The following is a 55,811-nucleotide window of genomic DNA, read 5'->3' on the forward strand; positions in this document are numbered from 1 at the left end:
CACCGGGCCTGACCCTGCGGGATGTCACCCTAGAGCAGCCCGATGAGCAGGGGCAACTGCTCTGGCGGGTTAAGGGTAAGGAGGTCACCTACAGCCCTGACCAGCAGGTAGCGTTTATTACGCGTCCAGATGGCGACCTGTTTCAGGACGGCGAAGTTATCTATCAAGTGGTGGCCGACACCGGCGAGGTGCGCGAAAACGGCAGCGTAATTTTGCTGCGCGGCAATATTGTGGCCACCGGCGTTAAGAATGGCTCCGTGCTGCGGGGCAACGAAATGGAGTGGCGTCCCCAGAACGATGTGCTGATCATGCGCGACCAAATTACCGGTACCCACCCGCAGCTCAGGGCTGTGGCCGACGAGGCACGGGTGTTTAACCGCGAAAATCGCATGGAGCTAGCCGGTAACGTGGTGGCCAGTACGGTGGCTGATTCTAAAACTGAGCCCTGGCTGAAGCTGCAGGCCCAGGAACTCGCTTGGTTTTGGGAGGAAGAACGCATCGACAGTGCTCAACCTCTGCGGGTAGAGCAGTTTAAGCAAAACGCGATTACCGATGTGGTAGTTGGCCAGCGCGGCACGGTAAACCTGGCTACGCAGCTGGTAAACCTGCGTGGGCAGGTGGCCATGCAGATGCTGGATATTCCGCTCAATATGGCCAGCGAAGCTCTAGATTGGCAGGTGGCCGAAGAGCAGGTGACCGTCAACCAGCCCCTCACCCTGATCCATCCCGAAAATAAAATCAGGGTTACCGCCCGCCAGGGCCGCATGGATTTGGCAGCGCAGCAAATTTTTCTCTCCCAGGACGTAGTGGCCGTGGGCGAAGCTAATCAAGCCCGCATGACCAGCGATCGCCTCAACTGGAACGTAGACACCCAAACCCTGGTTGCTGAGGGTGGCGTTAACTATCGCCAGGTCAACCCCAACGTCAATCTCAACGGTGCGCGTGCCGTGGGGCGCATTGATGATCAGACCATAGTGGTTGACGGGGGTCGCGTTGTAACCGAGATCGTGCCGAATTAGGAGATGGGATGTGGAGTGTCAGGGGGCAGGTGTAGGGTGTAGGGTGTGCGGTACAAGGTGTCAGGCGGAGTTGAAACCCGCAACCCTATACCTAATCCCCAATACCCCTCATCCCTAAGAAAATTTCCATGGCTCTGACCTGTCAATCTCTCCTGCAAGCTCACCCGACCGCCTGGCACAGCGCCACCACCCACCCGTTTTTAACCGGCTGTCAGAGCGGCACTCTGCACCCCGCTCAGTTCAACACCTGGCTGGTGCAGGATTTTTTGTTTGTCAAAGACTTTACCCGCATGGTGGGGCGGGTGCTGGGGGCGGCCCCCGATGACCACATTGATGGGCTGCTGGCAGGGCTGGGTGCTCTGAAAGACGAGCTGCTGTGGTTTGAGGCTAAGGCCGCCGAGCGATCGCTCGACCTATCTACCTCGCCCCAGCCCACCTGCCAACGCTACTGTGAGTTCATGACCGGTCTTGCCCAGCAGCCCTACGCGGTGCAGGCTACTGCTCTATGGGCCATTGAGTATGCCTACAATCAAGGCTGGCAGCTGCCCGGCCCCATGCCCGAGCCCTACACCGAGTTCGCAGATCGCTGGGGTAACCCCGGCTTTACCGACTACGTGCACCTGTTGGCCGCCCAGGCCGATGCTGCCCTGGCTACAGCTAGCTCAGAGGTTCAGGCCCAGGCCGAAGCCGCCTTTTTGCAGGTTGCTGATCTCGAAGCGGCCTTCTGGCAAATGGCATTTACCGCTGCTGAGGCTGTTCAATAAGGCGTTTGGTCTCATGGCCCATAGCTCAGGGTGAGCGGTTTACCTGGCGATCGCCTTCAGGAGCGTGATCGCCCTAAACTGTGCCTAACTGAGGATGTTTTTAAGATAGATTGCGGTCAATCCTAGAGAGCGATACTACCCTAGGAAATGCTGTGACCTACGACTTTGATTTACTGGTAATTGGTGGAGGCTCTGGCGGTATAGCGGCGGCGCGGCGGGCTGCCAGCCATGGTGCCCATGTGGGTCTAGCGGAGGCAAGGCAGCTGGGCGGCACCTGCGTCAATCGTGGTTGCTTACCCAAAAAGCTGATGGTGTATGCGGCTCAGTTTGCAGAACAGGCTGAAGTGGCCACCAGCTACGGCTGGACTGTCGGCGAGCGACAGTTTGACTGGCCCACCCTAATTGCCGCCGTCGACCAGGAAGTGCAGCGCCTCAGGGGTGTCTATCAAGACCTGCTCGACAAATCAGGTGTAGAAATTTTTCGCCACCAGGCGCAGTTCGTCGATGAGCACACCCTAGCTATGGGTGAAACCACCGTCACCGCCGCCAGAATTTTGATTGCTGCCGGCGGTCAACCTACCCGGCCCGACAATATTTCTGGTATTGAGCACGCTATCACCTCCGACGATATCTTTCATCTGCCCCAGCAGCCAAAGCGCATGGTCATTATTGGCGGTGGATATATCGGTTGCGAATTTGCCAGCATTCTCACTGGGCTGGGCACCGAAGTTACCCAGATCATTCAGGGTGACAGAGTCCTGAGCGGCTTTGATGACGACCTACGCAACGAAATTCACGGGGCGATGCAGCGACAGGGCATCACGATGGTGACCAACAGCGAGCAGATTGCGATCGCCCCCGGCAAGTCAGGCTTAACCCTGACCGTAACTACCGAGCAGGAGCAAAAGACCGTGCTCAGCGACGCGGTGAGTTTGGCGGCCACCGGGCGCAACCCCAACGTGAAGGGCCTAGGGCTAGAGAATACCGGTGTTACCCTCAACCACGGGGCGATCGCCGTCGACGCTCACTATCGCACCTCCGTCCCCCACATCTTCGCGATCGGAGACATCATCGATCGCGTTAGCCTCACCCCTGTAGCGATCCGGGAGGGCCGCCTATTCGCTGACGCCGAATTTGGTCACCAAGCCGTCACCCTCGACTACGACACCATTCCTACCGCTGTGTTTACCACGCCTGAGATGGGCACCGTTGGCTTCACCGAAGTAGAAGCTGCCAAAAAGTTTGGCAAAGACGACATTCAAACCTACTGCTCCCGCTTTCAGCCTCTGTACTACCGGCCCTCTGACCGAGAGACCCAAGGCTTGATTAAGCTAGTGGTGCAAAAATCTACTGACCGAGTGCTAGGGGCGCATATGGTGTGCAACCACGCCGCAGAGCTCATGCAGGGGGTTGCGATCGCCGTGACCATGGGTGCCACCAAAGCCGATTTTGATACCACCCTGCCAATTCACCCCAGCACCGCCGAGGAACTGATCGGCTTGGGATAAGGCACATAAGGGGGTGAGGAAGGAGGAGAAGTGAGGAAGGTGAGGCGATAGGAGAATGAAGCCTACCCTCATCCCTCATCTAATCGCCCTCCGCCTGCGTCCCCACCCGATGCTGCACAACCGCTTGGCGAAACCCCAGCACCACAAGAATGTTTGACAGTGTTAAAAACGCCTCTGCGCTGCCGTGGAGCCAGTCCACGTTGGCCAGTTCTTCCCCAAGTCCCACCTTGGCATAGATACCTGCCGGAATAGTTACCGCCACAAACACCAGCAGCGCGTAGAAGCCAGTCAGCGCCAACCGCGGTGTCTCCTGGGTACGGCTCATAAACCAGAGAAACCCTAGGTAGGGGAAGAGGGACATGGCGAAGAGAGTGTTTTTGTCGAGCATGAGGGGAGTGGGGAGTAGATAGGTAGGAGAGTTTAGGTAGACAATCTTTTATTCGAAATTCGTAATCCCAAAGTTCATTAGTAGTCTGCCAAGCCGATGGTGATGGGTTGGCGAGGGTCTAAAGTTCACAGCAGTCCTTGAACCGTATACCTTAAACCCTGAACCCTAGACCGCTGAAGCCTGCCACATTTAGCGTTCTCAAGTATTAATTTTGGGCTCACTTTGGGCTGGCGGCTGAAATGCTGCTCTGTCGCCAGATCCACCAGGCGGCGAGACATAGGGTGCAGTTGCCGATCACGGTCATCGCGGCCTGTAGGGTGACTAGCCAGGCCAGACCAGAGGCATTGTCGAACAGGTGCCAGGTGCAGGCGGCCATGGCGCTTACCAGGGCGGGAAACATGCCGATCGCCAGCCAGCGCCATACGGGCCGCTGGGTCACGGTGGCAAATTGCCAAATAAACCACATCGCCGCCATCCACTCCAGCACACTTGAAATATGGATCATCCAGGTGGGCAGCGAGAGAGCGTGCATGGAGTTCAGGGCGTAACAACAGCCTCTATTGTAGAGAGGTCAGTGTAAGGCGTATAGCGTTTAACCCACGGGTTAGCCAGGGGCAGGTGAGCATGCGAGCGGTTTTGTGTGGCTACTATGGCATGGGCAACGGCGGCGATGAAGCTCTACTCGCTACCCTGCTGCAAATGCTGCCTGCGGGAGTAACGCCCGTGGTGCTGTCGGGCAACCCCGTTGAAACCGCCCAGCGCTACGGCGTAGAAACTGTGCCCCGCAAGGCCCTGGGGCCAGTCATTCGCGCTCTGCGGGGGGCCGAGGTGCTGATTTGGGGCGGCGGCAGTCTGCTACAAGACGCCACCAGTCTGCAAAACCCCATTTACTATGGCGGGCTGATGGTGCTAGCCCAGTGGTTGGGGCTGAAAACTATTGCTTGGGGGCAGGGCATTGGCCCCCTCAGCCACCCTCTCAGTCAGGGGCTGGGCCGCTACGCCCTGGGCCACTGCAACGCCGTTAGCGTGAGAGACAACGGCTCGGCGGCTTGGTTGGCTCGCTGGCATGTGCCGGGCATGCAGGCCCCAGACCCGGTGTGGGCCTTGGACGCCGCGCCAGTAGACGGACTATGGGATTTGCCTGCCCCTCGGGTAGCTGTTGCTCTGCGCCCTCACCCCTGGCTGACCGAAAGTCGCCTAGACCAGTTCACCCAAGCTCTGGCCTCGTTTCAGAAGGCGACCCAAACCTGCCTGCTGCTGGTGCCCTTTCAGCCGATCAAAGACCTGCCCATTGCCGAATATATTCAGCCACGGCTGCCTGGCCCTAGCCGCATCTATGCTTTAGATAACCCACACCAGCTCAAAGGGCTGTTTCGCGGCGTTGAGATGACGCTAGGCATGCGACTGCACGCCCTGATTATGGCGGCGGCTGAGGGCTGTCGCTGCTTTGGGCTCAGCTACGACCCCAAGGTCAGCCACCTGATGACCGACCTCGATCTGCCAGGGTTTGACCTCAACCCCCAAGCGGTGAGCCACCGCTGGCCAGACACCCCTGAGCAGATGACCCAAGCCTGGCTGGAGGTCTACGCCAACGGCGACCCACTGTCGCCCGAACAAATCAGTTCACGAGTGGATCGCGCCCTGATGCACCAAGACCTGCTAAGGGACGTGCTGTTGCCCTGATCTTTGCCTCGAGGGAGGTTTGGGCCGATCACAAAGCTCTAACTTTGCTGTTTGGGTTTACAGGTTAGACCGTTCAAACGGTCTAACCTGTAAACCTGCTCTAAGTTGCCTCGGCCCAGGAGTGCTCGTTTGAGTGCGATCGCACCTTAGCCCAAAGCCTGCTCGATCGCAGCTTTGAGTTCGGGGTCGTTAGGAGGGGTTTGAGGCTCAAAGCGCCCGATCACCTGGCCATCGCGACCGACCAAAAACTTGCCAAAGTTCCAGCCGATGTCGGGGCCTTCGCCGACGAGAAACTGATAGAGGGGGCTGCGATCGGGGCCGTTGACATCCTGCTTTTCGAGCAGGGTAAAATCGACGTCGTATTTGGTCTTGGTGAAGTCTTTGATTTCCTCAGGGCTGCCGGGCTCTTGCTTGCCAAACTGGTTGCAGGGCACGCCTACAATCACAAGGCCGCGATCGCCGTAGGCCTTATCCAGCTCTACCAGGCCGCTGTACTGGGGTGTCAGGCCGCACTTGCTGGCCACGTTTACAAAGAGAATTACCTTGTCAGCTAGCACCTCGGGAGCCAAAGGGGCACCGTCTAGGGTGGCGAGGTTAGAAGGAAGAGACATAGGGGGTAATGGTCTGCACAACGTTGTTATTATCGGTCATCCCTGCCGGTTGTTGGGCCAATTCCCTCCAACCCAAGCCGACGTTGCTCTATCCCTACTGTTCTCTCAGAAACCTACACCAGCGGCTTCGCAAGAACCCTCCCTCACCCCCCCACTCCCTCACTCCCCCCACCATTCTCCGCCTGCCAAATTGCCTCCAGCGTAAACGGTAGAGCCGCCGCTTCTACCGAGATAGAGTTAATTCCCCAGCCGACTAAATCAGCGATCAGTTCGGGGTGGCGTACCGGAGCCTGGCCGCAGATGGAGCAGAGCAGGCCGTTGCGGCGGGCCTCCTGTACCAAGTGGGCCATGGCTAGGCGCACCACCGGGTGGCGCTCGTCATAGGCGGAGGCTATGGTGGGCTGGTCACGATCGATGGCCAGCAGTAGCTGGGTGAGGTCGTTGGACCCGATGGCAATGCCCTGGATGCCAGCTTGGGCGTAGGCGGGCAGCAAAAACAGCACCGAGGGCACCTCGGCCATAATCCACAGCGCAAAGCCGGTAGTGTCAATGAGGCCAGCGCGCTCAACTCGTTGGCGGCAGGCAATGGCTTCTTCAACGCTGCGGACAAAGGGCAAAATCAGCTGTAGGTTGCTATAGCCAGCCTGTTGCAGAGTGGCTAATGCCCCCAGCTCAACCTGAAATAGGCGATCGTCAATCTCGTAGCTCAGGGTGCCGCGTAACCCCAACATCGGATTGGGTTCTACTGGAGGGCTGCCCCGCAGGGCCTGCCATTCGTGCGATCGCAGATCGAGGCTGCGGTAGCGCAGCGGTCTGGGGCCTAGGGTCTGCAAAATCGGCTCTAACTGCTGCACCAAGCGACTTTGCAGCTCTGCTTCCTGGCCTCGGTTAACCCAGTCCCACGGGTGGCGGCCCTCTAGCACCTCCAGCAGTAGCCATTCCGATCGCAGTAGGCCAATGCCCGCGACATGGTTGAGAGAAAGGTTGGCCAAGCCCTGGCGCTGGCTGAGGTTGACCATGACCTGGGTGCGCAGCCGGTGATAGCGGCCCGGTTGATCGGTGGGTAGCGGTTCGGGGGCTGGGGCCAGCGGAGGACGAAACGAGGCGGCAGCCTCGTCAGTGAGGCCATAGACCACACCGCGATCGCCGTCTAGCCAGAGCACCATGCCGCTCTCTAGTAGCTGGGTGGCATGGGGGGCGCCCACCACCGCCGGAATGCCTACCTCTCTCGCCAAAATAGCCGCATGGCAGGTGGCGCCGCCGCGCTCGGTGACAATGCCCGCTACCGAGGGCAGCTGAAAAAAGACATCGGGTTGCAGGTCAGGCAGCACCACAATGCAGCCCGCAGGGAGAGGTCTCGGCAAGTCTTGAGGCCGTTGGGCAACTACGGCGACCCCTTGAATGCATCCTGCTGCAGCCCCGATACCGCGTACAACCGTGCTAGCTGAGGGCAGTAGGGGAGGCTGAGCCCTCGCCTTGGTTGGGGGTGGTCGCACCGGGTCCGCAGCCGTTATTGCTGGGTGGGGCCAGGGGCCGGCTTCGGTAATGATCAGAGTTGGCTGGTCGGGATTAGCGCTGGGATGCAGCAGCCATTCTAGGCGTACCCCTGCTTCACCCATGGCCGTTTGAGCCCGTTCTGCAACCTGCACTAGCCGGGCGAGCTGATCGTGGCTGAGGGGGGCGCTCAGCTTGGGGCGATCGCGCTCGATCACCTGAATGGGTTGGGCACTGGCCAAGGGGCGGGGGCGATACTTAGAGGCGGGCCTGAGCTGGTAAACTCGCTCCTGAAACCCCGGCAGCCAGGTGGCCTCAGCGACTTTACCAGAGCTGGTCCAGCAGGAGGCTGGAATAGCTTCTCCCTGGGTGAGGGCCATCCCTAGCCCCGCTACCGCAGTCACGGTAATTTGCTCCTGGCTCAGAATGAGCGTGCCGGACACCAGGGCTGGATACACCGGCATAACCAGTGTGGCCAGGCTCAGATCGCGCAGTCGCTGGCAGTGAAGATCCCAGACCGGTAGACAGCGAGCCGTTAACGCTTGGCTCCAAAACTGTGGTAGCACCCCGGCCAAATCTGCCTGGTCGGCTTCGATCTGGGCCGACAATAGGCCTGGGCTGATCAATCTAGACGCTGCCTGCTCTAAGCCTAAACCATCTACCCAGAGCGATGCGCGCAGCATCCAGGCGGCGGGGATAAAGCCATCAGGCTCTGGACAAGTTAACCCCTCAGCTGCGATCGCCTCGATTGCAGGAATGTCTCGCAGGGCCTTTTGCCATTGCTGGCTGCTCTGCTGTAGAGTCTTAAACCCGTTTTGGCACACTGGAGCCAGCCGATCGCCGTCGCCATCGGGCCAGGCCATCTGCTCCAAACCGTGGTGCCAGGCTGCTGCCGTCAGCACGCAACCCTGAGCCACGGGTAGCCCCTGCTGCTCGAGCAAGCCCAGGTAATAGGCTTTCTGCCCGACGTCCCGCAGATCAGCGATGTTCAGCGTATGCAGTTGTCGAAGCCACGTCATGCTGGGATACAGGGCTAGCCCTCAGCTGTCGTCTGAGGGAGGTGGCCAAGGTATTCGGTTTTATAACGCCAGAACCGTTGGCCCCTGCGGCTGCTTAGCCTGCCCCAACGCTAGATTGGCGGTACCGAGGAGCGATCGCAACGAAGCGCTTTATTTGAAGTCAATATCTTATATCTATAAGTTTACGCGATGGCCATCGTCTTCGCCCTCTACCCTGCTGTTGGGAATGATGCTTTCCCAACGGAGATCCCTATTTCTACCCTCGCCCCTACCCGCTGTGGCTCCGACAATGGGTCTAGTGCCATCTCGGCCATTTAGCTATTAGGGCAGATCGCATGCACCGCCGCTCCTCCGTTCAGACCTGGCTCAGCCAGGGCAAACGCCAGATGCTCAGCCTGTTTTTGGCCGAGCCCTGCCCTCTGTGTCAGCGAGCGACGCCCGCAGTGCTCTGCCCCAGCTGCTGTCGCCAGGTGCAGCAGTGCCAGGCGCCAACGCCCTGCGATCGCAGTATCCCAGATTTGACAGTACTGAGCTGGGGTCGCTACGAAGACAGCCTGCGTCAGGTCATCGGCAGCCTCAAATACAGTGGCCACACTGGCCTAGCTCAGTTTTTGGGCACCGAGCTGGGGCAAACCTGGCTTGATCACAACCCTCAATCTAGGGCATCATCTCGCCCAGTGGCGATCGTCCCTATTCCCCTCCACCCCACCCGATTGCAGCAGCGGGGCTTTAACCAAGCCGACCTGATCGGCCAGTGGTTTTGTCGACTAACTGGGCTGCCGCTATACAGCCATGGCCTATTGCGCGTGCAGTCCACCCAGGCTCAGCACAGCCTCAACCGCCTCAGCCGTCAGCAAAATCTAGCTCAGGCCTTTGCCGTCGCCCCAGCCCACATCAAGACCCTCCAACGATCTACGGTGTGGCTGCTGGACGATATTTTCACCACTGGGGCTACTGCTCAGTCGGCGGCCCAGGTTTTGCGACGCAGCGGCATCGCTGTAGAGGGCATCTGCACCGTCGCCCGTCCAACGATCTGGGCCACCCCCATTGAGCCCAAAAGAACTTCGCCCCTTAGATAGATGCTGGCTATGGCACTCTTAGGAAATATTAATAATTTATTAGTCCTCTTGCGCCAGAAGGTCAGTGCACTAATATAAATCTAAAGAAATTATTAACAGCTGCTATGAACCCCCAGCTTCTGAGACACCTGTGGTCTTTGGTAGAACGGTCCCAGAGCAGTCATCTTCTCGCACTAGATGACAACGGTTTAGTGTGCTGGCTGTTAGAGCAATTCACTGGGCAGCAGCCAATCAATCAGGCCGAAACCGATCAGCTGCATCACTACATTCGCAATAAAATTCCTCTGATTCGTGACCTAGCGCAGGAGCACTAAACTGATTTCACTAGGCGTAAGTGTTGAGGCTCTCCTAAACCGTCAAGCAGATGGATCCGGGCGGGTTTAGATTCCCCGCCATTATATTGTTATCTTTGATGCAAAATGAAAACCCAAACCGTTGGAATGTTAACCAAGTGCAACACTCCAACGGTTTGGTTATAAGTTTTGCAGTGTCTTTTGTGAGTGAGGATTAATTCATGCGCAAGTGGGGTTTTCTCGCAGCTGCCCTCGGGCTAACGCTGGCCGCCTGTGGTGGCGGAACCACTACCACCACCAACGCCGATGGGGAAGCCGCTCCCGCTGGTGGTGGCCGTCTCGACGTTGTTAAAGGGCGTGGACAGCTAATTTGTGGCGTGGATGGTGGTATTCCGGGCTTTAGCTTTGTGGATGAAAGCGGCACCTATACTGGTCTCGACGTCGATATCTGTAAGGCCGTAGCTGCTGCCGTTTTGGGCGACGCCGAAGCTGTAGAATATCGCCGTTTAGACTCGACTGAGCGCTTTACGGCTCTCTCGGGGGGTGAAGTTGATATGCTCTCGCGCAACACCACCTGGACCATCAGCCGTGACACCAGCGTGGGTCTTGAATTTGCGCCTACCACTTTCTTCGATGGTCAGGGCATGTTGGTGCGAACCGACAGCGGCATCGCTGACCTGGAAGATTTTGCCGGTAAGGCCATTTGCGTGGAGACCGGTACCACCACTGAACTCAACCTAACTGACCAAATGCGTCAGCTCGGTGTCGATTTTGAGCCAGTGGTGTTTCAGGACGCCGACGCGGCCTATGCTGCCTACGACGAAGGCCGTTGTGAGGGCATGACCTCTGACAAATCGCAGCTGGTGGCTCGCCGCAGCACCCTGCCCAATCCCGACGAGCACACCCTGCTCGAAGTCACCATGTCTAAAGAGCCCCTAGGCCCTGTGACCACCAACAACGACTCCAGCTGGTACGACGTCGTCAAATGGGTTACCTACGGGTTGATTCAAGCCGAAGAGTTTGGCATTACCTCTGAGAATATTGGCACCTTTGAAGCTACTGAAAACCCTGACATTGCCCGCTTCCTAGGCCAGGAAGGCACTCTGGGCACTGATATGGGGCTCCCTAACGACTTCATGGTGCAGGTGATTACCCAGGTGGGCAACTACGGCGAAGTCTACGATCGCAACGTAGGGGCTGACTCTGAGTTTGCCCTAGAGCGCGGCCAAAACGCGCTGTGGAGCGAGGGTGGCCTGATGTACTCTCCCCCCTTCCGCTAAGACAGTCCTGCTGATCGGTGGGAGGCTTTAGCCCTCACCGCAGCTCTCTAACTCCGGAATAACCCCGTGGAAAGGCGCAGCTAGACTGCGCCTTTTTCATAAATCCTTGTAACAAATTGAACTTTTCTTGACATCCCTCTTGGATTATTTTGCTTAAAGCTTTTGCATTGACCCAACGCAGGTGACATAGATGGTCCACGATAGCGGGAGCAGATCCTTCGACCTGAAGGCGATGCTGCGGGATGAACGCTTTTGGAAGATTGCCTTCCAGGTGATTACGCTGCTCGTTGTCCTGCTCTTGCTGAGCTTTTTCTTAGGCAACTTAAATCGCAACCTGATTCAGCAGGGGCGGGCCTTTGGGTTTAGCTTTTTGCGGAACCCGGCTGGCTTCAGCATTGGCGAAAGCTTGATTCAATATCGCCCCAACGACCCCTACTGGCGGGCGCTGATGGTGGGCTTGGGCAATACCTTGACCCTGGTAGTAGGCGGTATTGTGTTGACCACTGTGCTAGGCGTTGTAGCTGGGGTAGCAAGTTTTTCTAAGAACTGGCTGTTGCAAAAGCTTAGCCGTGTCTATGTGGGGCTGGTGCAGAACATTCCGCTGTTATTGCAGCTATTCTTTTGGTATTTCGCTATCTTTGGTGCCCTGCCCAACCCGGCTAACCAGATTGGGGTACTAGGGCTGGCTTTTTTAAACAATCGGGGGGTTTATATTCCTTGGGCCAGTAGTGCGCTGCTGGCCATATTGGGCATTGCGGCTACGGTTGGGGCGGCGATCGCCGCCCTTTTCCTCTGGCGCTGGCGCACCAAAATTCGCATTGAGACTGGGGTCGGCGGCCAGGCTCAGTCCATTGCTCTGGCGGTAGTGGCGTTAGCCTGGCTGGCCATTATCACCCTGGGTATGAACTGGACTGTACCGGAGGGCGTTGAGGGAGGTGGCGTTACCGGTGGCCTGCGTTTGTCGCGGGAGTATGTCGCCTCTCTGACGGCGCTGGTGTTCTATACCTCTGCGTTTGTGGCAGAGATTGTGCGGGCCGGTATTCAGTCGGTATCGAAGGGGCAGTGGGAAGCTGCCCGCACCCTGGGGCTAAATGCGGGCATGGTAATGCGGCTGGTGGTGTTTCCCCAGGCCCTGCGGGTGATCATTCCACCCATGAACAGTCAGTACATGAACCTGACTAAAAACTCCAGCCTGGCCTTTGCGATCGCCTTTCCTGAAATTTATTCGATCGCCACTACCACCTATAACCAAACTGGTAGACCGGTTGAAGTCTTTGTGGTCATGATGGCCACCTACTTAACCCTCTGTCTACTCATAACTGTGGTGATGAACCAATTCAACCGATCTGTGCAGTTTAAGGAGCGCTAAGCTATGACCTCCGTAACGCCTGACTCTCTCTCTTCTGCACCCCCTGAAATATTGGCCCTGGGACCGGTGGCCTGGGCCAAAAAAAATCTGTTCAGTGACTGGTTCAACAGCCTCCTGACCGTCGTTATTGTCGGTATCCTCGGCTGGGGTATTTTTCGCCTTGCTTCTTGGGCTTTGACCGTCGCTCAATGGCAGGTCATACCCAATAACTTCGGTCTGTTTATGACCGGAACCTTTCCCTCAGGGCTATATGCCCGCATTTGGGCACTGTTGGCTGTGGTTTGCGGTTTGGCAGGGCTGTCATGGGGAGTGCTGGGGCGCAATGTCTCTATCCTGTTTAGCCGCAGCGTGCTGATTGGCCTGGGGCTAGTATGTGCCTTTATTGTGCTGTTTCCGCCGACTCGGCCCAGTTCCTTAAAGCTGCTGCCGATGGTGGCGCTGGTGGCGATCGCCGCCGCAGGGGGTCGCCAGGTAGGGCGAAAATTCCCGGGCATTGGCAAATGGGTGTCTCTAGCCTGGTTTTTGTCGTACTTCGTGGCTCTGTGGCTGATTGGCGGTGGCCTCGGGCTCACCCCCGTATCCACCAACGACTGGGGCGGGCTGGTGCTGACGCTGTTTACCGCCGTGAGCGGTATTGTGCTGTGCTTTCCGCTGGGGCTGCTGCTGGCCCTGGGGCGGCGCAGTGCGCTGCCGGTGGTGCGCTTGCTATCTACCGTCTACATCGAACTGGTGCGGGGTGTGCCCCTGGTGGCCTTTCTATTCATGGGGCAGGTGATGATTCCGCTGTTTTTGCCGATTGGGTCGCGACCCGATCGCATTTTACGGGCGGTCATTGCGCTGGCTCTGTTTAGCGCGGCCTACCTGGCCGAAAACGTGCGGGCGGGCTTGCAAGCGGTACCTCGCGGTCAGCGCGAGGCCGCTATGTCTTTGGGGCTCAATACTCCCACTACCCTGGGCCTGATTATTCTGCCTCAGGCGCTCAAGATCGCGATTCCGGCGATCGTCGGGCAGTTTATCAGTCTGTTTCAGGACACAACGCTGCTATCGATTGTGGGTCTGGCAGAGCTATTGGGTATTGGTAAATCAATCTTGGCCAACCCAGCCTATTTAGGACGCTACGCCGAGGTCTATCTGTTCCTAGCGGTGATCTACTGGTTCTTTTGCTACGCCATGTCCTTGGCCAGCCGCAAAATTGAGGAGAAGCTCAATACTGAACACTAGCTGCTTTGGCAAAATATCTCTCCGTGTAACAGTTGACAGTCTGAAATCTAGAAACCTTCTAGGGTTGAGGCAAAATAGCATTATCTTGCGCTAGCGCCCTGGCCTGTCGGGTTTAGCCATAGTGAAAACGTTCGTTTCGTGAGTTGTTAGCAGCCCTGAGGGCGCGATCAAGAGGAAACCTTTCATGACACAGTTTCAGACGGAGCAACCCTCTGCCCACCACATGAGCACCGAGCCGGTGATTGTGGCCCGCGATGTGGAAAAGTGGTACGACAACGGTTTCCACGTGCTCAAGGGCGTCAACATGACGGTCTATAAGGGTGAAGTGCTGGTAGTGATGGGGCCGTCTGGGTCAGGCAAGTCGACCTTTATTCGCACCTTTAACGCCCTGGAGCCCTATCAAAAGGGCTCCATTGAGGTCGATGGCATCACGATTTCCCACGACCTAAAAAACATCGAGGCCATCCGCCGTGAAGTGGGCATGGTGTTTCAACAGTTCAACCTGTTTCCCCACCTGACGGTGCTGCAAAACGTGACGTTGGCCCCCATCTGGGTGCGTCGCTGGCCCAAGGCCAAGGCGCAAGAAGTCGCCATGCAGCTACTAGAGCGAGTGGGCATTTTGGAGCAGGCCCACAAGTTCCCCGGTCAGCTGTCGGGTGGTCAACAGCAGCGGGTGGCGATCGCCCGTTCCCTCGCCATGCAGCCCAAAGTCATGCTGTTCGACGAACCCACCTCTGCCCTCGACCCCGAGATGGTGCGCGAGGTGCTTGATGTCATGCGGGGCCTAGCAAAGACTGGCATCACAATGGTGTGCGTTACCCACGAGGTGGGTTTTGCCCGTGAGGTGGCCGATCGCGTCGTGCTGATGGATGGCGGCTACCTCATCGAAGAAAACACTCCCCAGGAGTTTTTCAGCAACCCCCGCGAAGACCGCACCCAAAAGTTTCTTTCTCAGATTTTGTAGATATAGGACAAAACCTTGTCCTCTGCACAGTTGGTAATAGGACTTTGGTCTAGATGAGGCAAACTTAGGGTTAAGCTACGGCATTGCCCTGAGGGCTCAACCCCATGGATATTCTTGAACAGATTCGCATCGACTACGAACGGTTCCCCGAAGATCAGAGCTACCACCTCTACGCTGAGGATGTGTACTTTAAAGACCCGCTAAACAAGTTTCGCGGCGTCAATCGCTACCGGCTCATGATTGGTTTCATCAGCCACTGGTTTAAGGATGTCAACCTGCAACTGCACGGCATTGAGTACTCTAACCCCAACCAAATTGACACCCGCTGGACGCTGAGCTGGATAGCGCCGGTACCTTGGCAGCCGCGGATGAGCATCCCCGGTCGCAGTGAGCTTGGTCTAGGGGAAGACGGCAAGGTGATATCCCACATTGACTATTGGGATTGTTCTCGACTGTCGGTGCTCAAGCAGTTGTTTGCTTTGCGAACCTAGGTCTTGAACTCAACCCAAGCTGCTGAACCATGAGTTAATCAACTCGGATAGCGCTTCAATGAGCCGAGACTCTGTGGGTAAGCTAGAGACGTTAACGGGCAAGATTACTGCCACAATCGATCTAGATCTGTAGAGGATACCTATGCGGCTGCTACAAAAGGTGCTGGCTGGGGTTTGCCTATCTTTTGGGCTGTTCATTGTGCTGGCCGTAACAGTTGAGATCTTTAACCCTACTAGTGACGCCGAAGACCGTTCGGGCGCGGTGGCGGCCATAGTGATATTTGGGCTGCCACCGACCGCTCTAGGTGCCTGGCTGATCTGGAACTTGCGCCAGCAACACGAGCGATCGCTGGAAACCCTCGCCGATCAGCAAGAGCAGCGGTTTCTCCAGCTCCTTCAAGACCACAAAGGCGACCTGACAGTGCTTCAGTTTGCCACCGCAACCCAACTGTCGCTCGAAGAGTCCAAAGTTTATCTCGACGAAAAAGCGCAGCAGCTAAATGCCTCGTTCGACGTTTTAGACAACGGAGCCGTAGTCTACCGCTTTCCCCTATAGGCGTCTACGAGTCAAATAGATAGGGGCCGCCCAATAGAGTACCGGCAGGATCGGTCATAGCTTGCCAGGGCAACTGAGTTGCTTCTTATTATAAAGAGGGTTATGCGTGGCCAATCTCTGTAGGCTAGATGGAGAAACAAGGGCTACGATAACCGTCAAAGTCGAGAGCGACCGGTAGAGGAGACGGCTATGCGGATGTTACAGAAGGCCTGGGCTGGAACTTGCCTGCTGTTTGGCCTATCAATTACCCTTCTAGCGACAACCCAACTAGTTAGCCCCGACGACGATGATTGGGAAGACAGGGCCGAGACTGGTTTAGCGTTGGTCATGTTTGGCGTCGCTCCCACGGCACTGGGCTCCTGGCTGGCGTGGAATCTGCGTCACGGCAATCAGCAAACATCCCAATTACTGTCACTACAGCAAGAGCAGATGTTTTTGCAGCTGCTTCAAAACCAAGAGGGAGACCTCACCATCATTCAGTTTGCTGCCGCCGCGCAGATACCGGTTGAGCAGGCCAAAGCGTTCCTCGATCAAAAAGCTCAGGTGCTCAACGCGTCCTTTGATGTCAAAGACACCGGGGCGATCGTCTATCGCTTTCCTCTGTAGACGTCTACAGATACTCGCGGTTGAGGTAGGGTTGCAGTACCTCAGGTACTCGCACCGAGCCGTTGGCCTCCTGGTAGTTTTCGAGAATGGCGGCCATGGTGCGGCCAATGGCTAGGCCAGATCCGTTGAGGGTGTGTACATACTGAGTGCCTTTTTGCCCGGCCTCCTTGAAGCGCAGATTAGCGCGGCGGGCCTGAAAGTCTAGACAGTTCGAGCAGCTAGAAATCTCCCGATAGCTGTCGGAAGAGGGCATCCACACTTCGAGATCGTAGGTTTTGCAACTTGAGAAACCTAGGTCGCCGGTGCAGAGCGCCAGCACCCGGTAGGGCAGCTTGAGCTGTTGCAGAATGTCTTCGGCATCACCCACCAGCGCCTCTAGCTCGTCGAAGGAGGTGTCCGGGTGAACGAATTTGTACATCTCCACTTTGTTGAACTGGTGGAGGCGAATTAGCCCGCGCGTGTCTTTGCCGTAGCTGCCGGCCTCGCGGCGAAAGCAGGGCGTATAGGCGCAGTAGTGAATCGGCAGCTGATCAGCGGCGAGAATGTCGTCGCGGTGCAGGTTGGTGAGAGGCACCTCGGCGGTGGGAGTAAGCCACAGGTCATCGTTGCGGCACTGAAAGCTTTCTTCAGCAAACTTGGGCAGTTGGCCTGAGGCGGTCAGCGCGGCAGAGTTTACTAGGTAGGGAGGAATGACTTCGTAGTAGCCCGCTTTGGTGTGGCGATCGAGCATGAACGAAATTAGCGCCCGTTCTAGCGCTGCACCTGCGCCTTTTAGGACGACGAAGCGGCTTTGGGCAATTTTTTCGGCAGCACGCTTAAAGTCAAGAATGCCAAGGATTTCGCCAATTTCCCAGTGGGGCTTAGTGGGCTGTTTGGGCAGATACTCGTCGCCCCAGCGGCGCACTTCGACATTTTCGGTTTCGTCTTTGCCAACGGGAGTGGTGTCGCTGGGCAGGTTGGGCAAGCCCAGCAGAATAGCCTCGATCTGGGCTTTAATCTCGCGCTCCTGGGGTTCCAGAGTTTGCAGCTCAGTTTTGACCTGGTTGCCTTCGTCTTTAAGGGCGGTGACTTCTGGACCGTTGGGAGCGGCCCCGGCTTTGATGGTTTGGCCAACCTGTTTGCCGATCTCGTTGCCGCGGGCCTGAAGCTGCGATCGCACCGTTTCGATCTGGCGTTGCTGCTGGTCTAGCTCTAGCAGCGGGGTCAAATCATACTTGCCCCGCTTACCCAGAGCAGACTGCACCCGCTCCGGGTTTTCTCGTATTTGCTTTAGATCTAGCACAGCAGCCCTCTACAATCTGAAATCTGATTTTTTGACAAAAAACTCCTTGCCAATAAATCAGAATATCAGCATTCCTAAAATACCTGCTCGATCTCAGCGATTTCAGGAATAAACTCGCGCAGGCGACGCTCAATGCCCATGCGCAGCGTCATGGCCGAGCTGGGGCAAGAGCCACAGGCGCCCTGCAGACGGAGTTTGACCACTGGGCCGTCGATTTCGACCAGCTCAACATTGCCGCCGTCGGCCAGTAGGTATGGGCGCAGTTCATCCAAAACCTGTTCCACGTTGGGAGGGGTAAGTGCAAGCGTTTCCATGGGCTATAGCTACCAAAAGTATTGAGAGGCCATCTCCATTCTAAGGATTTTGGCCCCAAACCAGAGCCTGATCTAATCGACAGATCTCCCCAGTGATAAAAGCTATCTCTTCCCTAGCGCAATCTCTATGGGAAACAACATGGGGTTTGATGCCAAGCAAATGGGCAGCTACACCCGCGTTTCTGAACCGGTTCCGCCGCCCCAGGATATGGCTAAGCGCAGCCAAGTCACCATTGAGGGGGTCACCAACCCTACCGTGCTGGCCTCCATGGACAACCTCAATGCCAACGACTTCAACGAGCTGATTGAACTTTTCACCCCTGACGGTGCGCTACAGCTTCCCTTTCAGCGCCTCATTACCGGCAAAGAAGGCATTCTTCGGTTCTTTCAGGAAGATTGCCAAAATCTCAAGCTGATTCCAGAGCGCGGAGTCACCGAGCAGGCGGAAGATGGCTTTACCCAAATCAAGGTGACCGGCAAGGTGCAGACGCCTTGGTTTGGCGCTGGCGTTGGCATGAATATTGCCTGGTGATTTTTGCTCAACCCCGAGGGCAAGATTTTCTTTGTCGCCATTGACCTGCTGGCCTCACCGAAGGAACTGCTTAACCTGGTTCGCTAGGACGATGGTTGTAGAGGGTGGGTTAGCCGGGCGATCGCCAGCCTGAGGGTCTAATTCAACCTAGGCTCACTTGAGGCTGGCTCATCGCTGGCTACCCGTGTATCCTTTCCTGGCTGTTGGGTCTCTCCCGAAACGGAAGACCCAGCAGCCAGCATTGTTTTGGGTCTGGCCAAGGTAGGTGTAGGGCGGTGGCTAAGGCTCGCTCAGCGTCCAATCAACATTGCAAAGTTTTGCAACATGTCTCTAATATAGAAAAACGTTAAACAAAATCATTGGCTGAGTAATGGCTTAGCCGATGGCGGTTATGGCATTTTTAACGATCTTTTCTCGAGATTCTTTCTTTAAAGTTGCAATGCATACCAGTGAACTCTAGTGGTATCTGAGGAAAAAGACTTGCTAAGGCAGCGATCGCAACGGCCTATAGCCGCGAGATCAACGGATTAGTCCAGGTTGTGCGCGATCGCGCCAACAGCCTCAACAGCATGGATGACCTTTGGCAACTCCACGACTTTCTTAGCGCGCGCCGTCACGAACTCGACGGCAAATATGACGATCGCGAGTCGGCGCTGCTGTTTGTCTTTTCGAGTTTTGTGAAAGAAGGCTGGCTGAGCTTAGACGAGCTAGAGGGGCTAGACCCAGCCAAACTATCGCAGATTACTGCCCTCACCCGCATGTTCTAATCCGGTTCGCAGATTCAGAACGGGCTGCTTAATTTTGGCAAGTTTGGAATTACATAAATGAAGGGGAGGCGCTAAAACTAGCGCCTCCCCTTTCATCTGTTATTTAGTTTTTTAACCTATGGGGTTGTAGAAACTTTACATGAGGCCGATTTGGGACAGAATGCCTTGCCCGGTTAGAAACTCGGTAGCTACACCAATGACGAAGCCTAGCATGGCTAGACGGCCGTTCCAGGTTTCTGCAAAGTCTACAAAGCCGAACTTGGTTTGGTTGGTTTCCATGGTGGATATTTCCTAAGTGATAAGAGGGCCAAAAATCAATATCCTGTTACTTAACGTAACACAGGTGTTTTCGATTGTGGGTATGGAAACAATGACTTTTTGATTAGGGTGATTTAATCGCTAAGGCCGTTAGCGCTAGCCCAAACTCAGCAAAGGCTTTGGCTATAGATGAGTTAGTCAAGTAACAATGCCGTGGCCTGTGGCTGCTTCAAACAGCACCGCCGATGCAAAGCCCAGCATCGCTAGACGACCATTGAGCTTCTCAGGGTATTCGTTAAAGCCAAACTGCTGACTGTCATCGACGTAAACTTTTGGTTCAACGGCAAAGTTATTCAGACGACCGCCCTCTTCGGTGGTGTAACCGCTAGTGGTCATAGGTTGTTCTCCTTTGCTTTGTGGCTCGATTGTGACTCAATGTAAACAAATATTGCAATACTCTTTACATTTTTGATGAATTAAGCTGCGCTGTACATTGGCTATAGCTGCCCTGTCCCCGGTTGCGAAGAGCAGGGCAGCGGCAAAACTCTGGGCGCTGAACTACTAACGGCAAAGGCTATGACTTTGATTGATTTGCAGGGCAGCACGGTGTTGGTTACGGGAGCCTCGCGAGGAATTGGGTCTGCGATCGCTCGCACTCTACACGATGCTGGAGCGGCAGTTATTCTTCACTACAGTCAAGGTGAGGCCGAGGCTGAACAGCTCGCCACTGACCTAGGGCACGAGCGCACTCACTTGGTTCAGGCTGACTTGGCGGTGCCGGGGGCGGCCCTAGTGTTGTGGGAACAGTCCTTGGCCTGGCGAAGCAGCGTGGATGCTGTGATTAACAATGCCGCGACGATGCCCGCCGCCTCGATTACGGCTGAGTGGGAGCAGTGGGCAACGGCCTGGCAAGACACGCTTCAGGTCAACCTTGTGGCTATGGCCGATCTGTGTCGAGAGGCGATTCGCTACTTTCAGACTCAAGGGGGCGGCACGTTGGTTAATTTGGCTAGTCGGGCGGCGTTTCGGGGTGATGGGCCAGAGTTTATGGCCTATGCGGCGTCGAAGGGTGGGGTGATCGGGTTGACTCGTACGATCGCGAAGGGGTTTGCTGCAGATGGGGTGCGGGCCTATGCGATCGCGCCGGGTTTTGTGCGTACCGATCGCATTGAGCAGGTGATGGCGGAGCGGGGGGCAGAGTATGTGACGCGGGATATTCCGATGGGGGCGCCAGCGGAGCCGCAGGATATTGCTAATTTGGTGGCGTTTTTGGTGGCGGGGTTAGCGCCCCACGCGACGGGGGCGACGTTTGATGTGAATGGGGCGTCTTATTTTCACTAGAGGAATGCAATGAATTGCTCCCCTCGCCCTCTGGGAGAGGGATTGGGGGAGAGGGCTGTTGGTAGGGTAAGCACTGCCCACTGTTAGGATCAGGTTTTTCTAGCTAAGGATCTGGGCTTGCGGCGCACAATCTGGGTCAAAGCCAAATCTGCTGCCGGGGCCATTTCGCTGGCCCCAGACCCCCATCGAGAAAGGCGTTCCGCCGCCCTTCACCCCACGGAAAGGACTGGCCGATCATCGGTTTAAACCTCCATCTTGCAAATTGGCCTGTGGCTAACACTCATCCCTACTTTCTCACCCTCCTCATCCCCTCACCTTCCTCAACAACCCATCCACCCATCCACCCTTTAACCCCCACTCCCTACTCCCACTTCACCTCTGCCGGCTTCGTCTGCACCAGCAGTTTGCCCCGCGAGAAAACATGGGTGACGGTGGCGCGGCGGCAGATGGCGTCGTAGGGGCTGTCGGCGTCGAGAACGATGAAGTTGGCGGGTTTGCCGACTTCAAGGCCGTAGGAGTCTTTTAGGGCAAGGGTTTTGGCGCCGTTGGTGGTGATCATGTCGTAGCAGGCGGCGATTTCGTCCTGGCCGGTCATCTGGCAGACGTGGACGGCCATGGAGGCGACGTCGAGCATGTTGCCGGTGCCCAGGTTGTACCAGGGGTCTTGCACGCAGTCGTGGCCGAGGCTGACGTTGATGCCCTGCTGCCAGAGTTCTTTGACGCGGGTGACGCCGCGCCGTTTGGGGTAGGTGTCGGTGCGGCCCTGGAGGGTGATGTTAATCAAGGGGTTGGCGATGAAGTTGATCTGCGATCGCGCCAGTAGACCCATGAGCTTGAAGGCATAGGCGTTGTTGTAGCTGGCAAAGGCGGTGGTGTGGCTGGCGGTGACTCGTGGTCCTAGGTCCGATCGCACGGCGCAGGCGGCGACTACTTCTAAAAAGCGCGATTGGTCGTCGTCGATTTCGTCGCAATGGATGTCGATCAGGCGATCGTAGCGCTGGGCTAGCTCAAAAATGCGGTTTACTGACTGGACGCCGTCTTCACGGGTCATTTCGTAGTGGGGAATGCCGCCGGCGGCGTCGGCCCCCAGTTTGAGGGACTCCTCCATTAATTCAAGATTGCCGGGGCTGCCGTAGAGGCCGTCTTGGGGAAAGGCAACGACTTGCACGGTGATCCAGTCTTTGACGGTGTCGCGGACTTCGAGCAGGGCTTTGAGGGCGGTAAGGCTGGTTTCGCTGACGTCGGCATGGGTGCGCACAAAGAGCACTCCCTGCTGAGCTTGGAGCTTGAGGGTGGCGATCGCCCGCGCTTTGACATCTTCTAGGGTGAGAAACTGTTTGCGATCGCGCCAGATCTCAATGCCTTCAAATAGGGTGCCACTCTGGTTCCAGCGGGGCTGTCCTGCCGTCAGTGCCGAGTCAAGGTGAATGTGTGATTCTACGAAGGGTGGGCTCACCAGCTTGCCGATAAGGGCAAACTCCTGGGCGGCTGAGATGGCTAAATGGGGTTCTATTGCTCGTATGCGGCCATCTTCAAGGCCGATATCGACTGACTCGCCGCTGGGCAGCTTACCGTTTCGCAAAATCATGTCCATGGCTAGCCCCTTTGGCGCAGTTTGCCCTATCGCTATGGCCTCGACTATACCAACTTCGCCCCAGCCAGAGACATCCCTAGTGGGCGACCCCTTATTAAAAATCCCCGACGCTGCCGCTGAGGCAATGCCGGGGATAACAAATTTGAGATTACCTAGGGGGGAAGAACCCTAGGGGGTTGCCGGTCAATTGGTCGAGCCTAAGCTAGCAAGCTGAAGCGGCGAATATACCTGGTGCGTGGGCTTCAATCACATTGCCGGTGACGGCGCAGGTAATCATGAGGTAGTCACAAGCGGCGCACTGAGTTTGCACCTGCTGGTCGGGGTAAGTGTGATGCCTTTCGGCTAGGTGTCCACAGTTGGGGCAGTGTACTTGTTGAGAATGACCAATCATTTTGTAACTCCGGCAGCTTTTTGACAGAACAATTAAGGGATATTATTGGGGTTAGATCTTATTAAAAAGAACTCCCGCAATGGACAAAACATCACGGGAATTACCTGAGTGGCACTCAAAAAATACAGGCCAAAATCTCATCTTCCCTGATGTTTATTATCGCCTCGTTTATTAGAGGGGTAAGTTTATTTTATAAATCCTTAATCTTGGGATCAAGCTTGGGGCAATGATCCCCGCCTTTAGATAGAGCTAGCAAGCCAAGGATTGATACGGCTGTTTACAATTCTGAGTCGACGGATATCGATCGGTTATCGTGCTTACTCTTTAATCTCCGAGTTCGGATCCCGCCTTTTTGTTCTGATTTCGGGGATCGCTAGTTTTTTGTTGACTCTTGTAGTTAGGCTCAGAAGCAGAAAACAAGTTTGTCTAGCTTGGTGTGACGTTATTGCCTGTCTGTGCTCTGCTAGGTTTCTGCTCAATTCTTATTTGGCTATGCGCTATCAAATTCGCCACCTAACCCGCTACTGCTATCAGCAGCCCGTTACCTTGCGGCCCCACACCCTGCGCCTGCGACCCCGTAGTGACGGTGCTCAGCAGCTGTGGCATTTTACCCTTGAGGTTGTCCCAAAGCCAACTCAGCAGAGCGCGATCGCAGACACTGACGGCAACAGCACTGTAGGCCTATGGTTCGCGCCTAACCCAGTAGAGCAGTTTGAGATTATCACTACCGCTGAGGTTGAGACCTACCGCACCAACCCCTTTGATTACCTGGCTGAGCCCTGGGCCACCACGTTGCCCATCGACTACCCCACCAGCCTGCGAACCACACTAGCGCCCTACTTGGCTTCAGTCAGCGTTCCCACCCTTGGGCCAGGAGTAATCGACCTGGCCCAGACGCTGGCTCACCAGGTAGAGGGCAACGTCGGCCTTTTTTTGACCGCTCTAGTGGGCCGCATCTACGAAACTTGCGAGTACACCAACCGACCGACGGGCGCTCCCTGGCCGGGGGGCATCACCTGGGGCAAAAAGCAGGGCAGCTGCCGCGACTTTGCCGTGCTGTTTATGGAGGCCTGCTGGGCGGTAGGAGTGGCGGCTCGCTTTGTCAGCGGTTATGAGGAGGGCGATCGCACAAGGCTCGATCGCGACCTGCACGCCTGGGCTGAGGCCTACGTGCCCGGCGGCGGCTGGCGCGCCTTTGACCCTACCCAAGGCCTAGCGGTCAGCGATCGCCACATTGCTCTAGTGGCTAGCCCCTTTCCGGCGCAAACTCTGCCTGTCAGCGGCACGACTCGAGAGGGGAGCCGGGTGGGGTCTAGTCTAGAGACCGAGATTCGGGTAGAGGTACTGGGGGATTAGAAGGCGGGGAAGGTCAGGGAGATGAGGAGGGTGAGGAGGTGGAGAAGATGAGAGTGAAGAACTTTCCATCAACCCATTACCCCATCACCCCGTCACCCTCATCTCCCCAGAGTTTGCCGCGCCCGCTTGCGCAACTCCTTAGCCGGACCGTAGTCGGGGTCAATCTGCAGAGCTTTCTCGAGGGCAATAATCGACTGATCGTAGCGCTGGAGATCCCAAGTAGCCTCGCCGCGCACGGTCCAGGCCTCGACCGACTCGCGGTTGCGGGCGATCGCCTGGTCGATGGCCGCAATGGCCTCGGCGGAGCGACCTAGCTTTTGCAGCACGCGACCCCGGTCGAGCCAAGCCTCAAACATGGCTGGCATCTGGCGGTTGGTGCTCTCATACAGCTCTAGGGCGGCCAGCAGCTTGCCCTGCTGTTCCTCTGCATTGCCCTTGCTGCGGACGGCCTCAGGATAGTAGGTGCTGTAGGCCAGAGCGTCGTCGCAGGCAACTATGGCCTCCAGGGGGCGTTTGAGGGCAATGAGGGCTCGGCAGCGCCCTAGGTAGGCTGGCGCATAGTCGGGCTGGCTCTCGACCGCTTGGTTGTAGGTAACGAGGGCGTCGGGGTAGCGGCCCTGGTAGCGCAGGCGATCGCCCTGGCGGGTTAGGTAGACTGCTTTCTCTTCGGGAGGCAGCAGCAGGCCAAAATCGGTGGTTAGGGTAGGAATTGCCGCTGCTTGAAACGGTACGGCAGCACCCGGGGTCGGTTCAAAGGCAATGGTGAGGCCGCTGCGCCAGAGCACTAGAAGGCTAATCGCCCCAATTAAACTGCTGACCACCATCGATCGGTGGCGATGGGACTTCAACTCCTCTACTGCCAGATTTGAAGACACCAGCGGCACCGCTCCACTGGCGCCGTAGGCTAAATCGACTGGAAACAGTGAAGTGGACTCTTGATCGTCGGCAAAGGCCGTGGGCTCCGAGGTTTCGGTGGGGCCTATGGCAGTGTCGCTGTCGTCTCCCGGAAACGTTGGCCCTCGACCGTTGGCCCCCTTCATCCAGGTTTGGTAAATTTGGGTGCCCAGCAGGCCGTGCAGGGGGTTGGGCAGATTTTGTAGGGCTTCGAGGGCTTCTTGAGCAGTAGGGTAGCGATCGCGAAAGTCGTAGCGCACCATCTTGTCGAGCACTGCCGCCAGCGACGATGACACCGTCGGGGCATGGTGGCGCCAGGACAGCTCGCTAGTGATGGGGTCTTCTTCAATTTTTTGAGGATGGATGCCAGTTAGAGCCCGAATGCCGAGAATGCCCACGGCATACACGTCGCTGCTAAAACGAGGCTTGCCGGCATACTGCTCGTTGGGCATATAGCCGTGGGTACCAATGGCCACAGTGATGTTGGTGGCACCAGTCTCGGCGTCTAGCAGGGGCGACGAGGTGACCTGCTTAACTGCCCCAAAGTCGATCAGCACCAGCTTGCCGTCGCGGTGGCGGCGGATCAGGTTAGAGGGCTTAACGTCACGGTGAATCACCTGCTGGCGGTGGACAAAGGAGAGAATCTCCAGAACCTCCTGGAGCAGCAGCACCACCCGCGTTTCTGACCAGGGTTTGCCCTCTTCGACCTGTCGGTTGAGGCGGCTACCCTCAATATATTCCTGAGCCAGATAAAACTCTTGGCCCTCTTCAAAGTGGGCCATCAGTGCCGGAATTTGGGGATGGTTGCCCAACTGATAGAGCACCCGAGCTTCGGTGTCGAACAGCCGTCGGGCCATATCGAGGGTGCCGGTGTCTTTGTCCTGTACCTTGAGCTGCTTGATCACACACCGAGGGTGGTTCGGCAGGTGTATATCAGTCACCAAAAAGGTGCGGCTGAACCCCCCTGACCCCAGCCGTCGGACAACTTGGTACCGTCCTCCTAGTAATGTTTGCTCCATGCTGCCCAGAATGTCTTTGTCAGCCTGGTCATTTAACTGCGGACCTAAAACTAGACCCATTGCCCAGCGGCAGGCCAGCTAGCTTGGTTGCCCATAGCTTCAGCAAAGCCTTTGGCAATACTAGCCGGCTTCAGGATTTCGCTTCGGCTCCGAGGTCAGTCTGTTGTGTAGAACTGTCGCGTCAAATCTCTCCACCGATGCACCAGCTTTAGTTTAGGGCTTGACTGGCTTCCTTGAGCTGACCCCAGGGGCAGCCCCTGGCGACCTTACACATCCTTTACAGCACTTTATCTTAATCTCAAGCCAGATCAGGGCTTTACGCTTAAGGGAGCGATCGCCCCAGGCGAGCCCCAGCTAGTATTTTGGGCAAGCTAAATCTACCAGGTGCGATCGCCCCATCGATAGACTGGCTCTGAGTTTTCGCTACCTCCCCTTTGTTCACTTCTGCCCTATGTCACAGCCCTCTTGCCCCGATGCCGAGATGTACCTGGCCGTGCTGAGCGCCCTGCCCGACGCGGTCGTTGTGGTTGACCTAAATGGGGCACTGCTATTTTGCAATGCGGCGGCCAAGGCATTGCTTCCAGGGGGAATCGCTGGGTTAGGGGGCAGCGGTAACCAGCCAGATTACCAGGTGCTCGATCCGCAGCAGCAGCCCCTAACCCCGGCTGAGCTGCCCTTAAACCGAGTGCTCGTCGGCCAGCGCCTGCACAACGAAGAATTGATCTTGGCCGTGGAGCAGCCTCCCCAAACCCATTGGGTGGCCTGTAGCGGTGGGCTGTCTTCTGGTATGGCGCTGCTGACCCTGCGCGATATTTCCGCCGCCAAACAGCAGGAAGCCAGTTTGGTGCAGCAGGCCTTCTATGACCCACTCACAGGGCTGCCCAACCGTCATTTGTTGATCGATCGTCTCGGCCAGGCCCTAGCCTGTGCCCAGGATGACCCTCATCGGGTGATGGCGCTGCTGGTTATTGGTTTAGAGCAGTTCAAGCTGATCAACGACAACCTAGGGCACCAGGTGGGCGACGAAATGCTAGTCGAACTAGGGACCCGCCTCCAGGCCCAAGTTGGTTCCGACAACACCGTTGCGCGGCTGGGGAGAGACGAGTTTGCTGTATTGCTAGACAATTTGACCAGCCAGGCTAGCGCGATCACGCTAACTGAAACCATTCACGCGATAGTGCAGCAACCCTTTGGGCTGCAGCCGCAGCAGGTTCATGTCAACGCCAGCATTGGTGTTGCCTTTGGCTCTGAGACCTACCAAAGCGCATTCGACTGGCTGCGCGATGCTGATGCGGCCATGGAGCAAATTAAAGAGCATCCTGACCTGGGTTGGCAGGTGTTTGACAGTTCTCTCAGGGTGCAACAAGATCTGCGCCTGCAAACCGAAGTTGACCTCCGCCAGGCCCTCGATCGCGGTGAGCTACGGCTGCACTACCAGCCCATTGTCATCATCAGCAACGAAGAAATTTGCGGCTTTGAGGCCCTGGTGCGGTGGCAGCATCCCACCCGAGGGCTGCTGATGCCGGGGGAGTTTATCCACATTGCCGAGACCAGCGGGCTGATCATTCCCCTGGGCTGGTGGGTGCTGACCGAAGCCTGTCGGCAGATGCAGGTGTGGACTGAGCAATACCCAGCTATGGCTGAGTTTACGGTGAGCGTTAACATGTCGAGTAAACAGTTTTCGCAGCAGAATATTGTTGAGAAAATCCAGAAAATTTTGGATGACACCGGCTTTGTGGCCCGTCGACTCAAAATTGAGCTGACCGAAGGGGTGCTGATCGATCACTCCGACGGCATTATTGCTACCCTCCAGCAAATCAGGGCCATAGGCATTAAGCTGCTGGTGGATGACTTTGGCACGGGCTATTCTTCCCTGAGCTATCTGCACCGCTTCCCCTTTGACTGCCTTAAGATCGATCGCTCCTTCATTGAAAACGCCGACCAAGACTTTGAAAAGCTGGAGATTTTGCAGTCGGTAGTGCGCTTAGCCTGGAACCTGGGCCTCGATGTAGTTGCCGAAGGGGTAGAGACCCCGCGCCACCACGCCCAGCTTAAGGCGCTGCGGTGCGAGCTGGGTCAGGGTTATCTGTTTTCCCGTCCCCTAGCGCCCGCCGCCGTTGAGGCTATGATGGCGGAGAAAGCCGCCTCTTTGTCCGACCTTCCCACTGTCACCCGCCCCACCTAGGTCGGCGCCGCTGGTAGAAGGGTGCTGTAACTGCCGCTGCCATGCTGATTCGTAAACTGCTTGACTGCCCTGAATTTGTTGCCGGTGACGGTACCCAGCTGCGAGAGCTGTTGCACCCCGACAAGCAAGACCTTGCCCTACGCTACAGTTTGGCCCACGCAGTATTGCCAGTGGGGCAGGTGTCTACCCCCCACGCCCTCACCACTTCTGAGGTGTACTACATTCTGGCGGGGCAGGGGGAAATGTCTATTGACGGCGAAACTAGCTTGGTCGAGCCGGGGGACGCTGTGTACATTCCGCCCCATGCCCGCCAACATATTCGCAACACCGGAGATAGCCCGTTGGTGTTCATTTGCCTGGTTGACCCCGCCTGGCGCCAGGAAGACGAGACGGTGTTTGAGGCTGGCTAGCGTGAGCGTAGTATGAGGGGCCTCCAGACAGCTTGGTGAAGCGCAGTTTGAAGTAGCTGCCAGTAGGCTTTGACCCGCTGCCCCAGGCTGCGGCGGGGTGGTTTGAGGCTACAGCGTCTGAGCTGCCCCAGCAATTGGGCCAAGGCAGCGTCCCCCTCGGCCAGCTGGGCGGCCAAGCAGTGGGGTTTGTTTTGGCAAGAGGTGCATAACATGAGCACTTGAGTCTCGCTGGACTCGAATACAGAACTTGGCGGAACGGTTTCAGCGGTTGCTAGGCCGTCTAACCCTGACTATCTATATTTTGCGCCGCCAAAAATAAAAGCTGTTCGCGATGAGCTGAATACAGTCTGAAGGTTTGCGATCGCACCCAATCTCTCTCCCCAGCCAGTTCAACTTCTGGAAGGAGCAATGTTAAGGCCTATAAGCTTTAGGGCTAGCCTTGAGTCAGGCTGCGGTAGGATTACCGCAGGCTTTTTCTAAACTCTTGGTGGCCGCTATGCCCGTATCTACAACTGCATTGCAAGAGGTGCGACAGCGCGATCGCGCCTGCCTAGAAGCCCACAATCCCTACGAACGGCTCCAGGCTCTGCACGAAGTTTGGCCGATTGCGGCGGAGAAATACGGCGATACGGTAGCCCTCAACGACCCCCACTACAAGCCCGCCGCCACCCTCACCTACCGTCAACTAGCTGAGGCCATTCGCACCTTCGCCAGCGGCTTGCAGGCCCTAGGGGTTGAAAACCGCGCCCATGTAGCCCTGTTTGCCGACAACAGCCACCGCTGGTTCATTGCCGACCAGGGCATTATGACCGCTGGCGGCATGAACGCTGTGCGCAGCGCCACCGCCGAGAAAGAAGAACTGGCCTACATCGCCGAGCACAGCGAGAGCACGGTGCTGGTGGTAGAAACCTTGGCGCTGCTGAAGCGACTGCGCGATCGCATTGAAACCCTGCCCATTCCCCTGGTGATTTTGCTGTCGGACGAGGAACCGCCCGAGGGCGATCGCCTCAAAATTCTTAACTTCGCTCAGCTAATGGCCTTGGGGAGCAATCATCCTTACACCCCAGTCCCTATCAAGCCCGAAGATTTGGCCACGCTGATCTACACCTCCGGTACTACTGGCCAACCCAAGGGGGTGATGCTCAGCCACCGCAACCTGCTGCACCAGATCAACACCCTGGAGGCGGTGGTGCAGCCCAAACCGGGCGATCGCGTGGTGGGCATTTTGCCCTCCTGGCACAGCTTTGAGCGCACCGCTGAATACTTTTTGCTGTCGCGGGGCTGCACCCAGACCTACAGCAGCATTCGCCACCTCAAGGCCGACCTCAAGGCCACCAAACCTCAGTACATGGTGGGGGTGCCCCGCCTGTGGGAGTCGATTTACGAAGGGGCGCAAAAGCAGTTTCGTGAACAAAGCCCCGGCAAGCAAAAGCTGATCTTCACCTTTTTTGGCCTTAGCCAGCGCTACGTCGAAAACCTCTGGCGCTACCAGGATATGAAAATCGACGAGCCTGGCCTGCCATCCCTGAAGCGACTGGGTTCAGGAATAGCCGCCCTGGCCCTGTGGCCCCTGCATCAGCTGGGCAAAAAGCTGGTCTACGGCAAAGTGCGCGAGGCGACCGGCGGTCAGGTGAAGCAGCTGATCAGCGGCGGCGGCTCTCTGGCTCGGCACATCGACATTTTCTTTGAAATCATCGGCGTACCCCTGCTAGTGGGCTACGGCCTCACCGAAACGGCGCCGGTGCTCTCGGCCCGCCGCCCCTGGCGTAACCTTCGCGGGGCCGCAGGGCAACCCATTCCCTTTACCGAAATCAAGGTGGTGGATCCTGAAACCCGCCAAGATCTGCCCCAGGGTGACCAGGGGCTAGTGCTGGCGCGGGGACCGCAGATTATGGAGGGCTACTACCGTAACCCTGAGGCCACTCAAAAGGCCATCAACCCCGAGGGCTGGTTTGACACGGGCGACCTGGGCTGGATCAGCCGCGATGGCAACGTGGTGCTCACCGGACGGGCCAAGGACACCATCGTGCTCACTAACGGCGAAAACATTGAGCCGCAGCCCATCGAAGACGCCTGCATTCGCAGCAAATACATCGACCAGATTATGCTGGTGGGTCAAGATCAGCGATCGCTCGGTGCTCTGATCGTGCCTAACCTAGAGGCTTTGCAGGCCTGGGCGGCCACTCACTCGCTGTTCGTGGCGGTGCCGGGCGATGACACCCCCGCCTCCGCCGACTGCACCGCCATTACCCTCGACGATGAACGGGTGCAGAAGCTGTTTCGCGATGAGCTGGGTCGCGAGGCTAAAGATCGCCCTGGCTATCGCCCCGACGATCGCGTCGGCCCCTTCCGCCTGGTTCTCGAACCCTTCTCCGTCGACAACGGCTTGCTCACCCAAACCCTAAAAGTCCGCCGTCCCGTGGTTACGGCCCGGTATCGCGATATGATTGACGCGATGTTTGTGTAGCTGTCGGTGGTGTAAAGACTTCACCAACCTGCGGTTGTGCCACGCAGAATAGTCCGGCCATGCCTGCTGGTGGTCGTAGTCCGTATTGGTAATTTCTTTATTGCGTCAAAGATTATGGATGAGAATCAAACGCTGCTGCTCAAGCGGGTGGTCAACATTAAAGCCATTGTGACTCCCCTGTGGAAAGAAGAAGCCCAAAAGCAGCTACAGGCCCAAATTAACCAGGTTGACGGTCGTCTGCAGCAGCTCGAAATGCAGGGCCAGCGCATGGTAGCTGAGTTGCAAAAACAGGCCGAAGGGCAGCCCACCAGCGGCACCATTCAGCAGCAGATGGGCAATATTCAGAATCAGCTCAACCAAGACAAGAGCAAGCTTCTCCAGCAAAAGAACCAGAGCCTACAGCAGCTCCAGGAAGTGCAGACCATAGCGGTCGATGCCGAAGTGGAGCAGGGCAAGGTCGAGAGTTTTTTCAATGTCTCGGTGGGCGACAATCTGGTGCGCAAGCTCCAGGTCGAAATTTTGATCAAGGACGGCGTGATTCAAGAGATTCGCGGCGAACTCTAGTCTAGGCGCGTTTTAGCTCGCCCCCGTTTGAACGTTTTAAACGCTCGAACGGTTCAGCCTTGGGGATAGAATAAATCCTTGGCATCTCTGCTGCTCTGTCGTTTTAACTCTGTTTCGGAAGTCACCTCCATGATTCGCGAAGTCTTTATGCCTGCCCTCAGCTCAACTATGACCGAAGGCAAGATTGTGTCTTGGGTCAAAGCCCCCGGCGATAGGGTGGAAAAAGGCGAAACGGTGGTGATTGTCGAGTCCGACAAGGCCGACATGGATGTGGAGTCGTTCCACGAAGGGATCTTGGCCGCCATTGTGGTGGAAGCAGGCGGCACAGCCCCAGTGGGTGAGGCGATCGCCCTGTTGGCCGAAACCGAAGCCGAAGTTGAAACCGCTAAACAGCAGGCCGCTGCTAAATCCGGTACCGCCGGAGGTGACTCTGCCCCCAATCCTGAAGCTGCTGCCCCGGTGGCCGTGGTTGAAGCTCCGGCCCCTGCTGCCCAAAATGGAGCGTCCTCCGGCCGTAGCGGTCGAGTGGTTATTTCTCCCCGCGCTCGCAAGCTGGCCAAAGACCTCAAGGTAGACCTCACTAGCCTCCAGGGCAGCGGCCCCCACGGTCGCATTGTGGCCCAAGATGTAGAGCTAGCAGCGGGTAAAAATCCTACTGTCACCGGTCCGGTGGCAACGCCTCTAGCAGCGGTGGTGCCGCCGGTGTCTGTGGCTCCCGCTGCCGCCCCTATGACTCCCGCCGCTGCTCCAGCGGCTCCAACTCCCAGTGCGGCACCTCTAGGCCAGGTCGTGCCCTTCAACACCCTGCAGCAGGCCGTCATTCGCAACATGGTGGCCAGTCTGGCGGTGCCCACCTTCCACGTAGGCTACACCATCACCACCGACAGTTTGGATGCCCTCTACAAGCAAATCAAGTCTAAGGGGGTGACCATGACTGCGCTGCTGGCCAAGGCCGTAGCTGTCACCCTCCAAAAGCACCCCCTACTCAACGCCGGCTTTACCGACCAGGGCGTGCAGTACCACTCAGGCATCAATATCGCTGTGGCGGTGGCGATGGAAGGGGGCGGCCTGATTACCCCGGTGCTGAAGAATGCCGACCAGTACGATATCTATTCGTTGTCGCGCACCTGGGCCGACCTGGTGGCGCGATCGCGCTCCAAGCAACTTCAGCCCGATGAGTACACCTCTGGCACCTTCACCCTGTCGAACCTGGGCATGTTTGGAGTCGATCGCTTCGACGCGATTTTGCCGCCAGGGCAAGGATCGATTCTGGCGATCGGGGCCTCTCGCCCCACGGTGGTCGCCACCCCGGAGGGCTTGATGGGTGTCAAGCGCCAGATGCAGGTCAACATCACCTGCGATCACCGCGTCATCTATGGGGCAGATGCTGCCGCTTTCCTCAAGGATCTGGCCAACGTGATTGAAAACAATCCCCAGTCCTTAACCCTGTAGCTATGAATTCAGTCGATCTTGCCTTCTTGCCCGCCCTCGAACAAGCTCGGCTGATTCGCAATAAAGACATCTCGCCCCTAGAGCTAGCGGAAATTTATCTGGAGCGCATCGAGCGGCTCAACCCGGCCCTGGGGGCCTATGTGACGGTGATGGCAGAACAGGCCCTAGCCGATGCCAGGGCTAAAACCGAGCACTTGGTGAGCAATCCTGAAGGTTTGCCGCCGTTGTTTGGAGTAACGGTCTCTGTCAAAGATCTGAACCCAGTGGAGGGGGTGGCCTGCGCCTATGGGCTCAAGGCCGCCTGCAATCTCATTGCCCCCGAAGACGACTACATCGTCGGCAAGCTGCGCCAGGCGGGGATGATTATTCTGGGCAAAACCGCCACCTCCCAGCTTGGTTCGCTGCCCTACACTGAGCCACCAGGCTTTCTACCTGCCCGCAACCCGTGGAATTTGAACTACACGCCAGGGGGCTCCAGCGGCGGGGCGGCAGCGGCCTTGGCGGCAGGGCTGTGCGCAATTTCCCAGGGCTCGGATGGTGGCGGTTCGCTGCGCGGCCCGGCCTTTTGCTGCGGCCTAGTGGGCATGAAGGCTTCTCGGGGACGAATCAGCTTTTCACCCATAGGAGAGCGGCTTAACGGGCTGGCGGTTAATGGCCCCCTGGGACGTACCGTGGCTGACACAGCCGCTCTGTTGGATGTGCTCAGCGGTTACGAAGTGGGTGACCCCTACTGGCTACCCGATCCAGAGCCGTCGTTCTTGGCTGGGCTGGATGCGCCGCCCAAACCGCTGCGAATCGGTTACGCTACCCGGCTTGACCCCATTGGTGAGGTTGACCCTGTCTGCCGCCAGGCCATCTACGAAACCGTGCAGCAGGTCGAAGATCTGGGTCACAGGGCTGAAGAGGTGATTTTTCCCAACCTGGCAGACTTGATCGAGCCCTTTGTGGTGGTGTGGCAATCGGTGTTGACCGAGGTGGGCGTGCCCTGGGTAGTCATGGAAAAGATGAATCGCTGGCTCTACTGGCGGGCCTGGCGAATTAACAGCGGCGCCTATCTGCGATCGGTGACCAAGCTCCAGCAAGTGGCTCGCCAGGTCGTGAGATTTTGTCAGCCCTACGATGTATTGATTTTGCCGGTGTTTATGCACCCCACGATCAAAGTTGGTGAGTGGAAGGGGCTGCGATCGCCCAAAGTGCTTGAAAATGTCATCAACTGGGTCGCCCCCTGTCCACCCTTTAACGCCAGCGGCCAGCCCGCCCTGGCTATTCCCCGAGGCTTTGGTCCCAACGGATTGCCCCTCGGCGTGCAGCTGGTAGGTCGCCCTGCTGACGAAGCCACTTTGCTTGCTCTGGCCGCGCAGCTTGAACAGGTTAGCCCTTGGAGCAACCAGCGGCCTGCGTTTGCCACAGAAATTGGCGGCTCCGAACCCAGAGATGCCGCCCCGATCGCGTAGAAGTAAGATTTTACGGTCACTGTTGTTGCGGTCACTGGCTGGGGCTAACGCCAAGCCAGGTTAATTCGCAGTGCTCTCGCTGTTAAGATGAATAGAGTGAGAACCTGTTTCAATTCAAAATGAATTTCACGTCAATTGTCCTCGTCTGAAATGAGCGCTCGGCAATCCCCTTTGAAGCGGTCATCGACTCAATTCGCCGATAAGGCGGTTAGCCGTTTCAGCGATTGAGCGGGCACCATAGCTGTATTTTTCCCTGTTTGGGTAGTATCCCCGGGTAGCTTTTTATGGAATACGATTCCCTCCAGGACAGGCAGCGATACGATACGTTTCTGGTTGAAAAAACGGTTCACAAGGGCGTCCTTGTCGCCGCTCTGGTCATTGGATTGGCCATCGTTGTGGGGAGTGCTCTGGGCCTAAGGCTGGTGATGCTGCCGGAGCAGCTGACCTGGGGAGGCTGGTTAACGATTGGAGTGACGCTGGGCGCTTTTTTGCTCAACGCTCTGACCACCCTGCCGGCTGATGCGATTTTCCTAGCGGCTCTGGCCATTCTGTTGCTGACCGGTGTGCTCGATACGGCTACTGCCCTGGCTGGGTTTAGCAACCCCGGCATGATGACGGTGGGCGTGCTGTACATCGTTGTTGCTGGGCTGCAGCAAACCGGCGGGTTAGACATAATTTCTCGCGCGGTGTTGGGCCTACCCAAGGGGCAAACTACAGCGCTACTGCGGCTAATTCTGCCAGTGCTGGGCATGAGCGCCTTTCTCAACAACACGCCGGTTGTGGCGATGTTTATCCCGGTGGTTAGCGACTGGTGCCGCAAGCTGCGCATTAGCCCCTCCAAGCTGATGATTCCGCTCAGCTATGCAGCGATTATGGGAGGCATGTGCACGCTGATTGGTACCAGCACCAACTTGGTGGTCAACGGGCTGCTAGTGTCTGAAACTGATTACCCAGGGCTAAAGCTGTTTGATCTGGTGCCGGTGGGGGTGCCTTGTGCGATCGCCGGTACTCTCATGCTAGTTTTGGCCCAGCGCTGGCTGCTGCCCCAGCGCAAGCCCGCCATTACCGACACTGATGACCCGCGAGAGTACACCGTCGAAATGGTGGTCGAAAACCACAGTCCCCTGGCGGGTAAAACCGTCGAACAGGCTGGGTTACGCCATCTGCCGGGGCTATATCTAACTGAAATTCAGCGGGCAGGGCGGCTGTTAACTGCCATCGGTCCCCAGGAGATGCTGCAAGAGCAAGATCAATTGGTGTTTGTGGGCATGGTCGACTCGATTGTTGACCTCAACCAAATTCGGGGATTGCAGCCTGCCACTGACCAGGTGTTTAAGCTCGATACCCCTCGCACTGAGCGTACCCTGGTGGAAGCGGTGGTGTCGAACACCTGTCCGCTGGTGGGCATCACCATTCGCCAGGGCAAGTTTCGCAGCCGCTACGGGGCGGTGGTGCTGGCAGTGGGCCGCAATGGTGAGCGCTTGTCGGGCAAAATCGGCGATATTCGGCTTCAAACAGGTGACACCTTACTATTAGAAGCCAATCCCTCGTTTTTAGAGGAGCGTCGGGCTTCCCGTGATTTTTACCTGGTTAGCGAGGTGCCCAACTCCGACCCGCTACGCCACGATCGCGCCCCCGTGGCCCTGGTCATCTTAGTGCTTATGGTGGCCCTAGCCACCTTTGGCTGGATGGAGATGCTCAATGCCGCTACCTTAGCTGCCCTACTGATTATCATCACCGGCTGCTGCTCATTTCAGCAGGGCTTGCGCGCCATTGACTGGTCGGTGCTGCTGGTGGTAGCCGCCGCCCTGGGTCTGGGCAAGGCCTTGGAGGTCACAGGAGCCGCCGCCGTGCTGGCGAACGGGGTACTGGGCCTGGCTGGCGATAACCCCTGGGTGGCCCTAGCGATTGTCTACGGCGTAACCACCGTCCTCACCGAGGTGATTACTAACAACGCGGCGGCGGCGGTGGTGTTTCCCATTGCGCTGTCGCTGTCCCAAAGTTTGGGGGTAAGCTTCATTCCCTTTGTGGTGGCGCTGATGATTGCTGCTTCGGCCAGCTTTAGCACCCCGATTGGTTATCAAACCAACCTCATGGTCTACGGCCCCGGTGGCTATAAATTTACCGATTTCCTGCGGGTGGGCATTCCCTTTAACCTGGCCTTTTGGGTGCTAACAGTGCTCATTGCTCCGCGGGTGTACCCGTTCTAGCTTTAAAAATAAACTAGGGCCACGATCGCGCCAAGCTGGCTAGATCTGGCCCTGGTAAAAACTGGGAAGTAAGCTGAGGCCACTGCCCTGGATGCCGTGCTATGCCTTGGGTGCCGGCTCAAACTTGTGGGCGTGGTCTTGCAGCAGCGAGCTGACTTGGCTGAGCACGTTGTCGCCAGTTTTCTTCTGAATGATTTGGCGCTCGGGGTAAAAGTCGGGCTTGTCGAGGTTGCGGGAGATGGCCTGTTGCACCTGGTCGGCAATTAGGGCAGACAGCTCACCTCGGGCATTTTCGCGCTGAAAGTTGGCGCCTTCTTCGGTGGTGGCGTAGAGGGGCGGCAGCCGGTTGAGGGCGTAGGCGGCAATATCGCCTAAATCAAGGGTTTTGTCAGAGGTAGACTCGATCTCAGCCACTCGCGAAATCGCCTCGGTCAGCACCAGTTCTTCCATCACATTGATGAACTGCTTGCGGGGCACAGCCACTACTTCGCCGGTGAGCAGAGCTCCCATTAGGCGATCGAGAGCCATATATTCTTCAATCGAAAGCTCGGCAGCGGTGTCGCAAATGCGACCTACTTCGGCCTCCATGGCGGGGGTAAGGTAGCCGTCTTGTAGGGCTTGTTCAACAATTTTTTCGATAGTCATTTGGCCAAAAGCTCCATGAAACTGGCGGATTAACGGCTTTTACTGGAAATCAGGGGACTGGAATATCAACAGGGGTAGGCATCCACCTGGGGTTAGTTTTCCCCAATCAATTCGGCAGACCACAGGAACATGTGAAGACTGCTTGGGGGCACAGCGACGAATTAAGAATATTTTAGGAAGCCAATGGCCTGCTTCCAAATTTGGTGCTTGCTCTGGTCTTCGGTTTGTATGCAGATGCACTGGGGGTCTTGCCATACGACCCGACCAGTAATAACGTCGCCGGTGATGAGCTTGACCTCAATCGGGGCGTTATCGCGAATTAGATTTTGAACCTGTCGCACGCTCGGCAACCCGGTGGCAAATTCTTGAGACATGGTACTAGGCCACTGAACTTATGCTGGTCTTACGGTACCCCGTTTAGCAGGGCTAGGTTACAAGGCGAGGGAATTTGTTAAGGAAAGTGAGGCAACCAGAAAGGTCGGGAAGGTGAGGGGCATGGGAAAGATCGGTGCCGCCTCAATCTCAATCCGGGCTATTCCGAATCCAAATTTTTTCTATCTCCCTTAGCTTCCCTAACTCCCCCATCCCTTCTACCTCCTCATTTCCCCACTTTGGTCGATAATTAAATTTCACTCATTCAGCAGCGGCGCGTTATGGAATTCAGCAAGTACCACGGCCTGGGCAACGACTTTGTTTTGGTGGATAACCGTCACCAGGTGGAGCCTGTGATTAGCCCGGAGATGGCGGTGCAGTGGTGCGATCGCCATTTTGGTATTGGCGCTGACGGGGTGATCTTTGCGCTGCCGGGGCAGGGGGACACCGATTACACCATGCGCATCTATAACTCCGACGGCTCAGAGCCGGAGATGTGCGGCAACGGCATTCGTTGTATGGCCAAGTTTTTAGAGACCCTAGAAGCTGCTGATGGCAAAGCGCCCCAGGCTCCCCACACCTACCGGATTCACACCTTGGCGGGGCTGATTTCGCCCACCCTGCAGCCGGATGGCCAGGTGACGGTGGATATGGGGCCGCCCTACCTGCTGGCGAGGGAGATTCCGACGACCCTGGCGGCGGCTGAGCAGAAGGTGGTCGCTGTACCGCTGACGGTAGCGGAGCAAACCTGGGACGTGACCTGCGTCAGTATGGGCAACCCCCACTGCATTACGTTTGTGGAGGATGTGGAGGCGATCGCGCTAGAAAATCTTGGCCCTCAGTTCGAGCACCACAGCGTGTTTCCTCAGCGCATCAATACCGAGTTCATTCAAGTCGTGCGGCCCGACTATCTCAAAATGCGAGTGTGGGAGCGGGGGGCAGGCATTACCCTGGCCTGTGGCACTGGGGCCTGCGCCTCTCTGGTGGCGGGGGTGCTGAATGGGGTGTGCGATCGCGCCGCCACGGTCGAACTCCCCGGTGGACCCCTCTACATCGAGTGGTCAGCCGCCGACAATCGCGTTTACATGACTGGCCCTGCGGAGTTGGCCTTTACGGGCACCAGAGCTTAGGGCGCTGGTGGCTGAGTCGTGCGGATGGGGCGGTGACGCAGAGGGTCGACCCTACTCACGGCTGCCCACTCACGGGTCGTTTGACTAGGATGCCGTGCAGCCCAGCGGCTTTGGCCCCTTCAAAATCGTCAGTTTTGCTGTCGCCGATGTGCCAGGCTTGGCTGGCGTCGCAGCGGTGCTTTTGCAGTGCGGTGGCAAAAATTAGCGGGTCGGGCTTAGCTGCCCCAGCCTCAGATGACAGCGTAACTGAACTGAAATAGGTGGCTAGATTGAGTTCTTCGAGCACTTGATACAGCCGAGTGTCAAAGTTTGAGATCACCCCCAGGGTGATGCCGCGCCGCCGCCAGCGATCGAGGGCCGGGGGCACGTCGGGGTAGAGTTCCCAGGGTGCGGCGGTGGCAAAGTAGGCGTAGAGGTCGGCAAAGAAGCTGTCAAAGTCTACGAAGCGATCGAGCACCCCGGCACTGCTAAAGGTTTGTTGAGCAATTACCCGCCACCAGCGATACTCTTGCTCGGGTACCGCAGCGGGGTCGCTGCCGGGGAAAGCCATTTCTGGGGCCGCTCTGAAAGCCTTGAAAAACGCTTGATTTAAGGCCGCAGGGTCAGCCTCAATGCCGTGGTGCTGGGCAAGGTCGGCGTAGACGGCGCCAACGCTACCCGCCACCCCAAACAGCGTGCCAACCGCATCTAAAAAAATCACCCGAGGTTGCGGAGAATTAGCCATTACGGTGAACGTCTAGCAACTTAACAGCTTCAGCTTAAAGGCAAAGCCCCAGCTTGCAGCGATTTTGAGGAATTTCCGAGCGAGAAAACCTCTTAGGCTTCGCTGTAGGTATCCATTCCGGCGCAGGAGCAAATCAGGTTGCGATCGCCGTAGGCCTGATCAATGCGGTTCACCGCTGGCCAAAACTTGGCGTTGCGGGTAAACGGCGTGGGAAACACCGCCTGCTCCCGGCTGTAGGGGCGATCCCAGTCAGACACCAGATCGATCGCCGTGTGAGGGGCGTTTTTCAGCAGGTTGTTGTTGCGATCGCTTTCCCCAGTCTCAATCGCGCGAATTTCCTCGCGAATGGCAATCATCGCGTCGCAGAAGCGATCTAGCTCTGCCTTTGCTTCACTTTCGGTGGGTTCTACCATCAGCGTGCCCGCCACCGGCCACGACATGGTGGGTGGGTGAAAGCCGTAGTCGATCAGCCGTTTGGCCACATCCTCGACCCCAATATCCGCCGACTTTTTAAAGGGTCGCACGTCGAGAATGCACTCGTGGGCTACCCGTCCGTTCTGCCCGGTATAGAGAATGTCGTAGTGCCCCGCTAATCTCTGGGCAATGTAGTTGGCGTTGAGAATGGCAATTTCTGTGGCCCGCGTTAGCCCCGCGCCGCCCATCATGGCAATGTACATCCACGAAATCGGCAGAATGCTAGCGCTGCCCCAGGGAGCCGACGTTACCGCGCCGATGCCCTGCTTGCCGCCGACGCCGCTCGTTAGACTGTGCCCCGGCAGATAAGGTACTAAATGCGCTTTCACCCCGATTGGGCCAACTCCCGGCCCGCCGCCCCCGTGGGGAATGCAGAAGGTTTTGTGCAGGTTGAGGTGGCAGACATCGGCCCCAAAGTCGGCGGGGCGGCAGAGACCCACCTGGGCATTCATGTTGGCTCCATCCATATAGACCTGGCCGCCATGGGTGTGGATGATCGCACAGATTTCAGCAATGCCCGCCTCAAATACCCCGTGGGTGGAGGGGTAGGTAACCATCAGCGCTGACAAATTCTCACTGTGCTTTTCGGCCTTGGCTTGTAGGTCAGTCACATCGATGTTGCCGTCTTCGTCGCAAGCAACGGGAACGACCTTCATGCCGGCCATGACTGCGCTGGCGGGGTTGGTGCCGTGGGCCGACTGGGGAATCAGGCAGACGTTGCGGTGGTAGTCACCCCGCTGCTGGTGATATTCGCGGATCACTAGCAGGCCCGCGTATTCACCCTGGGCTCCGGCGTTGGGTTGGAGCGAAACGCCATCAAACCCAGTAATTTCAGCCAGCCAGGTTTCTAAATCGGCGAACAGCTGCCGATAGCCTGGGGTTTGCTCGCTGGGCGCAAAGGGGTGAATCTGGCCAAACTCCGGCCAGGTGATGGGCACCATCTCAGCGGTGGCGTTGAGCTTCATGGTGCATGACCCCAGCGGAATCATCGCCGTTGCTAGGGAAAGATCTTTGTTTTGCAGGCGATAGAGGTACCGTAACATCTCCGTTTCGGAGTGGTAGCGGTTGAAGGTGGGGTGGGTGAGGTAAGGGGTGGTGCGGGTGAGGGCGTGGGGGAGTGAGGGGGTAAGGGAGTGAGTGAGGTTTGAGTTTTGAATTTTGAATTCTGAATTTAGATCGCCGGTGAAGACGGTGATTAGGTCTTGAAGATCTGCTTCGGTGACAGTCTCGTCGAGGGCGATGATCAGGGTTTCAGCGTCGAGTATGCGCAAGTTAATGCGGTGATTGGCGGCACGGGTGAGGATGGCAGCTTGGCGATCGCCCACTCCAACCCGCAACGTATCAAATACCGGCTCTTTGCCCAGCTCAAAGCCAGCCTCGGTGAGGGCGGCAGCGAGGGTTTGGGTCTGGTAATGGATGCGGGAGGCGATCGCTCTTAACCCCTCTGGCCCGTGATACACCGCATACATGCTGGCCATAATCGCCAGCAGTACCTGAGCGGTGCAAATATTGCTGGTGGCGGCGTCGCGGCGGATGTGCTGTTCGCGGGTTTGCAGGGTGAGGCGCAGGGCGGGGTTGCCGTAGGTGTCTTTAGAGACGCCCACCAAGCGGCCGGGCAATTTGCGAGCAAAGCTGTTGCGAGTGGCAAAGAAGGCGGCGTGGGGGCCGCCAAAGCCCAAGGGCACCCCAAAGCGCTGGGTGTTGCCGACCACAATGTCAGCGCTAAATTCACCAGGGGGACGCAGCAGGGTCAGGCTGAGCAGGTCGGCGGCGACAGTGACCAGGGCATGGTTGGCATGGGCCTGGGTGACAAAGTCTTCGTAGTTGTAAATGACCCCATCGGTGGCGGGGTATTGCAGCAGCACCCCAAACACTGGAGTGTCGAAGCTCAGGGTTTGGTGGTCGCCCACAACGACCTCAATGCCGAGGGGAAGGGCACGGGTTTTGACCACATCAATGGTTTGCGGATGGCAGGCGGCGGAGACCCAGAAGGTTTTGGCATCTTTTTGCTTGCGGGCGTTGAAGGCCAAAGTCATGGCCTCGGCGGCGGCAGTGCCCTCGTCGAGCAGGGAGGCGTTGGCAATTTCCATGCCGGTCAGGTCGGTGACCAGGGTTTGGAAGTTGAGCAGGGCTTCGAGGCGACCCTGGGAAATTTCGGGCTGGTAGGGGGTGTATTGGGTGTACCAGCCGGGATTTTCAAGCACGTTGCGCTGAACCACTGCCGGTGTGAAAGTGTTGGCATAGCCCAGACCGAGGTATGACCGCCACACTTGATTTTGGTTAGCGAGGGTTTTGAGCTGGGCTAGAGCTGTGGCCTCATCTGCCCCTTGGGGCAGCTTGAGGGCGTGTGGTAGCCGAATTGCCGTAGGCACAGTGGCGTCAATCAGCTCACTCAAAGTGGCGTAGCCCAGGGCCGTGAGCATAGCCTCTGTATCGTCAGCAGTTGGCCCCAAATGGCGTGCTGTAAAGGGGCTAAGGGGGGCAGCAGGCGCGGTGCCGTTCGTCTCTAAAGTGGCGGTATCAACGGTGCTGGTCTGGGGAAAAAGTTGCGTCATACCCGTTTGCGGATGGCTCCAAATGGTTGGGGTTGCCTCGATCGCGCCCAGGATCTAAGCGCCTCTTCATTCATATCTTGAAACATTGGCGATAAATTTGCTGCCCGTTGGCACCCTCAAGGGACAAGTTTCGGACTATTAGGTCAGGATGTGGGGACGAGTTGGGCGACAAAAGGGGCGATCGCCGCCGCCGTCTCTTGAGGTTTTTCCAGGTGGGGCACATGGCCACAGTTGGGAATCCAAACCAGCTTGCAGCCGGCGATCGCCCGCTCAAACCGCCGCGCGTCTTTTATGCCCAAAATTTTGTCCTGCTCGCCCCAGATCACCAGGGTAGGGCAGGCGATTGCGGGAATTTTGGTGGTCAAAAAGTTGTAGCCGCCGCTCTTAGTGAAGGCAATCAGGGCCTCCTGCCAGCCAGGGCACTGGAGGTGCAGGGCGGCGCACAGTTCTGCATCGGCGGTGACGAAGGTTTTGTCGAAGTAGGCCTGACGGCTAATGCTACGCCGCACCCTAGGACTGCGCAAAAAGGCCGTGGCCCAGCTATCCAGTGGCGGCACCATTAGGTTGCCCATGGCAGGGCCAGCGGCAAAGCCAGCGGCATCAATCAGCACTAGGCCAGCTACGGCCTCGGGGTAGGTCAGGGCAAAGTCGATGGCGGCGGCCCCGCCCATTGAGGCCCCTACTAACACCACCGGACGGTTGATCTGCTGTTGCCAAAAGCTGTACAGGTGCAGCTTGATGGCCCCAGGCGAGAGATTAGGGATGAGAGTGCGATCGCTAAACCCAAACCCCAGCAAATCGACGGCCCAGGCTTGGGAGCCCAGCAGCGGCAGCAGCCGGCGAAACTCAAGCAGCGAGCTGTCAAATCCAGGGATCAGCAGCAGAGGCGGTGTGTTGCCGCCATCCGTTCCTGCCACGTAGGCTGTGGGAATAGCGACGTCAGCGAGCAGTGTGTTGATTGCCGCCACCTGTACTTGGGCTGCCATTGCGATCGAGGTGGGTTCACTTAGCCCCGCAGCGGCGGGCAATACAGAGACAGCCATAGGTGAAGATAGTGCGAAACCTGCTGCCTATTCTCACGCATTCTTAGTCTCTGAGCCAGGCTACCCCAAAGATTTGTTCTCACTGGTGCAGGTTGATCTGGTGAGACCCAATAGCGATGCCATATTCACCGTAGACGTCCTGCCCTAGCAGGCCGTAGCTGCCGCCGATAGCGACTATCACCTGTTCGCGACGGAGGCCACCCAATTCCACGGCATCCACATAGCCAACAGGCAGGCTCACCACGCTGCCGTCAGCGATTCTGGCCTGGATTGCGCCCACAATGGTGACCCCCACCGCCTGGGCCATCTCGGCGGTAATTAAGGTGCCGGTGGCCCCGGTGTCAAACAGCATGGGGAAGGTCTGAGCACCGCTGCTGCCCTTTAGGGTAACGGCCACAATCGGTGTGCCTCCCTGCCGCCCCTGAATCGGGATTTGGGCCGCCAACCCAGCCGGTAAAACTGCCTTGGGGGCAGGGGCAAGGGCCGCCGCTGGCACGATAGAACCCGTGGCCCGCCTCTGAGCCGCCGTCAGGTGTTGTTTATACTCCTGGGCCTTGGTTTGGGCCTGAGCGTGGTTGGGGCTGTTGCTGGGCACCTGCTCCATCAGGTTGATCGCCTGCTGCCAGCGACTGGCGGCCAGCTGCCAATCAGCCTTAGACTGGGCCGACTGACCAATGGCGACAGCGCTAGTGGCCCGATTCACCGCCTCTCGAAAGGAATCTGGGGTCGGGGCGGGTGGCACCGGAGCCGACTCGGCGGCAATGGGTAAAACGAGCGGTTCAGGGGCGGTAGCCGCCTCAGAGGCCTCAGTAGACACCTCGGCGGGACCAACCGGCAGCAATGTATTTAATGTATTGACAGACAGGCCACAGCCTACCAAACCGAAGGCCACAGTGGACAGCATGAACCTACTTGCGATCGCCCTGGCACTTTCCATAGCTGTTGCTCCACTGTTCCAATTGCTCAACCCAAACACCAGGATTCCCCATCCTCTCGCTATGGGTGACATGTCCCGCGCAGGAGAAGGTCAAGACCACGTTGAGCTAGCTACTAATTTGGGGAGAATTACCTCTCACTGAAATAGCGATCAAATGGCTGAAAGCCGTCCTTTAGCCTTAGGATAATAGCGATTCTTAGCGCTGAACAAATCGCCATGGTTTTTCCTGATGCCCCTCCCGCAGTGCTTGTGTTGGCCGACGGCTCGGTGTTTCGGGGCTGGTCGTTTGGGGCACCGGGCACCGTTATGGGTGAGGTCGTCTTCAACACCGGTATGACGGGATATCAAGAAGTCATGACCGACCCCAGCTACTGTGGTCAGATTGTCACCTTTACCTACCCCGAGCTGGGCAATACCGGCGTCAACCCCGACGACGAAGAGTCGAGTCGGCCCCATATTAAGGGTGCGATCGCCCGCAACATCTGCGAAATCCCCAGCAACTGGCGCTCCACCCAGTCGTTGCCCAACTACCTTAAGACCCACAAAATTCCCGGCATTTTTGGCATCGACACCCGCGCCCTGACTCGCAAGCTACGCACGGCAGGGGCGATGAATGGAGCCATTTCTACCACCGTGCTCGACCCCCAAGAGCTGCTGCGCCAGCTCCAGGATGCGCCCTCAATGACTGGTCTTAACCTGGTCGATCAGGTCACCACCGAGCAAACCTATGAGTGGACTGAGGTCACCGACGATGCCTGGGCCTTTGGCCCCACCGTTCCAACCCCAGGCGAAGGTGCTCCACTAACCGTAGTTGCCGTTGATTTTGGGGTAAAGCGCAACATTCTGCGCCGTCTGGCTAGCTATGGCTGCCGGGTGGTTGTGGTGCCTGCCAGCGCTACTGCCGAGCAAATTATGAGTTATCAGCCCGACGGCATTTTTCTGTCAAATGGCCCTGGCGACCCGGCGGCGGTGACCAAGGCCCCAGAGCTGGTGCAGGCGCTTTTAGACTACTCGCTCCCCACCTTCGGCATTTGCATGGGCCATCAGATCCTAGGGCTCTCGCTGGGGGCATCTACGTTTAAGCTGCGGTTTGGCCATCGGGGGCTAAACCAACCCTGCGGTTTAGAACGCCAGGTGGAGATTACCAGTCAAAATCACGGCTTTGCCCTCGACGCAGCCTCAATTCCTGAAGACACGGTGACGGTGACCCATCTCAATCTCAACGATCAGACCGTAGCCGGGTTAGCTCACAAGACTCTGCCCCTGTTCTCGGTGCAATATCACCCCGAGGCTAGCCCTGGTCCCCACGATGCCGACTACCTCTTCGCCAAGTTCGTTGATTCCATGCGCACCCATCGCCAGCAACAGTTACCCGTCTAACGGTGATTATTGCCACGCCAGTTGACAGGGTTCTTAATCAGGTTGGCAAAATTTAGCCAAACCGCTATATGCTATCTGTCTACAGTAGGGCAGCAACCCTGATTCAAATCTGACTCAGGCTATAAGCTTTGCGGTCAACCGGTTGGGGTACGGTTTCACCCCTTGCGGTCAGCAGTATCCTGACCTATATTTAACGTCGAATTGGAGCACGAGGAGGTTTCCCATCGCTGAATCTCTAACCCTGACCGTAAGCTTACGAGGCACCCGCGATGTCAGGGGAACCTATCAACTTTTTCGCCTCACGGGCTTGTTAGACGCTTTCTCAGAACCTGCTTTTCGTAAGGTAATGACCAAGTACGTCGAAGCGGGGCCGAACAACATCATTCTAGATTTGGCAACTATCGACTTTGTTGACAGCTCTGGTCTTGGTGCCCTGGTGCAGCTTGTCAAAAAAGCGACTACCGAAGGTGGCACCGTGCAGGTGGTGACAAACCCTCGCGTTACCCAAACCGTGAAGCTGGTGCGGCTAGAGAAGTTTCTGTCGTTACAGCCCTCGGTTGAAGATGCGATCGCCCATCTCGAAAACCCGCCCAGTGAATAGCCCTAGGTCTTTATTGGCCTAGCCAGAGGTAGCTGTGGCTGACCTAACCCCCGAGCCTTCGGCCAGCCTGCTGCGGCTGCTACAGTTTGGTGCTTATAGTCCTGCTGGATCCCTGACCCTAGAGCAGGTCAACGCCCTATCCCCCGTGGCCCTTGCCTACATTGGTGATGCAGTCTACGAACTCTTTGTGCGGGGGAGTTTTTTGCTACCTCCCAAACGTATTCAGGCCTTTCATCAGCAAGTCGTCAACCAGGTTCGGGCTGAGCAGCAGGCTTACCAAGTACAGCAGCTCTTGCCGCTGCTCACCGCTGCTGAACAAGATCTATTACGCCGAGGACGCAATGCCTCGTCTCGGGGTCCCCGACGGGTTGACAGCCAAATTTATCAGCAGTCCACCGCGTTTGAGGCTTTGATCGGTTATCTCTACCTAACCGATCAAACCCGTCTCGCAGAGCTGCTCAACACCCTAGAACTGTCAGTTACACCTCCTAGCTCCCAGGCTTCCCCAGAAAACTCGCATGGTTGAGAGTGGTTTAATCTATGGCTGTTGTTCCATCTGCCAAGCGGCGCGTACCAGGCGAATATCTTCGTAGCTAAAGGCGGAACCTAGGCGATCGCGCATTTCTGTCAGCGACCCCTGCTCCATTTCCGTCAGCACATCAACAATGGCCCGCTGGCGATCGGCGCTGACCAACTGATCGATATCCACCGTTTCACCCTGGCGAATTAGCTGCTCTAGATGACTGGCGACGGTGGTGACTTTGAGCCCACGCTGGGCGGCAACCTCTTTAATAGACAGCCCTTGGCGATGCAGCTCCAGCGTTTGGCGGTGGGTGTCGCCCACGGCCTGACGGCGTTCTCGGACTGGACGCAATCTCCTTTTAGCGGCTCCGGGAGCAGACTCTAACCCATAGTCAGCACAAAACTGTCGAATGGCGGCGGTGAACACTTCGCCGTACTGATCAAGCTTATGGCTACCCACCCCTGACATCTCGCCAAATGCCTCCAGGGTTTGGGGCCGGGTCTGAGCCATCTGCCGCAGGGCCGACTCTGGAAACACCATGTAGGGGGGCATGCTCTGCTGATCCGCTAGCCTTTTGCGCAAGGCTTTGAGCACAGTTAAGAGCTGGGCCACCTCAGGAGTGTCCTCAAGCGTGGACGCTTCGGCGGGGCCAGGGGTAAAATCCTTCGGTACGGCTACCTCTACGGAAATTTGCTTGAGTAAGACCTGCCAACTGGCGGCGTTGAGTTTGAGCACCGGGTAGCCATCGGTAGTTTCATCGACTAGGCGCTGGTGGAGGAGCGATCGCCCCAGCAACCGCCACTCGTCTACCGATCGATCCTTGCCAATGCCGTGGGTTGAGAGCTGATCGTGGCGCAGATCCATAATTTTCTGCTTTTTTGAGCCCCGTAGCACATCGATGATATGGGCCATGCCAAATCGCTCCTGACAGCGGGCCACGCAGGAGAGAAACTTCTGCGCCTCAACAGTCCAGTCCTCCACTGGCGGCGGGTTGGTGCAGTTATCGCACTGGTGACACGGTCCCTCTAGGTGGTCGCCTAGGGTTTCGCCAAAATAGCTCAGCTGCACTCGGCGGCGGCACACCGTGGTTTCAGCGTAGTCCACCATCTGTCTAAGCTGCTGGCGGGCAATGCGCTGCTCGGCTTCATCGGGCTTTTGGCTGATCAAATAGTCCGCCGTGGTCACATCGCTGTAGGCCAGGTACAGCGTGCAGTGAGCCGGTTCACCGTCGCGCCCAGCCCGCCCGCTCTCCTGGTAATAGCCCTCAATGTTGCGGGGAATGTCGTAGTGGATGACAAACCGCACGTCGGGCTTGTTGATGCCCATGCCAAAGGCCACCGTAGCTACCATCAGCCGCACATCGTCGCGAATGAACCGAGTTTGGTTTTCCCGCCGCACATCGTCCGCTAGGCCAGCATGGTAGGGCAGCACTGACTCCCCATCCTCCCTTAGTCGTTGGGCCAGCTCATCGACTCGCTTGCGGCTGAGGCAGTAGATAATTCCAGACCCTTGGTGCTGCTTAACCTGTTGCCTCAGCTCTTGATAGCCGTCGCGGCTTTTGGGGCGCACCTCGTAGAATAGGTTGGGCCGGTTGAAACTTGACACTTGCACTAGCGGGTCGCGCAGCCGCAACTGCTGGGCAATATCGACCCGCACCCGCTCGGTGGCAGTGGCCGTTAGCCCCATCACTCCAATTTGAGGAAACTTCTCCCGCAGCACCGACATCTGCCGGTATTCGGGGCGAAAGTCATGCCCCCACTCCGACACGCAGTGGGCTTCATCAATGGCAAAGCCGCTCACACCTACGGTTTGGATCAACTGCCCCAGCAGCCCAAAAAAGCCCGGACTCATCAATCGCTCGGGCGACACGTACAGCAGCTTAATTTTGCCCGCCAATAGGTCGGCTTCTCGCTGACGAATGGTGGCGAAGTCAAGGGAACTGTTCAGGCAGGTGGCAGCCACGCCGTTATCAGTCAGGCTATCCACCTGGTCCTGCATTAAGGCAATCAGCGGCGAGATTACCACCATCACCCCTAGCTTGAGCAGGGCAGGCAGCTGGTAGCACAGCGACTTGCCGCCCCCAGTGGGCATGATTACCAGGGCATCTTGATTCTTCAGCACCGCCTCGATCACCGATCGCTGCCCTGGGCGAAATTGGTCGTAGCCAAAATGATGTTTTAGGGCCGTTTCCAACGAAGGAAACGCCGCTGTGGGTGATGCGACCCCAACCATAGCCAACGCTCAGAGAATGATCTTCGTGCGTTCAAGTGTACTCTTTTAAGAGAATGAGATGGCCTTAGTTAGACCTGAATTAATCAGGATGGCTTAACCCGAGCATAGCTGGCATAGGCGTCTTTGTATTGGCTCAGCCGGTGTAGGGCTACACCTCGGTAGAGCCAGCCCTGAGGATGGTCGGGGGCGATCGCCAAGACTCGCTCAGCTACTCCCAAAGCCTGCTGAGGCTGCCCCAAATGAATCAAACACACCGCTTGATAGACCAGAGCCGTCACCTGGTCAGGAGCAAGAATGGCGGCCTCTTCAAAGCACCGCAGGGCGCGATCGTAGTCCCCAGCATCGGCCAGCCTTTCTCCCTCCCCATACCACTGCTGAAAGACGCCATCCTGAGGTGAAGATGGCGTGGCTACTTGGGAGCTTAGGGTAGCGGGCATACCCTGGGCGGCAGTAGGTTTCATAGCTAGTGGAGACATAGGTACAGAACAACCACAGCATTCCCTACCATCGGCGGCAGAGCCCAACTGTAGGGATTGAACTTGAGCCATGGCCATAGCAACGACGGCGGGAACTTTTACCCTACAAACCGATTCGCTCTGGTCACTCTAACGAGCATATCGGCCTGCCCCAAGGAAATTCTCTGGCTGTCGTATAAGTTTACGTCCCTGCTCAAAGGGCGATTTTCTCGCTAGGGTAACTGTAACCACCTTAGCTAAACCCTATCTCTACCTAGGTTTAGAAGCACGGGCATGCTCAGTTGGTTAGGCAGTGGAAGTTAAGGAATATAGTTGTGTGTAAAGCAATGTTACAAGAATGACGTTATGACAGTATGCTGGCTTGACAGCCTGGGGCAGGCCGCTTAAGGTGACTACATACCCGGGTCACACCTATTTAGAAAAGCGCTATGGAAGAGCAGAAAGCTACTAAGGTCACGCTGTATTTACCCCCCGACCTGCACCGTCAGTTAAAGATTCGCTCTGCTGTCGAGGGCGAGGCCATGTCTTCCATTGCTAAGCGCGCCATTGATTTTTACCTGGCCCACAGTGACGTAGTTGCTGAGAGCATAGAGTCTTCCTTTGGTCAGACCCATCGTATTCATAGCTGTCCGAGCTGTGCATCCCCTGTGGTGCTGCGTGAGGGTGAGCTGGTTGAGATTGCTAGCATTGGTGCGGCTCAGGGTAGTCCTTTAGGTGATGCCATTGTGCCTGAGGTTGCTGCCAATCCCGGTTCCCGAGAGGAAGGAGAGCTGGTTGTTTGCTAGGTACAGATTTGGCTGCTCTGGTTGTAGTTAGCTAGACAGCAGTTTCACTGCCCCACACGCCTGAGAAGGGATATGGTCATGCGAGAGGATTTGAACGTACTGGTACAAGCCCAATATCCTCTGATCTATTTGGTCACCTTCGAGGAAGAACGGGCTGAGCAAACCATCGCCGCCGTGGCGCGTCATCTTGCCAGGGACCCTGAAATTAAGGCTCCCATGCGGGTCTTTACCTGGACGATGACTCGAGGCATGGTTGAGGTTGGCTCCCCAGGAACTGGTACCCAAAACAACAACACGGTTTCCCCTGAGGCGGCGGTGGAGTGGGTTATTCGACAGCGAGAACCTGGCATTTTTATCTTCAAAGACCTGCACCCCTTCAAAGATTCTCCAGCGGTAACTCGTTGCCTGCGTGACTCCATTGTGGCGCTCAAGGGCACCCGCAAAACCATCGTGCTGATGTCGCCTGTACAGGAAATCCCCATCGAGCTCGAGAAAGAGGTTGTCCTGCTCGACTTCCCACTGCCCGATATGGCAGAACTCGACGAAGTGCTCTCCACGGAGATGAACCGTGCCCGCGGCAACAGCATCTCTACTGAAGAGCGCGAGAAGCTGCTGAAGGCTGCCTTAGGCCTTACCCGAGACGAGGCTGAGAAAGTCTACCGCAAGGCGCGGGTGATGGCTAAGCGCCTCACTGCCGAAGAGGTTGACATTGTTCTCTCTGAGAAGAAGCAGCTGATTCGCCGCAACGGCATTCTTGAGTTTATGGATGTGGATGAGACCCTAGACTCTGTAGGTGGTCTCGAAGAACTCAAGCACTGGCTTCAGCAGCGATCTGATGCCTTTACCGAGCGGGCACGGGAGTATGGCCTGCCCCAGCCCAAGGGCATGCTGATCTTGGGGGTGCCGGGCTGCGGTAAGTCGCTAATTGCTAAAACGACCTCTCGGCTTTGGGGTCTGCCTTTGCTGCGCCTCGACTTGGGTCGAGTGTACGACGGCTCTACGGTTGGCCGCTCTGAGGCTAACCTACGCAACGCTCTACGCACCGCCGAATCGATTTCTCCTGCCATTTTATTTATTGATGAAATCGATAAAGCCTTTGGTGGAGCCGGCGGCTCATCTGACTCTGACGGGGGAACCTCAAGCCGAATCTTTGGCACCTTCCTCACCTGGATGCAGGAGAAAACCTCGCCGGTGTTTGTAATGGCCACAGCTAACCGGGTCGAAAAGCTGCCCGGTGAGTTTCTACGCAAGGGTCGGTTCGACGAGATCTTCTTTGTTGACCTGCCCAATGCCGAAGAGCGCAAAGATATTTTTCAAATCCATCTGCAAAAGCGCCGTCGCGACATTGAGCGCTTTGACCTCGACCAGTTGACCAAGGTCTGCGATGGATTTTCCGGAGCTGAAATCGAGCAGGGGCTGATTTCGGCCATGTATGAAGCGTTTGCCCAAGGACGTGAATTCACTCAACTCGACATTATTGCGGCTATTCGCGCCACGATGCCGCTGTCGAAGACTATGAGTGAGCAGGTCACCGCCCTGCGGGACTGGGCCCGCCAGCGGGCCCGTCCGGCGGCAGCCTCCGTCGCTGAGTATCAGCGGATGGAGTTTTAAAGGCTTTCCTCCCGGCGGTATCCGGGGGAAGGGCTAGCGTTTGCTAGCAGTTAGTATCCAGATAGCCCGTGGCTAACTGGTTTCGTCTCTCTCAAACCTCGTTGTCTCTCTCAATTTCCCTACAGGAGGAAACACCATGTCTCACTTCAGCACCCTTCGCACCAAAGTGACCGATGCTGAGATTCTCAAGCAGTCACTATCTGACTTGGGTATTGCCACTAAGACCGAAGCTGATGTTCGCGGTTACAACGGCCAGCGTGTGCGCGCCGACCTTGTCGCCGTTCTGGATGGTGAGTACGATCTGGGTTGGTCTCGTAATGCCGATGGCTCCTTCGATCTGATCGCTGACCTCTGGGGTGTTGCCAAAAAGCACAACCAGACTGAGTTGATCAACTCCATCAACCAAAAGTACGCAGTCAACAAGACCCTGGCTGAGGTTAAGCGTCCTGGTCTGCAGAACGCCAACGTCAAGCTGGTGCTTCAGTAAGTCTGCATCGCGTTCCTGAAGTGGGCTGGTTAGCTTGTGCTGACCAGCCCATTTTTTGTATCTATGGTCGGTAGTGTTCTGCTACCGGGCCAGATTACACTAACGGAGTGATCAGATCTTCCGACTGGGCGATCGCCCCTGATCTATCTCTAACCTCCCCAGCATCGGGGTTCTGTGGTCTAGCCTGGTATGCCGCCCATCCGCCCCGCCGATTTGTCGGCCCTGCATCAGCTATTGATTGCCTGTGGCGACTATGCCAGCCAGCAGCCCAAACATTCGTTCCAGGTGTTTGAAAAAGGTGTGGACGACTATGTCACTACGGTCGATCAGCTGCTAGATCAAAAGCTGCTGGCGGGTATGCAGGCGATCTTTCCGGAAGACGGCATTATTACTGAAGAAAACCGAGCCACGGTGCAGCAGTTTCGGCAGGGCGAGGGCCAGGGGCTTTCTTCTAACGGCGATCGCCCCCTGTGGTTCGTGGACCCTATCGACGGCACTGACGAGTTTATTCAAGGCGGGGACCATTACGCGGTGATGGTAGGGCAAGTCGTGGCCGGCATGCCCCAAGCAGGCTGGATTTATGCGCCAGTTGCGCGACATCTGGTATGGGGTGGTCCAGGCTGGGGTCTGTTTGAGCAGACGGACGGTGGCGCACCTCAGCCCTTAATGCCCCGAGAGCCTGTTTTTGACCCAACCAATGTTTGGTCTATGGTCATTGGCGATAAGGATGAGCGCCGGTTTGGCGCTGCGATCGCCCGTCGTTTTCCTAACGTTCAGTTTCTCTCTTTGGGCAGCTTTGGACTGAAGGTGCTGGCGGTAATTACTGGCCAAGCGGGCTTATACATCTACCTCAACGGTCGGGTCAAACTGTGGGACACTACTGGCCCCCTGGCTTTGGCCGAGGCGGCGGGGCTAATCTGCTGCGACCTGGCTGGGCAGCCGATTCGCTTTACGGAGCCCGATGTAGCTCCCCAGACCCTGGCTCACCATCAGCCCATTGTGGTGGGCTGGCCCAGCTATGTAGAGGCGCTGCGATCGCCCTTGAGTGACGTTGTCAGTGCGATCGGGCTGCCTAGGTAGTGTCGCTATTTCGGTCAGTTTAAGATTCTGGGTACCATGGACAGGTATAGGCCGATCGTGGTCTTGTCTAGCTAGTCCTGAGCCGTCACCCTTTAACCATGCCTTTTATGCAAGCCGATACGCTGAGCGAACAATATCCTCTGTTGCAAGGGGCGAGCCCCGAAACCGTAGAGTGGCTGCTGTCTGTAGCCACCCGCCATGACTATCCAGCTAACCGAGCTGTAGTCATGGAAGATGCTTGGGGCAATGCCGTTTACTTTATAGAATCCGGCTGGGTTAAGGTTCGCCGCCATGCTGAAGACAGTTCTATTACCTTAGCGGTGCTAGGCAGAGGCGACTTTTTTGGTGAAATGGCCATTCTGGACGAGTCACCTCGCTCCACTGACGTCGTCGCCATGACCGCTGTCAAGCTGATGAGCATTTCAGCACAGCGATTTCTTCAAACCCTGTTTAAAGACTCCCAGTTACACCATCGGCTGTTGCAAATTATGGTGCAGCGGCTGCGTCAGACCAACTTGCGCTTTCAGCTACGTCATCAGCCCCCTGCGGTTAAACTGGCTGCCACCATCACGGCGATCCAGGAGGCCTACGGTGAGCCAGTAGGTGACGGTGTTGACCTGTTCAACATTCCCCGCAAAGACCTTGCCGACTTGGCCGACATCACCCCCGAAGAAGCCAACAAAATTATGGCCAAGCTAGTCGAAAAAGGCTGGATTGTTGAAGACAATGCCCGCTCAGTGCTGCACCTTAAAAATACGCGTCAGCTAGCCCATTTAGCTGGGCGGCTATAGCAAGTCGCCCCTCATCTACCTGAATTTGTAGAGATTGCTAAAGTTAGCTAGCCTCTCTAAATCCCTATGGTAGGTTGTCATCATCAGCTGCCCGACGTAGTTCACTACCCCGGAGATTGCTATGCCTATTCAACCTCCCCTGCCTCCGTCCATCACCCCCAGCCAGATGACTCTGCTGCGCATTGCATCAACCATGGCTTGGAGCGACGGCCACCTAGCCGACGAAGAAGTCGGTGTCATGCTCGATCAGTTCAGTCGCCTGTTTGCCAGCGATGCCAAGCAGCAGGCTGCCCTGCGGGACGAGTTGCGCGACTATTTAATGCAAAACCTGCCTCTCGAAGAGCTGGTTCCCAAGCTAACCCGCCCCGCTGAGCGAGAGCTGGTGCTTAAATTAGGCCGTCAGGTGATTAGTGCTAGCGCCCGTACTCCCGGTGAAGAGCTGATCAACCAACAGGAAGCAGATGCCTACAACCGTTTGGTGTCGCTGCTCAATCTGCCCGATGAGGTCGTACAGCGCATCGAGCAAGACAGCAGTTCCCTAGATACGGACCATGACAGCCTAATTGATCATCTTGCTGCCGAGCTGAAGAGCTTTGTTCAGGGGTCCTAGGGCTATCTAAATTAAGGCGCACTGAGGTCTAGCATCCGCTGGATAGGCTTCAGTGCTTGGCGCTGTAGTTCTGAGTCTAAAACAATCTCGGGCTGGCGATACTTCATTGCTAGGTAAAGCTTTTCCAAGGTGTTGAGACGCATGTGGGGGCATTCGTTGCAGGTGCAGGATGCTACGGGCGGTGCCGGAATAAAGACCTTGCCCCGGGCCTGTTTCTCCATCTGGTGAATGATGCCTGGTTCTGTCACCACTATGAACTCAGACTTAGGGCTTTGCTGAGCGTACTTAAGCAAAGCTGTTGTTGACCCGACAAAATGGGCATGGCGCAGCACCACCGCTTCGCACTCGGGGTGGGCAATCACCTCAGCTTCGGGGTGATTCATCTGAAGCTGTACCAACTTTTTTTCTGAAAACGTTTCGTGCACCATGCAGCTGCCCTGCCACAGCACCATGTCCCGGCCCGTCTGCTGCATCACGTAGCGACCCAGGTTTTGGTCGGGGGCAAAAATAATCTTTTGCT

Annotated in this window: 52 protein-coding genes and 2 pseudogenes (2 of these 54 running past the window's edge); 34 read left to right on the forward strand and 20 right to left on the reverse strand. The window is 57.0% G+C overall.

What is annotated here, in order from left to right; all coding sequences use genetic code 11:
- The 3 genes from lptC to gorA form a co-directional block, all read left to right on the forward strand.
- On the forward strand, window positions 1-1,019 hold the 3' portion of the coding sequence (gene lptC / locus H6F59_RS07065; RefSeq protein WP_242021295.1) for an LPS export ABC transporter periplasmic protein LptC. It extends 130 nt beyond the left edge of the window; the window shows 1,019 of its 1,149 coding nt (coding positions 131-1,149); its start codon lies beyond the left edge, outside the window; the stop codon is at window positions 1,017-1,019.
- Window positions 1,020-1,147: 128 nt separating this feature from the next.
- Window positions 1,148-1,783, forward strand: a complete 636-nt coding sequence (locus H6F59_RS07070) for a TenA family transcriptional regulator (protein WP_190696877.1) — start codon at window positions 1,148-1,150, stop codon at window positions 1,781-1,783.
- A gap of 152 nt (window positions 1,784-1,935) precedes the next feature.
- Window positions 1,936-3,291 (forward strand): glutathione-disulfide reductase, encoded by a 1,356-nt coding sequence (gene gorA, locus H6F59_RS07075; protein WP_190696880.1) that lies wholly within the window; start codon window positions 1,936-1,938, stop codon window positions 3,289-3,291.
- Window positions 3,292-3,370: 79 nt separating this feature from the next.
- On the opposite strand, the gene H6F59_RS07080 is transcribed toward gorA, so the two are convergent.
- Both H6F59_RS07080 and H6F59_RS07085 read right to left on the reverse strand, forming a co-directional pair.
- Window positions 3,371-3,679, reverse strand: a complete 309-nt coding sequence (locus tag H6F59_RS07080; protein ID WP_190696883.1) for a DUF3593 domain-containing protein — start codon at window positions 3,677-3,679, stop codon at window positions 3,371-3,373.
- A gap of 217 nt (window positions 3,680-3,896) precedes the next feature.
- A complete protein-coding gene (locus H6F59_RS07085; protein ID WP_190518170.1) occupies window positions 3,897-4,211 on the reverse strand; it encodes a DUF2499 domain-containing protein in 315 nt (104 codons plus the stop codon).
- Between the two features lie 92 nt (window positions 4,212-4,303).
- Between H6F59_RS07085 and csaB the strand changes: the two genes are divergently transcribed.
- Entirely contained in the window at window positions 4,304-5,362 is a 1,059-nt protein-coding gene (csaB, locus tag H6F59_RS07090) for a polysaccharide pyruvyl transferase CsaB (protein ID WP_190696886.1), read from the forward strand.
- Window positions 5,363-5,508: 146 nt separating this feature from the next.
- On the opposite strand, the gene H6F59_RS07095 is transcribed toward csaB, so the two are convergent.
- Window positions 5,509-5,973, reverse strand: a complete 465-nt coding sequence (locus H6F59_RS07095; RefSeq protein ID WP_190518166.1) for a glutathione peroxidase — start codon at window positions 5,971-5,973, stop codon at window positions 5,509-5,511.
- A 143-nt stretch (window positions 5,974-6,116) separates the two neighbouring features.
- Window positions 6,117-8,486: a putative PEP-binding protein gene (locus H6F59_RS07100; protein ID WP_190696889.1), complete on the reverse strand. Its 2,370-nt coding sequence runs from the start codon at window positions 8,484-8,486 to the stop codon at window positions 6,117-6,119.
- Window positions 8,487-8,821: 335 nt separating this feature from the next.
- Here H6F59_RS07100 and H6F59_RS07105 point away from each other — a divergent pair, with 335 nt between their 5' ends.
- The 9 genes from H6F59_RS07105 to H6F59_RS07145 all read left to right on the forward strand — a co-directional run bounded on the left by H6F59_RS07105 (window position 8,822) and on the right by H6F59_RS07145 (window position 16,345).
- A complete protein-coding gene (locus H6F59_RS07105) occupies window positions 8,822-9,565 on the forward strand; it encodes a ComF family protein (RefSeq protein WP_190696892.1) in 744 nt (247 codons plus the stop codon).
- Between the two features lie 104 nt (window positions 9,566-9,669).
- Entirely contained in the window at window positions 9,670-9,879 is a 210-nt protein-coding gene (locus H6F59_RS07110; protein WP_190696895.1) for a hypothetical protein, read from the forward strand.
- 200 nt (window positions 9,880-10,079) lie between these two features.
- The gene (locus tag H6F59_RS07115) at window positions 10,080-11,138 is read left to right on the forward strand and encodes an amino acid ABC transporter substrate-binding protein (protein ID WP_190696898.1); all 1,059 of its coding nucleotides are present in this window, start codon (window positions 10,080-10,082) and stop codon (window positions 11,136-11,138) included.
- 190 nt (window positions 11,139-11,328) lie between these two features.
- Window positions 11,329-12,507 carry an amino acid ABC transporter permease gene (locus tag H6F59_RS07120; RefSeq protein WP_190696901.1) on the forward strand — a complete coding sequence of 393 codons (1,179 nt, stop codon included), beginning with the start codon at window positions 11,329-11,331 and terminating at the stop codon, window positions 12,505-12,507.
- A gap of 3 nt (window positions 12,508-12,510) precedes the next feature.
- A complete protein-coding gene (locus H6F59_RS07125; RefSeq protein ID WP_190696904.1) occupies window positions 12,511-13,728 on the forward strand; it encodes an amino acid ABC transporter permease in 1,218 nt (405 codons plus the stop codon).
- Between the two features lie 184 nt (window positions 13,729-13,912).
- Window positions 13,913-14,692: an amino acid ABC transporter ATP-binding protein gene (locus tag H6F59_RS07130; RefSeq protein WP_190696907.1), complete on the forward strand. Its 780-nt coding sequence runs from the start codon at window positions 13,913-13,915 to the stop codon at window positions 14,690-14,692.
- Between the two features lie 104 nt (window positions 14,693-14,796).
- Window positions 14,797-15,183: a DUF2358 domain-containing protein gene (locus H6F59_RS07135; RefSeq protein ID WP_190696910.1), complete on the forward strand. Its 387-nt coding sequence runs from the start codon at window positions 14,797-14,799 to the stop codon at window positions 15,181-15,183.
- Window positions 15,184-15,325: 142 nt separating this feature from the next.
- On the forward strand, window positions 15,326-15,739 hold the full coding sequence (locus tag H6F59_RS07140) for a hypothetical protein (RefSeq protein WP_190696913.1): 414 nt from the start codon (window positions 15,326-15,328) through the stop codon (window positions 15,737-15,739).
- A 189-nt stretch (window positions 15,740-15,928) separates the two neighbouring features.
- The gene (locus H6F59_RS07145) at window positions 15,929-16,345 is read left to right on the forward strand and encodes a hypothetical protein (RefSeq protein ID WP_190696916.1); all 417 of its coding nucleotides are present in this window, start codon (window positions 15,929-15,931) and stop codon (window positions 16,343-16,345) included.
- Between the two features lie 4 nt (window positions 16,346-16,349).
- On the opposite strand, the gene serS is transcribed toward H6F59_RS07145, so the two are convergent.
- On the reverse strand, window positions 16,350-17,627 hold the full coding sequence (serS, locus tag H6F59_RS07150) for a serine--tRNA ligase (RefSeq protein ID WP_190696919.1): 1,278 nt from the start codon (window positions 17,625-17,627) through the stop codon (window positions 16,350-16,352).
- A 74-nt stretch (window positions 17,628-17,701) separates the two neighbouring features.
- Window positions 17,702-17,941, reverse strand: a complete 240-nt coding sequence (locus H6F59_RS07155; RefSeq protein ID WP_017299982.1) for a NifU family protein — start codon at window positions 17,939-17,941, stop codon at window positions 17,702-17,704.
- A 136-nt stretch (window positions 17,942-18,077) separates the two neighbouring features.
- On the opposite strand from H6F59_RS07155, the pseudogene H6F59_RS07160 reads away from it, so the two are divergent.
- Together H6F59_RS07160 and H6F59_RS07165 are read left to right on the forward strand one after the other, a co-directional pair.
- Window positions 18,078-18,560 (forward strand): annotated as a pseudogene (locus H6F59_RS07160) (ketosteroid isomerase family protein); the annotation flags it as partial.
- Window positions 18,561-18,958: 398 nt separating this feature from the next.
- A pseudogene (locus H6F59_RS07165) lies at window positions 18,959-19,240 on the forward strand (hypothetical protein); the annotation flags it as partial.
- Between the two features lie 135 nt (window positions 19,241-19,375).
- Here H6F59_RS07165 and H6F59_RS07170 read toward each other — a convergent pair.
- Window positions 19,376-19,519 (reverse strand): chlorophyll a/b-binding protein, encoded by a 144-nt coding sequence (locus H6F59_RS07170; protein ID WP_190518150.1) that lies wholly within the window; start codon window positions 19,517-19,519, stop codon window positions 19,376-19,378.
- Window positions 19,520-19,696: 177 nt separating this feature from the next.
- On the reverse strand, window positions 19,697-19,894 hold the full coding sequence (locus H6F59_RS07175) for a chlorophyll a/b-binding protein (protein ID WP_190518148.1): 198 nt from the start codon (window positions 19,892-19,894) through the stop codon (window positions 19,697-19,699).
- Window positions 19,895-20,074: 180 nt separating this feature from the next.
- On the opposite strand from H6F59_RS07175, the gene H6F59_RS07180 reads away from it, so the two are divergent.
- Window positions 20,075-20,839 (forward strand): SDR family NAD(P)-dependent oxidoreductase, encoded by a 765-nt coding sequence (locus H6F59_RS07180; RefSeq protein WP_190696923.1) that lies wholly within the window; start codon window positions 20,075-20,077, stop codon window positions 20,837-20,839.
- A 361-nt stretch (window positions 20,840-21,200) separates the two neighbouring features.
- Here the strand turns inward: H6F59_RS07180 and codA are convergent, their stop codons facing one another.
- Both codA and H6F59_RS07190 read right to left on the reverse strand, forming a co-directional pair.
- Window positions 21,201-22,433: a cytosine deaminase gene (gene codA / locus H6F59_RS07185; RefSeq protein ID WP_190696926.1), complete on the reverse strand. Its 1,233-nt coding sequence runs from the start codon at window positions 22,431-22,433 to the stop codon at window positions 21,201-21,203.
- Between the two features lie 202 nt (window positions 22,434-22,635).
- Window positions 22,636-22,824 (reverse strand): replication restart DNA helicase PriA, encoded by a 189-nt coding sequence (locus tag H6F59_RS07190; RefSeq protein ID WP_190518145.1) that lies wholly within the window; start codon window positions 22,822-22,824, stop codon window positions 22,636-22,638.
- A 492-nt stretch (window positions 22,825-23,316) separates the two neighbouring features.
- On the opposite strand from H6F59_RS07190, the gene H6F59_RS07195 reads away from it, so the two are divergent.
- The gene (locus H6F59_RS07195) at window positions 23,317-24,180 is read left to right on the forward strand and encodes a transglutaminase family protein (RefSeq protein ID WP_190696930.1); all 864 of its coding nucleotides are present in this window, start codon (window positions 23,317-23,319) and stop codon (window positions 24,178-24,180) included.
- Window positions 24,181-24,278: 98 nt separating this feature from the next.
- Here H6F59_RS07195 and H6F59_RS07200 read toward each other — a convergent pair whose 3' ends face one another.
- Window positions 24,279-26,153: a protein kinase domain-containing protein gene (locus H6F59_RS07200; RefSeq protein WP_190696933.1), complete on the reverse strand. Its 1,875-nt coding sequence runs from the start codon at window positions 26,151-26,153 to the stop codon at window positions 24,279-24,281.
- A gap of 391 nt (window positions 26,154-26,544) precedes the next feature.
- Between H6F59_RS07200 and H6F59_RS07205 the strand changes: the two genes are divergently transcribed.
- The 7 genes from H6F59_RS07205 (at window position 26,545) to H6F59_RS07235 (ending at window position 36,835) form a co-directional block, all read left to right on the forward strand.
- Window positions 26,545-28,278, forward strand: coding sequence for a bifunctional diguanylate cyclase/phosphodiesterase (locus H6F59_RS07205; RefSeq protein WP_190696936.1), 1,734 nt, complete (start codon window positions 26,545-26,547; stop codon window positions 28,276-28,278).
- Between the two features lie 41 nt (window positions 28,279-28,319).
- Window positions 28,320-28,688, forward strand: coding sequence for a cupin domain-containing protein (locus H6F59_RS07210; RefSeq protein ID WP_190518137.1), 369 nt, complete (start codon window positions 28,320-28,322; stop codon window positions 28,686-28,688).
- Between the two features lie 496 nt (window positions 28,689-29,184).
- Window positions 29,185-31,155 carry a long-chain fatty acid--CoA ligase gene (locus H6F59_RS07215; RefSeq protein WP_190696939.1) on the forward strand — a complete coding sequence of 657 codons (1,971 nt, stop codon included), beginning with the start codon at window positions 29,185-29,187 and terminating at the stop codon, window positions 31,153-31,155.
- A 114-nt stretch (window positions 31,156-31,269) separates the two neighbouring features.
- A complete protein-coding gene (locus tag H6F59_RS07220; RefSeq protein ID WP_190696942.1) occupies window positions 31,270-31,719 on the forward strand; it encodes a YlqD family protein in 450 nt (149 codons plus the stop codon).
- 129 nt (window positions 31,720-31,848) lie between these two features.
- Window positions 31,849-33,171: a dihydrolipoamide acetyltransferase family protein gene (locus H6F59_RS07225; RefSeq protein ID WP_190696945.1), complete on the forward strand. Its 1,323-nt coding sequence runs from the start codon at window positions 31,849-31,851 to the stop codon at window positions 33,169-33,171.
- A gap of 2 nt (window positions 33,172-33,173) precedes the next feature.
- Window positions 33,174-34,625, forward strand: coding sequence for an amidase (locus tag H6F59_RS07230; protein ID WP_190696948.1), 1,452 nt, complete (start codon window positions 33,174-33,176; stop codon window positions 34,623-34,625).
- A gap of 425 nt (window positions 34,626-35,050) precedes the next feature.
- Entirely contained in the window at window positions 35,051-36,835 is a 1,785-nt protein-coding gene (locus tag H6F59_RS07235; protein ID WP_397193119.1) for an SLC13 family permease, read from the forward strand.
- A gap of 99 nt (window positions 36,836-36,934) precedes the next feature.
- On the opposite strand, the gene H6F59_RS07240 is transcribed toward H6F59_RS07235, so the two are convergent.
- Together H6F59_RS07240 and H6F59_RS07245 are read right to left on the reverse strand one after the other, a co-directional pair.
- On the reverse strand, window positions 36,935-37,480 hold the full coding sequence (locus H6F59_RS07240; RefSeq protein ID WP_190518130.1) for a late competence development ComFB family protein: 546 nt from the start codon (window positions 37,478-37,480) through the stop codon (window positions 36,935-36,937).
- 161 nt (window positions 37,481-37,641) lie between these two features.
- Entirely contained in the window at window positions 37,642-37,854 is a 213-nt protein-coding gene (locus H6F59_RS07245) for an Hfq-related RNA-binding protein (protein WP_190518127.1), read from the reverse strand.
- A 279-nt stretch (window positions 37,855-38,133) separates the two neighbouring features.
- Here H6F59_RS07245 and dapF point away from each other — a divergent pair, with 279 nt between their 5' ends.
- The gene (gene dapF, locus H6F59_RS07250) at window positions 38,134-38,982 is read left to right on the forward strand and encodes a diaminopimelate epimerase (RefSeq protein WP_190696954.1); all 849 of its coding nucleotides are present in this window, start codon (window positions 38,134-38,136) and stop codon (window positions 38,980-38,982) included.
- Between the two features lie 55 nt (window positions 38,983-39,037).
- Here the strand turns inward: dapF and H6F59_RS07255 are convergent, their stop codons facing one another.
- From H6F59_RS07255 to H6F59_RS07270, 4 genes are all read right to left on the reverse strand, one after another.
- Entirely contained in the window at window positions 39,038-39,706 is a 669-nt protein-coding gene (locus H6F59_RS07255; protein WP_190696957.1) for an HAD family hydrolase, read from the reverse strand.
- Between the two features lie 92 nt (window positions 39,707-39,798).
- Entirely contained in the window at window positions 39,799-42,735 is a 2,937-nt protein-coding gene (gene gcvP / locus H6F59_RS07260) for an aminomethyl-transferring glycine dehydrogenase (protein ID WP_190696962.1), read from the reverse strand.
- Window positions 42,736-42,878: 143 nt separating this feature from the next.
- The gene (locus H6F59_RS07265) at window positions 42,879-43,778 is read right to left on the reverse strand and encodes an alpha/beta fold hydrolase (RefSeq protein ID WP_190518118.1); all 900 of its coding nucleotides are present in this window, start codon (window positions 43,776-43,778) and stop codon (window positions 42,879-42,881) included.
- 79 nt (window positions 43,779-43,857) lie between these two features.
- Entirely contained in the window at window positions 43,858-44,715 is an 858-nt protein-coding gene (locus tag H6F59_RS07270) for a TIGR02281 family clan AA aspartic protease (RefSeq protein ID WP_242021297.1), read from the reverse strand.
- Between the two features lie 216 nt (window positions 44,716-44,931).
- Here H6F59_RS07270 and carA point away from each other — a divergent pair, with 216 nt between their 5' ends.
- The 3 genes from carA to H6F59_RS07285 all read left to right on the forward strand — a co-directional run bounded on the left by carA (window position 44,932) and on the right by H6F59_RS07285 (window position 47,222).
- A complete protein-coding gene (gene carA / locus H6F59_RS07275) occupies window positions 44,932-46,095 on the forward strand; it encodes a glutamine-hydrolyzing carbamoyl-phosphate synthase small subunit (protein ID WP_190696967.1) in 1,164 nt (387 codons plus the stop codon).
- A gap of 223 nt (window positions 46,096-46,318) precedes the next feature.
- On the forward strand, window positions 46,319-46,696 hold the full coding sequence (locus H6F59_RS26705) for an STAS domain-containing protein (protein WP_073606624.1): 378 nt from the start codon (window positions 46,319-46,321) through the stop codon (window positions 46,694-46,696).
- 34 nt (window positions 46,697-46,730) lie between these two features.
- Window positions 46,731-47,222, forward strand: a complete 492-nt coding sequence (locus H6F59_RS07285) for a ribonuclease III domain-containing protein (protein ID WP_313887140.1) — start codon at window positions 46,731-46,733, stop codon at window positions 47,220-47,222.
- Window positions 47,223-47,234: 12 nt separating this feature from the next.
- On the opposite strand, the gene recQ is transcribed toward H6F59_RS07285, so the two are convergent.
- Entirely contained in the window at window positions 47,235-49,451 is a 2,217-nt protein-coding gene (gene recQ / locus H6F59_RS07290; RefSeq protein ID WP_190696970.1) for a DNA helicase RecQ, read from the reverse strand.
- A gap of 83 nt (window positions 49,452-49,534) precedes the next feature.
- On the reverse strand, window positions 49,535-49,912 hold the full coding sequence (locus tag H6F59_RS07295; protein WP_190696973.1) for a tetratricopeptide repeat protein: 378 nt from the start codon (window positions 49,910-49,912) through the stop codon (window positions 49,535-49,537).
- Window positions 49,913-50,355: 443 nt separating this feature from the next.
- Here H6F59_RS07295 and H6F59_RS07300 point away from each other — a divergent pair, with 443 nt between their 5' ends.
- From H6F59_RS07300 to H6F59_RS07325, 6 genes are all read left to right on the forward strand, one after another.
- Window positions 50,356-50,712 carry a hypothetical protein gene (locus H6F59_RS07300; RefSeq protein ID WP_190696977.1) on the forward strand — a complete coding sequence of 119 codons (357 nt, stop codon included), beginning with the start codon at window positions 50,356-50,358 and terminating at the stop codon, window positions 50,710-50,712.
- A gap of 78 nt (window positions 50,713-50,790) precedes the next feature.
- On the forward strand, window positions 50,791-52,323 hold the full coding sequence (locus H6F59_RS07305; protein WP_190518108.1) for an AAA family ATPase: 1,533 nt from the start codon (window positions 50,791-50,793) through the stop codon (window positions 52,321-52,323).
- 136 nt (window positions 52,324-52,459) lie between these two features.
- On the forward strand, window positions 52,460-52,810 hold the full coding sequence (locus H6F59_RS07310) for a DUF1257 domain-containing protein (protein ID WP_073606628.1): 351 nt from the start codon (window positions 52,460-52,462) through the stop codon (window positions 52,808-52,810).
- A 189-nt stretch (window positions 52,811-52,999) separates the two neighbouring features.
- The gene (locus H6F59_RS07315; protein WP_190696980.1) at window positions 53,000-53,890 is read left to right on the forward strand and encodes a 3'(2'),5'-bisphosphate nucleotidase CysQ; all 891 of its coding nucleotides are present in this window, start codon (window positions 53,000-53,002) and stop codon (window positions 53,888-53,890) included.
- Window positions 53,891-53,997: 107 nt separating this feature from the next.
- A complete protein-coding gene (locus tag H6F59_RS07320) occupies window positions 53,998-54,681 on the forward strand; it encodes a Crp/Fnr family transcriptional regulator (protein WP_190697292.1) in 684 nt (227 codons plus the stop codon).
- A 121-nt stretch (window positions 54,682-54,802) separates the two neighbouring features.
- On the forward strand, window positions 54,803-55,291 hold the full coding sequence (locus H6F59_RS07325) for a TerB family tellurite resistance protein (protein ID WP_190696983.1): 489 nt from the start codon (window positions 54,803-54,805) through the stop codon (window positions 55,289-55,291).
- A gap of 11 nt (window positions 55,292-55,302) precedes the next feature.
- Here H6F59_RS07325 and nadA read toward each other — a convergent pair whose 3' ends face one another.
- On the reverse strand, window positions 55,303-55,811 hold the 3' portion of the coding sequence (gene nadA / locus H6F59_RS07330; protein WP_190696986.1) for a quinolinate synthase NadA. It continues 454 nt past the right edge of the window; only the last 509 of its 963 coding nucleotides appear in the window; the start codon falls outside the window, past its right edge; its stop codon occupies window positions 55,303-55,305.

This window comes from Nodosilinea sp. FACHB-141 (assembly GCF_014696135.1).
Lineage (GTDB): Bacteria > Cyanobacteriota > Cyanobacteriia > Phormidesmidales > Phormidesmidaceae > Nodosilinea.

What these genes read in the sequence shown, in the direction of transcription:
- H6F59_RS07070 (WP_190696877.1), top strand. Translation starts at nt 1,148, where the DNA reads ATGGCTCTGACCTGTCAATCTCTCCTGCAAGCTCACCCGACCGCCTGG.
- H6F59_RS07080 (WP_190696883.1), bottom strand. Translation starts at nt 3,679, where the DNA reads ATGCTCGACAAAAACACTCTCTTCGCCATGTCCCTCTTCCCCTACCTA.
- H6F59_RS07085 (WP_190518170.1), bottom strand. Translation starts at nt 4,211, where the DNA reads ATGCACGCTCTCTCGCTGCCCACCTGGATGATCCATATTTCAAGTGTG.
- csaB (WP_190696886.1), top strand. Translation starts at nt 4,304, where the DNA reads ATGCGAGCGGTTTTGTGTGGCTACTATGGCATGGGCAACGGCGGCGAT.
- H6F59_RS07095 (WP_190518166.1), bottom strand. Translation starts at nt 5,973, where the DNA reads ATGTCTCTTCCTTCTAACCTCGCCACCCTAGACGGTGCCCCTTTGGCT.
- H6F59_RS07100 (WP_190696889.1), bottom strand. Translation starts at nt 8,486, where the DNA reads ATGACGTGGCTTCGACAACTGCATACGCTGAACATCGCTGATCTGCGG.
- H6F59_RS07105 (WP_190696892.1), top strand. Translation starts at nt 8,822, where the DNA reads ATGCACCGCCGCTCCTCCGTTCAGACCTGGCTCAGCCAGGGCAAACGC.
- H6F59_RS07110 (WP_190696895.1), top strand. Translation starts at nt 9,670, where the DNA reads ATGAACCCCCAGCTTCTGAGACACCTGTGGTCTTTGGTAGAACGGTCC.
- H6F59_RS07115 (WP_190696898.1), top strand. Translation starts at nt 10,080, where the DNA reads ATGCGCAAGTGGGGTTTTCTCGCAGCTGCCCTCGGGCTAACGCTGGCC.
- H6F59_RS07120 (WP_190696901.1), top strand. Translation starts at nt 11,329, where the DNA reads ATGGTCCACGATAGCGGGAGCAGATCCTTCGACCTGAAGGCGATGCTG.
- H6F59_RS07125 (WP_190696904.1), top strand. Translation starts at nt 12,511, where the DNA reads ATGACCTCCGTAACGCCTGACTCTCTCTCTTCTGCACCCCCTGAAATA.
- H6F59_RS07130 (WP_190696907.1), top strand. Translation starts at nt 13,913, where the DNA reads ATGACACAGTTTCAGACGGAGCAACCCTCTGCCCACCACATGAGCACC.
- H6F59_RS07135 (WP_190696910.1), top strand. Translation starts at nt 14,797, where the DNA reads ATGGATATTCTTGAACAGATTCGCATCGACTACGAACGGTTCCCCGAA.
- H6F59_RS07140 (WP_190696913.1), top strand. Translation starts at nt 15,326, where the DNA reads ATGCGGCTGCTACAAAAGGTGCTGGCTGGGGTTTGCCTATCTTTTGGG.
- H6F59_RS07145 (WP_190696916.1), top strand. Translation starts at nt 15,929, where the DNA reads ATGCGGATGTTACAGAAGGCCTGGGCTGGAACTTGCCTGCTGTTTGGC.
- H6F59_RS07155 (WP_017299982.1), bottom strand. Translation starts at nt 17,941, where the DNA reads ATGGAAACGCTTGCACTTACCCCTCCCAACGTGGAACAGGTTTTGGAT.
- H6F59_RS07170 (WP_190518150.1), bottom strand. Translation starts at nt 19,519, where the DNA reads ATGGAAACCAACCAAACCAAGTTCGGCTTTGTAGACTTTGCAGAAACC.
- H6F59_RS07175 (WP_190518148.1), bottom strand. Translation starts at nt 19,894, where the DNA reads ATGACCACTAGCGGTTACACCACCGAAGAGGGCGGTCGTCTGAATAAC.
- H6F59_RS07180 (WP_190696923.1), top strand. Translation starts at nt 20,075, where the DNA reads ATGACTTTGATTGATTTGCAGGGCAGCACGGTGTTGGTTACGGGAGCC.
- codA (WP_190696926.1), bottom strand. Translation starts at nt 22,433, where the DNA reads ATGGACATGATTTTGCGAAACGGTAAGCTGCCCAGCGGCGAGTCAGTC.
- H6F59_RS07190 (WP_190518145.1), bottom strand. Translation starts at nt 22,824, where the DNA reads ATGATTGGTCATTCTCAACAAGTACACTGCCCCAACTGTGGACACCTA.
- H6F59_RS07195 (WP_190696930.1), top strand. Translation starts at nt 23,317, where the DNA reads ATGCGCTATCAAATTCGCCACCTAACCCGCTACTGCTATCAGCAGCCC.
- H6F59_RS07200 (WP_190696933.1), bottom strand. Translation starts at nt 26,153, where the DNA reads ATGGGTCTAGTTTTAGGTCCGCAGTTAAATGACCAGGCTGACAAAGAC.
- H6F59_RS07205 (WP_190696936.1), top strand. Translation starts at nt 26,545, where the DNA reads ATGTCACAGCCCTCTTGCCCCGATGCCGAGATGTACCTGGCCGTGCTG.
- H6F59_RS07210 (WP_190518137.1), top strand. Translation starts at nt 28,320, where the DNA reads ATGCTGATTCGTAAACTGCTTGACTGCCCTGAATTTGTTGCCGGTGAC.
- H6F59_RS07215 (WP_190696939.1), top strand. Translation starts at nt 29,185, where the DNA reads ATGCCCGTATCTACAACTGCATTGCAAGAGGTGCGACAGCGCGATCGC.
- H6F59_RS07220 (WP_190696942.1), top strand. Translation starts at nt 31,270, where the DNA reads ATGGATGAGAATCAAACGCTGCTGCTCAAGCGGGTGGTCAACATTAAA.
- H6F59_RS07225 (WP_190696945.1), top strand. Translation starts at nt 31,849, where the DNA reads ATGATTCGCGAAGTCTTTATGCCTGCCCTCAGCTCAACTATGACCGAA.
- H6F59_RS07230 (WP_190696948.1), top strand. Translation starts at nt 33,174, where the DNA reads ATGAATTCAGTCGATCTTGCCTTCTTGCCCGCCCTCGAACAAGCTCGG.
- H6F59_RS07235 (WP_397193119.1), top strand. Translation starts at nt 35,051, where the DNA reads ATGCTGCCGGAGCAGCTGACCTGGGGAGGCTGGTTAACGATTGGAGTG.
- H6F59_RS07240 (WP_190518130.1), bottom strand. Translation starts at nt 37,480, where the DNA reads ATGACTATCGAAAAAATTGTTGAACAAGCCCTACAAGACGGCTACCTT.
- H6F59_RS07245 (WP_190518127.1), bottom strand. Translation starts at nt 37,854, where the DNA reads ATGTCTCAAGAATTTGCCACCGGGTTGCCGAGCGTGCGACAGGTTCAA.
- dapF (WP_190696954.1), top strand. Translation starts at nt 38,134, where the DNA reads ATGGAATTCAGCAAGTACCACGGCCTGGGCAACGACTTTGTTTTGGTG.
- H6F59_RS07255 (WP_190696957.1), bottom strand. Translation starts at nt 39,706, where the DNA reads ATGGCTAATTCTCCGCAACCTCGGGTGATTTTTTTAGATGCGGTTGGC.
- gcvP (WP_190696962.1), bottom strand. Translation starts at nt 42,735, where the DNA reads ATGACGCAACTTTTTCCCCAGACCAGCACCGTTGATACCGCCACTTTA.
- H6F59_RS07265 (WP_190518118.1), bottom strand. Translation starts at nt 43,778, where the DNA reads ATGGCTGTCTCTGTATTGCCCGCCGCTGCGGGGCTAAGTGAACCCACC.
- H6F59_RS07270 (WP_242021297.1), bottom strand. Translation starts at nt 44,715, where the DNA reads ATGGAAAGTGCCAGGGCGATCGCAAGTAGGTTCATGCTGTCCACTGTG.
- carA (WP_190696967.1), top strand. Translation starts at nt 44,932, where the DNA reads ATGGTTTTTCCTGATGCCCCTCCCGCAGTGCTTGTGTTGGCCGACGGC.
- recQ (WP_190696970.1), bottom strand. Translation starts at nt 49,451, where the DNA reads ATGGTTGGGGTCGCATCACCCACAGCGGCGTTTCCTTCGTTGGAAACG.
- H6F59_RS07295 (WP_190696973.1), bottom strand. Translation starts at nt 49,912, where the DNA reads ATGAAACCTACTGCCGCCCAGGGTATGCCCGCTACCCTAAGCTCCCAA.
- H6F59_RS07300 (WP_190696977.1), top strand. Translation starts at nt 50,356, where the DNA reads ATGGAAGAGCAGAAAGCTACTAAGGTCACGCTGTATTTACCCCCCGAC.
- H6F59_RS07305 (WP_190518108.1), top strand. Translation starts at nt 50,791, where the DNA reads ATGCGAGAGGATTTGAACGTACTGGTACAAGCCCAATATCCTCTGATC.
- H6F59_RS07310 (WP_073606628.1), top strand. Translation starts at nt 52,460, where the DNA reads ATGTCTCACTTCAGCACCCTTCGCACCAAAGTGACCGATGCTGAGATT.
- H6F59_RS07315 (WP_190696980.1), top strand. Translation starts at nt 53,000, where the DNA reads ATGCCGCCCATCCGCCCCGCCGATTTGTCGGCCCTGCATCAGCTATTG.
- H6F59_RS07320 (WP_190697292.1), top strand. Translation starts at nt 53,998, where the DNA reads ATGCAAGCCGATACGCTGAGCGAACAATATCCTCTGTTGCAAGGGGCG.
- H6F59_RS07325 (WP_190696983.1), top strand. Translation starts at nt 54,803, where the DNA reads ATGCCTATTCAACCTCCCCTGCCTCCGTCCATCACCCCCAGCCAGATG.